Here is a 57,027-nt window from a genome sequence, read left to right as displayed (position 1 = left end):
GTTATGAAGTGGCCACCAATTGCCAGCAGGTGCTGGGCGGCCATGGCTATATCGCCGAATGGGGCATGGATCAGTTCGTCCGCGATGCCCGCATCGCCATGATCTATGAAGGCACCAACGGCATCCAGGCGCTCGATCTTGTGGGGCGCAAGCTTGGCGCCAAGGGCGGCCGCGGCACGCAGGCGTGGCTGGGCCAGGTCGGCGGCGACATTGCCGCGGCCACGGATGAGCGGCTGGCCTTCATCACAGCGCCGCTGTCGGCTGCGCTTGGTGATGTGCAGGCGGGTATCTTGTGGTTGCTGCAGAATGGCATGACCAACCCGGACAATGCCGGCGCGGGTGCGACGGCCTTCATGCGGATGATGGGCCATGTCGCGCTGGGCCATATGTGGCTGAAAATGGCCGGCGCTGCGCTGGCCGCGCTGGATGCCGGCGCTGCTGATCCGGATTTCATGCAGGCCAAGCTCACCACCGCCCGTTTCTTCGCGGCGCGCGTGCTGCCGGAGACGTCCGGCCTGCGCGCGCAGCTGGAGGCGGGGGCCGAAACCGTAATGGCAATGCCGGCCGAGATGTTTTGACCAAACTGCTCCCCTCCCGCGTGCGGGAGGGGTTGGGGGTGGGCCTTCCCACAAGCACCGCCCCCGCAAATTGAAGACCCACCCCCAGCCCCTCCCGCAAGCGGGAGGGGAGCGAAGAAGGGAAGAAAAGATGACCGAAGCCTATATCTACGACGCCGTCCGCACCCCGCGCGGCAAGGGCCGCAAGGACGGCAAGCTGCACGAGATCACGCCGATCCAGCTCGCCACCCAGGTGTTGCAGGCGGTGCGCGACCGCACTGGCATCGATACCGCCGATGTCGATGATGTCGTGCTGGGCTGCGTCTCGCCGGTGGGTGAGCAGGGCAGCGACATCGCCCGCGTCGCGGTGCTGAACGCCGATTATGCCGAAACCACGGCGGGCGTGCAGATCAACCGGTTCTGCGCGTCCGGCCTGGAAGCCACCAACATGGCCGCCGCCAAGGTGATGACCGGTGAAGCGATGTTCGCCATCGGTGGCGGCGTCGAATCGATGTCCCGCGTGCCGATGGGCAGCGACGGCGCCGCCTGGGCGATGGACCCGGCCGTGGCCTGGAAAACCTATTTCGCGCCGCAGGGCATCGGTGCCGATCTGATCGCCACCAAATATGGCTTCAGCCGTGCCGATGTGGACGCTTACGCCATGGAATCGCAGCGCCGCGCGGCGCAGGCCTGGGCGGAAGGCCGCTTCAAGGGCTCGATCGTGCCGGTGCGCGACGTCATCGGCGAAGTCGTGCTCGCCCACGATGAACATATGCGTCCGCAGACCGACATGCAGTCGCTTGGCGGCCTTGCCCCGGCCTTCCAGGTGATGGGCGAACAGATGCCGGGCTTCGATGCCATCGCGCTGATGCGCTATCCGGAGGTCGAGAAGATCGATCACGTCCACCACGGTGGCAATTCGTCCGGCATCGTCGATGGCGCATCCGCCATCCTGATCGGCAACAAGGCCATGGGTGAGAAATATGGCCTGAAGCCGCGCGCCCGCATCCGCGCCATGGCCAGCATCGGCAGCGAACCGATGATCATGCTGACCGGGCCGGAATTCGTCGCCGCCAAGGTGCTGGCCCGCGCCGGCATGACCAAGGACGATATCGACCTGTTCGAACTGAACGAGGCGTTCGCGTCGGTGGTGCTGCGCTACATGCAGGCGTTCAACATCAGCCATGACAAGATCAACGTGAACGGCGGCGCCATTGCCATGGGCCACCCGCTGGGTGCCACCGGCGCAATGATCCTGGGCACCGTGCTCGATGAGCTGGAACGCACCGGCAAGGGCACCGCGCTGATCAACCTGTGCGTGGGTGCCGGCATGGGCACCGGCACGATCATCGAGCGGCTGTAACCGCCCCCAATTCTCCCCTCCCGCTTGCGGGAGGGGCCAGGGGTGGGCCTTGCCGCCCGCACCAGCTCCACAATCGACGACCATTCCCACCCCCAGCCCCTCCCGCAAGCGGGAGGGGAGCCAGTAGAGGGAAACCCCAAATGACCACCGCCATCCGTTCCGAACTCGATGCCGACGGCATCCTCCTGCTCACCATCGACGTGCCCGGCCAATCGATGAACGTCATCACGCCCGAAGTGCAGGCCGATCTGGCCGCCGCCATCGAACGGCTGAAAACCGATGACGCCGTCAAGGGCGCCGTGCTCACCAGCGGCAAGCCCAGCGGCTTCATGGCCGGCGCGGACCTGAAGGGCATGGGCGCGCTGTTCGGCGGCGGGGCGAAGCTCCCCGAAGGCAAGAGCAAGATGGCCGCGCTGTTCGATGGCGTGTTCGGCCTCAACAAATTGCTGCGCGATCTGGAAACCTGCGGCAAGCCGGTGGCGGCCGCGGTGAACGGCCTGGCACTGGGCGGTGGCCTCGAATTCATCCTCGCCTGCCATTATCGCGTCATTGCCGACAATCCGAAGATCACGCTGGGCCTGCCGGAAATCATGGTCGGCCTGTTCCCAGGGGCCGGCGGCACCCAGCGGCTGCCGCGCCTGATGGGCATCCAACCCGCCTTGATGTATCTGCTGCAGGGCAAGAACATGTCCCCGCAGGAAGCGCTCGGCTTTGGCGTGGTGCAGGAAATCGCGCCCGCCGCCGACATCGTCGAACGCGCGCGCGCCTGGGTGAAGGCCAATCCCAAGGGCGGCGTGCAGCCGTGGGACACCAAGAATTTCAAGATGCCCGGCGGGCCCGCCACGGCGCTCAATCCGAATTTCGCGCAGATGTTCGTTGGCGGCACCGCGATGACGCATGTGAATGCCGGCGACAACATGAACGCGCCCAAGGCGATCCTGTCCGCGGTTTATGAAGGCCTGCAGGTGCCGATGGACCTCGCCATCCGCATCGAGAGCAAATATTTTGCCAAGGTGGTGGCCGACCCGCAGGCCGGCAACATGATCCGCAGCCTGTTCGTTTCCAAGCAGGCCGCCGAAAAGGGCGCGCGCCGCCCGGCCGGCATGCCGCCGATGCCGACGAAGAAGATCGCCATGCTCGGCGCCGGCCTGATGGGTGCCGGCGTCGCCATGGTGACGGCACAGGCCGGCATCGAGGTGGTGCTGCTCGATCGTGATCTGGCCGCCGCCGAAAAGGGCAAGCAATATACCGCCGACCGGCTGGCCAAGAAGAAGATGCCGGCTGACAAGGCGCAGGCCATTCTCGATCGCATCCACCCCACCGCCGACTATGCCGATCTGGCCGGCTGTGACCTGATCATCGAAGCGGTGTTCGAAACCCGCGAGATCAAGGCCGATGTGACCAAGGCCACCGAAGCCGTCGTTGGCCCGGATGTCATCTTCGGTTCCAACACCTCGACCCTGCCGATCACCGGCCTGGCCAAGGCATGGAGCAAGCCGGCGAATTTCATCGGCATCCACTTCTTCTCCCCGGTGGAGAAAATGCCGCTGGTGGAAATCATCGTCGGCAAGGAAACCGGCCCGGCGGCCATCGCCAAGGCGCTGGATTATGTCGCCGCCATCCGCAAGACGCCGATCGTGGTGAATGACAGCCGCGGCTTCTACACCTCGCGCTGCTTCGGCACCTATGTGCAGGAAGGCCTGTCGTTGCTCGGTGAAGGCACGACCCCGGCGCTGATCGAGAATATCGGCAAGCAGATGGGCATGCCGGTCGGCCCGCTGGCGGTGAACGATGAAGTCGGGCTCGATCTGTCGTACAAGGTCGGCCAGCAGACCCGCGCCGATCTGGGCGATGCCTATGTCGCCGGCCCGGCCGACGGTGTGATCACGAAAATGCACGATCTTGGCCGCCAGGGCCGCAAGAATGCCAAGGGCTTCTATGTCTATCCCGAAGGCGGCAAGAAATATCTGTGGCCCGAACTGTCGGCAACAGTCGCCGGCGGCCTCGCCGAACAGCAGCCCACGCCGGCCGAGGTGAAGGAGCGCCTGCTCTATCGCCAGCTTGTCGAATGCGCGCGCTGCTTTGCCGAAGGCGTGCTGGAAACCCCGCAGGATGGCGATCTGGGCGCCATCTTCGGCTGGGGCTTTGCGCCGTTCACCGGCGGGCCGTTCAGCCATATGGACACGGTGGGCATCGCCAAGGTCGTGGCCACGCTGGACCGGCTGGCGCAAGCCCACGGCGCCCGCTTTGCGCCGCCGCAGTTGCTGCGCGACATGGCGGCGGCTGGGGAGAGCTTCTACGGCATGGCGGCGAAACGGGCGGCGTAGCCATCCGCCCCTCCCGCTTGCGGGAGGGGCGGATGGGCCTCCCAGCCTGGTCCTGCTGCGAAAACCCACCCCCAACCCCTCCCGCAAGCGGGAGGGGAGCATTGGTCGCTTGCACCCTTGGCCCAGCCACGGCACGTTGCGGGCATGTCCGTCTCCGCGCCCTTCACGCTGCCCAACGGCCAGCGCCTCAACAACCGCATCGCCAAGGCGGCGATGACCGAGGGGCTGGCCGGCAAGGATGGCCTGCCTTGTGCTGCCCATGAAGCGCTCTACCGCCGCTGGGCTGCAGGGGGCTGCGGCCTGCTGCTGACCGGCAATGTGCAGATTGATCGCCAGCATCTCGAACGGCCGGGCAATGTCGTTGTCGATGGGCCGCTGTCCGCCGATGCCAAGGCGGCCTGGGCACGCTGGGCCGCCGCCAGCACCGAACATGGCACCCAGGCCTGGGTGCAGATCAGCCATGCCGGCCGCCAGACCCAGAAGATCGTCAATCCGCACCCCAAGGCCCCCAGCGCCGTCGCGCTGGCGCTGCCCGGTGGGCAGTTCGGCACGCCGGTGCCGCTCACGGAACGCGAGATTCTCGATCTGATCGATCGCTTCGCCCATGTCGCCACTGTGGCGCGCGAAGCCGGCTTCACCGGCGTGCAGATCCACGCCGCGCACGGCTATCTGCTCAGCCAGTTCCTGTCCCCGCTCGCCAATATTCGCACCGACGCCTGGGGTGGCAGCCTCGAAAACCGCGCCCGCTTCCTGCTGGAAACCGTGAAGGCGGTGCGCGCCGCGGTCGGCACCGATTTCACCGTCGCGGTCAAATTGAACAGCGCCGATTTCCAGAAGGGCGGCTTTGGCTTCGACGATTGCCTGACCGTCGCCGGCTGGCTGGCCGACAGCCAAGTCGATTGCCTGGAATTGTCGGGCGGCACCTATGAACAGCCGGCGATGATGGACATGGACGGCCTGACCCCGCGTGAGGAACCCAAACAACAATCCACCCGCGCCCGCGAAGCCTATTTCGTGCAACTTGCCAAAGCCCTGCTCGCCGCCAAGACCCCTCCACTGATGGTCACCGGCGGCTTTCGCAGCCTGGCGGCGATGGAAGATGCGGTGGCCAGCGGCATCAGCCTGATCGGCGTCGGCCGGCCGCTGTGCGCCGAACCGGACTGTGTCGCCGATCTGCTGGCCGGTGCGTCGGAAGAATTGCCGCGGTTCGAGGACAATCTGACCATCGGTCCCTGGTGGACCGGGCGCTGGCTCGGGCCGGCGTCACCGGTCAAGCTGGTGCGCACGCTCAACGGCTTTGCTGCCCAGGCCTGGTATTATCAGCAACTGCGCCGGCTCGCCATCGGTGGCGCAGCGGAAAAACTGAACCCGTTCAAGGCATTCCTTGCCGAACAGCGTGAGAACAAGGCCCGGCTCTGATCATGTGGCGCCGTATGCGATGGCTGGCGCTGGTCGGCCTGGTGTTGACATGGATCGGCTATCTGGGCGCGATCCAGGATCCGATCGTCGTCCATTATCGCGTTGCCCTGCCAGGCCTGGGCCGGCCGCTGCGCATCGTTCACCTGTCCGACATTCACGGCAGCCCGTGGGACATGCCGGAGGTGCGCATTGCGCGGATCGTGGGCCGTGTGAACGCGCTGCACGGCGATGCCGTGGTGATCACCGGCGATTTCCACGCCAGCAAGTTCTGGAATCCGCCGATGCGGCTGGAAGATGCGCTGCGCCCGCTCACCGCCCTGCGCGCGCCGCTGGGCGTGTGGAACGTGCCCGGCAACCATGATGAACCCTATTGGACGCGCTGGGTGATGCGGCGCTTTGGCCTGAACCTGCTCGCCAGCGCGTCCGTCGATCTTGGCCCGGTGCAACTGGTGGGTGCCGACGACATGATCCTTGGCACCGATCCGGTGGCGGGCCTGCACCGCGCCGCCGGCCGCGCCAATCCCGCCAAGCCGGTGATTGCCATCGCCCATGAACCGGATTTTTTCCGCGCGCTGCCGGCGAATGTGGCGTTGCTGCTGGCCGGGCACACCCATGGCGGCCAGATCCGCGTCTTCGGCCTGCCGCGCCTGCCGCCCTATTACGAAGCGCACCGGCGCGGCGTTTTCAGCAATGCGCGCGGTCAGCAGATGGTCGTGTCGGCCGGACTGGGCACCACCTTCTTGCCGATCCGCATCGGCGTGCCGCCCGAAATTGTCGTGATCGAACTCGTGCCGGCCGGTGGTCAGCCACCGGGCAGGAATTCCGGCACCGAAAGATAACGCTCGCCGGTGTCATAATTGAACCCCAGCACCCGCGACCCCGCCGGCAATTCCTTCAACTTGATGGCGATGGCGGCCAGCGTGGCGCCGGACGAGATGCCGACCAGCATGGCTTCCTGCGTCGCCGATCGCAGCGCCCAGGCCTTGGCATCGGCGGCGTCCACCTGCACCACGCCATCCAGCAGCGCCACATCGAGATTCTTCGGGATGAAGCCGGCGCCGATGCCCTGGATCGGGTGCGGGCTGGGCGAACCACCGGAAATCACCGGGCTGGCGGCTGGCTCCACCGCGTAGATCTTCAGCTTCGGCCAGCGCGGTTTCAACGCGCGCGCCACGCCGGTGATATGCCCGCCGGTGCCCACGCCGGTGATGATGGCATCGATGGGCGTGTCGGCGAAATCGGCGAAAATCTCCTCGGCGGTGGTGCGCACATGCACATCGATATTGGCCGGGTTCTCAAATTGTTGCGGCATCCAGGCACCCGGCGTCGTCGCGACGATTTCGGTGGCGCGGGCGATGGCGCCGTTCATGCCCTTTTCGCGCGGTGTCAGATCGAAGGTCGCGCCATAGGCCAGCATCAGCCGCCGCCGCTCGATCGACATGGATTCGGGCATCACCAGGATCAGCTTGTACCCCTTCACCGCCGCCGCCATGGCCAGGCCGATGCCGGTGTTGCCGCTGGTCGGCTCGACGATGACGCCGCCCGGCTGCAACCGGCCATCGGCTTCGGCGGCCGCGATCATGGCAAGGCCGATGCGATCCTTGATCGAACCGCCGGGGTTGCTGCGTTCGGATTTGATCCACACTTCGGCATCGGGAAACAAGCGGCCGACGCGCACATGCGGCGTGTTGCCGATGGTGTGGAGGATTGAGTCAGCCTTCATGCGCGGGCGCCTTTTCGGTTGTTGCCGGGCCATCCTAAAGCCCAGCGCCGCCCGCGCCAACGCCGATAATCTTGGGCTGCGTTCAGCGCGGCTTGTCCGCCGGCCCCTCGAACCGATCGGCGGTGCGCAGTTCCGGAAAACGCCACGCCCACAGCAACGTCACGATCACTGCACCGATGCCGCCGGCCACCACCGCCGGCACCGCGCCGAGGAAGCGCGCCGCCAGCCCGGATTCGAGCTCGCCAAGCTCGTTGCTGGCCGAAATGAACAGCCCTGACACGCTGGACACGCGCCCGCGCATGTCATCGGGCGTGTGCAACTGGATCAGGCTGCCGCGCACGAACACGCTCATCATGTCGGCCGCGCCCAGCACCACCAGCGCCGCGATCGACAGCGGGAAACTGGTCGACAGGCCGAACACCACGGTGGCGAGGCCAAACACGCCGACGCACAGGAACATCACCGGGCCGACATTGCGGCGCAGCGGCCTGGTGGCGAGGATCAGCGCGGTGATCGCCGCCCCCAGCGCCGGCGCGGCGCGCAGCGGCCCCAGGCCCTCCACGCCGACCATCAGCACATCGCGCGCATAAACGGGGAGCATCGCCGTCGCGCCGCCGAGCAGCACCGCAAACAGATCGAGGCTGATCGCGCCCAGCACCACGGGGTTGTGGCGCACGAAATTGATACCCTCCATCACGCTGCGCCACGGGGTCACGGTGGCCGGCGGCGGCATCGGCACCGGCCGGATGATCATCAGGCAGATGAAGGTGAGCGTGAACAGCACCGCCGCCACCAGATAGGGCGTGGCTGGCGAGACAGCATAGAGGAAGGCGCCCAGCGGCGGCCCGATCACCGCACCCGATTGCCAACTGATGCTGTTCAGCGCGATGGCTTGCGGCAGCAGCTCGCGCGGCACCAGATTGGGGGCAAGTGCCGCCATCGACGGCCCCTGAAAGGCGCGCGCCACCCCCAGCAGCGCCGCCACGACGAACAGCGCCACCATCGGCATGTCCCCGGCCAGCGCCAACCCGCCCAGCACGGCGGCACAGCCAATTTCCAGCGCCACCGCGGCGCGCGCGATATAACGCCGGTCCATCCGATCCGCGATCACGCCCACCACCAGCGCCAGGCAGAACAAGGGCAGGAACTGCGCCAGCCCGATCATGCCGAGCAGGAAGGCGGCATCATCGCGGCTCATCGTTTCGCGGGCGATATCGTACACTTGCCAGCCGATCACGATCACCAGCATCATGCCGGCCACCGTGGCGAGGAAGCGCGATGCCCAGAAGGCGCGATAATCGCGGATTTGAAAGGGGGCGGGCAGCGCGATCACGATGCACCGGCATAGAAAGCGTTTGGCAAGGCATCAATGCCAATATGGTGGCCGCCGACGATTTGCGCGGCCGGCGTTGCATTGGTAACGATCAAGGGTCATGAACAACGTGCGGCAGCTTCCTGGCCTTGTCCTCGCGCTCGCGCTGGCCAGCGTCGGCGCGGCGCAGATGCTGGTGGCCTGGGCCGGCTGGGCCGATCGCTTCGGCTGGCCGTGGGCGCTGGTGGCGATGGTGCTTTCGTGGTTCGGCGGCTTCAACGCCTTTGCCGTCGCCGGGGCGTTCTTCTTTGCGCAGGATTATCTGCACTGGTCGCTGGGGCAGAGCATCGCGCTGGCGGCGGTGGGGCTGATGTTCGGCACGGCAGGGATCATGCGCAGTTGGGTGAGCTTTCTTGTCGGCGGGCGCTACACGCCGGATCGCTGAGCGGGGAGGGCGAGCCAAGCAGTGCTCGTCACTTCGGACACCAAAGGCCTGCCTGTTTCTTCTCAAGTAGAGCTCTGCTCTGTGCGGGCGCGACATTCAGACTGCTGCATTTTTTCGAATGCTTCCCAATACCAGCCATTAAACGTGCAAACCCAAGTTGAGGGGGTTTGAAGTTTACGTTACGTCTGTTACTGATGATGAAAGATGTTGGTGGAGCAGTCATGAACTTGGATGGCGTAAGGAACGCAAAGGCAGAAATTTTTCAAAAAGCTTTTGGGTTCGGTGAGCAAATTGCAAGCAGCGCGACCGCTGCGGCGATGCCAAGCTTCATGCGGGCGACACGCAGCAACCATGGCATCATATCGCAAGCTGCTCTCGCTGACCCAACGCGCTACCTCGCACTTGGAATCGGTTCATCCGATGAAGCCGAGGAGCGCGCCACTAATCGAGCCGGCAAGCAGTTGCTCATCTTTGGTCAAAGAAAGCGTCTACGTGATCACCCAGTTGTCGAGAAGGCCATAAAGCTGGCCAAGGGTGAGGCACGCTTTGTTTACACTGGGCCAATCCAGCGCGCCTCGTTTTGGGTTCCAGCTCGGTATCGCCCTGTGGCGCCTGGCTGCTCGGCTGGTCATCGGCAGGTAACAGCGGGCACGCTTGGCGGCTATGTAAGGATGCGGACACAAGGTGGCATGATGATGCTGTCCAACAATCACGTGTTCGCAAATTCCAATCGGGCCCAGGCGGGTGATGCCATTCTTCAGCCCGGAAAGGCGGATGGCGGGGCGAATCCGGCAGATGTGATTGGCCACCTCTATCATTATATACCATTGCTGGACCAAAATCGCATCAATGCCGTGGACTGCGCGGTGGCAACAATGGCGGCGGGTGTTGTCGCCAATCCATTGCCCTGTGTGCCGGCATCCGGACGTTCAGGCGTGCAGCCAACTTCTGTGCTCGATGAGGTCGATGACGCGATTGAAATTGTAAAGGTGGGACGCACGACCGGGGTGACGTTCGGAAGCGTTTGGGCCACGGAGGTCGATAATGTCATTGTCGATTATGGCACGCCGCAACGCCCGATGCTGTGCCGGTTTGATGGTCAAATTTCCGCATATTCCGGTAATGCGGCCTTTGCCAAACGGGGTGACAGTGGGTCGATTGCCACTACCGTTGATGGAAAAGCGGTTGGTCTGGTGTTCGCCGTGTCAGAGGCTGGTGGCCCGACCGGGTTCGGGCTGACCTTCATGAATCCGTTCAGCCTTGTTTTGCAAGAACTGGATGCGGAACTATGGCTTGGCTAAATCGGTTGCACTACAATGGGGATGTCCATGCAAACCGTGACTCGTGAAGATGCTCGTGCGGCAAAGAAAAAACTGACTGCGCGCTATGGCGGTGATCGCCGCGTAACGAGCATCGGGCTGGGACGCAGCGCGCCTGATTGCCATCTCGTGCGCGTAACGGTGCTTAGCGATGCCGACCGAGCTGTGGTTCCCCTGGAATTGGATGGCGTGCCTGTCGAAGTTTCCGTGTCAGGACCAGTCTTGCCGGCTTGACGCGTTCAAGGCGCGGCAGCAGCGTCGCTTTTCCGGCCGCTTCAATCGCGGCACAATCGTTAGCACACCACCGACACGAACGAATCTAGCACCCGCTTGCGCCCCGCCGCCGGGAAGTCGATTTCCAGCTTGTTGCCATCGACATGGAACACCACGCCTTCGCCGAACTTGGCGTGGAACACTTTCGTGCCCCGGCGATAGCCCGGTGCGGGCGTGAGGGCGACGGCGCTGACGCGGGCTTCGCGCCAGCTTTGTTCGCGGGGTGGGGGATTGCGTGGGCCGAAATCGCGAGTCCCGCCCGCGGCCCAACCACCAGCCTGGCTCTTGGCGCGGTCCCAGCCCGGGCCGCGCCCGGTGCCGCGCTGCACATCGGCGAAGGGGTCGCCGCCTTCCAGCGCCGCGCGCCACAGGCTGGGGCCGCCGGAGAGCGTCGAGCGGGTTTCGACATGGGCTTCGGGCAGTTCGGCGATGAAGCGGCTGGGCAGGGCGGCGGTCCATTGGCCATAGACCTGCCGGTTGGCGGCGTTGATGATATGGGCGCGTTTTCGCGCGCGGGTGATGCCGACATAGGCCAGCCGGCGTTCTTCCTCCAAGGCGCTGGTGCCGCCTTCGTCCATGGCGCGCTGGCTGGGGAAGACGCCTTCTTCCCAGCCGGGCAGGAACACCTGGTCATATTCCAGGCCCTTGGCGGCGTGCAGCGTCATGATGGTGATCTTCTCGCCATCGGCGGCGCTTTCATTGTCCATCACCAGCGCGACATGTTCGAGGAAGCTGGTCAGCGACGGATAATCGCCCATCGCGCGCACCAGTTCCTTGAGGTTATCGATGCGGCCATCGGCTTCGGTGGATTTCTCGGCCTGCAGCATGGCGACATAGCCCGATTCCTCCAGCACCATCTCGGTCAGCTCGGCGTGGCCGACATTGCCGGCCTGCTCGCGCCAATGCGCGACATCGGCGAAGAAGGCTTTCAGCGCCCGCCGCGCCGCCGGGGTCAGGCCGTCCGCCTCGCACAGCGCCAGCGCCGCGCGCGGCAGCGACACATTCATCGCGCGCGCTGCGCCGTGCATGGTCGCCATCGCCTTGTCGCCCAGCCCGCGCTTCGGCACGTTGACGATGCGCTCGAACGCCAGCGCATCGTCGGGCTGCGCCACCAGCCGCAGATAGGCCAGCGCATCGCGGATTTCGGCGCGCTCATAAAACCGGAAACCGCCGACGATGCGATAGGGCAGGCCGATGCTGATGAAGCGATCCTCGAACAGCCGCGTCTGGAACTGCGCGCGCACCAGGATCGCCATGCCGTTCAGGGATCCGCCTTCGCGCGCCAATCTCTCGGCCTCGTCGCCGATCAGCCGCGCTTCCTCCGGCCCGTCCCACACGCTCGTCACCTGCACACGCTCACCAATATCGTGCGCAGTGAACAGCGCCTTGCCGAGCCGGCCGCTGTTGTGGGCGATCAGCGCGTTGGCGGCACCCAATATGTGCGGCGTCGATCGGTAATTCTGTTCCAGCCGGATCATCCGCGCGCCGGGGAAATCCCGGTCGAACTGCAGGATGTTGCTCACCTCGGCGCCGCGCCAGCTGTAGATCGACTGGTCATCGTCGCCGACGCAGGCGATATTGCGGTGCGCGCCGACCAGCGCGGTCAGCCACTGGTGCTGGGCGCTGTTGGTATCCTGATATTCATCGACCATCACATAACGGAATCGCCGCTGCCATTCGGCCAGCACATCGGGGTGCCGGCGAAAGATGCTCAGCATGTGCAGCAGCAGATCGCCGAAATCGCAGGCGTTGAGGCCGGCCAGCCGCTGCTGATAGCGCGCATAGAGCGCCGCGCCTTTCCCGTCGGCATAGCCATGGCTTTCGCCGGCCGGCACGCTGTCCGGCCCCAGCCCCTTGTTTTTCCAGCGGTCGATCAGGCTGGCGAGCTGCTTGGCCGGCCAGCGCTTGTCATCAATATTGGCTTCGGCAATCACCTGTTTCAGCAGACGCAATTGATCGTCGGTATCGAGAATGGTGAAATCCGCGGTCAGGCCGACCAGCGCGGCGTTGCGGCGCAGCATCTTGGCCGACAGCGCATGGAACGTGCCCAGCCACGGCAGGCCCTCCGCCATGTTCCCAAGCAGCATTTCGGTGCGGTGGCGCATCTCGCGTGCCGCCTTGTTGGTGAAGGTGACGGCCAAAACCTGGGAAGGGAACGCCAGCCGGCTGAACAATATGTGCGCCAGCCGTGCGGTCAGCGCCTTGGTCTTGCCGGTTCCGGCGCCGGCCAGGATCAGCACCGGGCCTTCGGTGGTGGTCACCGCCTCGCGCTGCGGCGCGTTCAGGCCGGCCAGCCAGGGCGGCACCGCAGAAGCGGGGGAATCGGGAGTCACGACGGGCAGCATCTGCGAACAAGTATGGAACAAACGCCCGCCTGCCAAGCCGATTTGCGTTGCCATGACTCAACCGGCTGCAATGGCGGCCGTTTCATCCTGGCAAGGCCGCTGCGGCTGTTGGAGGAGACGGGCATGACCGTGATGGCGAAGCCGGCGGCGCTGATCGCGCGCGATGTCGGCTGGCGGCAGGTGCTGGGTCTGGGCCAGACGGAGCTTGGCTTCTGGGCCGATGTGCGCGGCGTGCAGCTCGAACAGTTGAAGCGCCATCTGCCCTTCAACGTCACGCTGCTGGCGGTCAATCTGGCCATGGTGCTGGCCAATTTCGGCAGTGCAGTGCCGTTTTCGGCGCTGGCGCCGTGGCTGGCCGGCATGGCCGGCATGTGCGTGATATGGACGGTGCGATCCGTTGGCAGCCGCCGCATCGACAAGGTGCCGGCGGCCAGCCGTCTGCGCTTCTGGAAGGTCAATGCCGAAATCGGGGCCTTTGCCCTGTTCTGGGGTGGGCTGATCTCCACGCTGCTGCCAGTGCTGTCCGGTACCGAGCAGGCCATATTGCTGATGATCTCGCTGCTGTTTCTGGGGGCGGCCGGCCATGCGGTGATGGTGATGCCGGCCGGCGCGCTGCTGCTGTGCGCGATCACCGCCGGCGCCATGGTGCACGCGATTCCCGCCGGTGCGCCGCTCGATCGTCCGCTGGTCGCGCTCGGCCTGTTCAGCTTTGCGATGATCATCATGCGCAGCGCGCTGGTGACGACCTTTCACACCATGGCCCGCCTGCGCAGCGAAGCCGAACTGACCGACCAGGGCGAGGTGGTGCGGCTGCTGCTGAATGAATATGAAGCCAATGGCTCGGATTGGCTGCTCGAACTCGATGCCGCCGGCCAGTTGACGCACGTCACCACGCGCTTTGCCGATGTGGCGCGGCGGCGGCGCGCCGACATGCTGGGGCAGCCGCTGCTGGCGCTGCTCGATCCGGCCCAGGGCGGTGCAACGATGGCGGCGCTGGCCCATGCCATCAAGACGCGCCAGCCATTCCGCGATCTGGTGGTGCCGGTGCCGCTGGGCCGCGATCTGCGCTGGTGGGCGCTGTCGGGCACGCCCAAGCAGGATGCGACGGGCATGTTCACCGGCTTTCGCGGGGTTGGCCGGGATGTGACGGAGGTGCGGCGCAGCCAGGAACGCATCGCACAACTGGCGCGCTTCGATCCGCTCACCGGGCTGGCCAATCGCAGCCTGTTCCGCGAACAACTGGAGGTTGTGGCGGAACGGGCCGAGCTCAGCCACAAGCCGGCGGCGCTGCTGTTCGTCGATCTCGATCGCTTCAAGGCGGTGAACGATGGCTTTGGCCATGCCGCCGGCGATCTGCTGCTGCGCCAGGTGGCGCAGCGGTTGCAGGCGCTGGTGAAGGGCCCAGGACAGAGCGGGGCCACCATTGCCCGGCTGGGCGGTGACGAATTTGCCGTGCTGTTGCCCGATGGCAGTGGGACAAGCGCCGAAAAGCTGGCCGTGCGCATCGTGAAGGACATGGCGCGCCCGTTCCCGCTGGGCGAGGAAGGCCGCGCCGGGGCGGCAATTGTCGGCGCGTCAGTGGGCTGGGCGCTGGCGCCGGCCGATGGCGAGACGCCCGAAGCGCTGCTGAAGGCGGCCGATCTGGCGCTGTATCGGGTCAAGGAACAGGGGCGCGGCTCTGCCCTGCGCTTTTCGGCTGACATGGCCGAAGCCGCCGCCGAGCGCCGCCGGCTGGAAGGCGAACTGGCGCTGGCGCTGGAGCGCGATCAACTGTCGCTGGCATTCCAGCCGGTGGTCGATGCCGCCGACGAACGCATCACCGGGTTCGAAGCCTTGCTGCGCTGGAACCATCCCGAACTGGGCCAGATTTCGCCGCTGCGGTTCATTCCGTTGGCCGAGGACACCGGGCTGATCGTGCCGATCGGCCATTGGGTGATCGAACAGGCGCTGTTGTGGGCGGCGCGCTGGCCCGATCATATCCGCATCGCGGTCAATCTGTCGGCCCTGCAGATGGAGGATGACGAACTGCCCGGCCGCATCGCGCGGGCGTTGCGGCGCCATGGCGTGCCGGCACAGCGACTGGAGCTGGAGATCACCGAAAGCCTGTTTCTTGCCGAAAAGCCCGGCGTGGTGGATGTGCTGAAGCAATTGACCGCCTTGGGCATCAATTTTGCGCTCGATGATTTCGGCACCGGTTATTCGGCGCTCGGCACGCTGCAAAAGGCGAGCTTCAGCCGCATCAAGATCGATCGCAGCTTCGTGCGTCGCGCCACCGCCATGGGTGATGAAGCCAGCGCCATCATCCAGGCCATCGTGCGCATGGCCGCCAGCCTCGATATGCAGACGACCGCCGAAGGCACCGAAACCCGCGCCGCGTTCGAACTCTGCCGCGATCTGGGCTGCACCCAGATCCAGGGCTTCCTGTTCGGCAAGCCGATGCCGCCGGAGGAAGCGACCGCGCTGGTGGTGCAGAGCGTGGCGGCGTGATCCGAACGGAACGGGGCGCCCCCGGCGCGAGGGCGCCCCGTCGTTGCCTGTTCAGAAGCTCATGCCCACGCTCATCTTGTAGAAATCGCCGGCATTGTCCTTGTCCAGATCGGCACCGGCCGTGAAGCGCGCGAAAAAGCCCTTGGGCAGCGCGAACTGCACATAACCGCCCAGCCATTCATAGGTCTTGCTGGCGCGGCCACCCGGATAGGTGTTGCGGGTGTTGGACAGGATTTCATAATGCGGCCCGAACGACACGTTGCTGGAGGCCTTGTAACCGATGTTCACCCAGGTGTGCAGGAAGTCCAGCGATGCATTGCCGTTGCGCTGGCTGAGCGCGGCATAGTAACCGCCGTAGAATTCGCCCTCCAGCTTGTCGTCGGCATAGTTGACCGTCAGGCTCGGCACGATCCCGTCGAGGAATCGGGCGCCGGCGCTGGTACCGCGCACCAGGGCACCGCCCGAAAGCAGCGAGCCGTTGGTGATGCCGATCTGCGGCTTCACCTTCAGCTTGCCGCCATCGAGGTTGAAGTTCGCGCCAATGCCGAACTCGGTCCACAGGTCGTCGCCGCTGTTGCCCTGGCCCAGTCCGAAGGCCGGCTTGGTCCAGAATGTGCCGTAGAAACTGAAATCCGTCGTGTCGTTGACCGGGATCAGGCCGCTGAATGACGGGTTGAAACCAAAGAAACTGTCTTGATTGAGCGTGACAGTGTAAGATGAATCCCGCTTCTGTTGGGCAGCAACAGGCGCCGAAATAGCAGTCATAACCAGCAAGCTGGCAGCAGCCAGACACAGGCGTGCAACAGACGGGGTCACCATCTTCAGTTCCTTTCAAAGATATTGGTTGCGAATACGAAACTGATCAGCCGACGGCCTGCATGCAATTGGCAAAAATGTGCAACTTCCGCCCAAGCGGCACATTCGTTGGGTTTGATCGCAAGTAAAATGTCTTTTGTTACAACTTTGAAACATACGTATTTTGCCCCACCATCACTGGTGCGGCACGGTGGCAGCCAAAATGTCGCAGTGGTGGCCGGGCCGTGGGCCGCGGCGATCCCCGCCCAGGGTCGGCAAGACGCCAGTCTGCCGTCAGCCCGGCGTCATCGGCGTCAGCGCTCGATCCACGCCTTCAACAGCGTGTGTGCGATCGCCAGCGGCGGCGGCGCCAGAAAATCGCCTTCCCCGGCCAATGCGGCGCGCACTTCGTCCTTGGTCACCCAGCGCACTTCTTCCAGTTCGTCCTGATCCAGCCGCACTTCAAAGCCGTCGCTTTCGGCAAAGGCCGCGATCATCAGGCTCGATGGAAATGGCCAGGGCTGGCTGGCGAGATAATCGACGCGGCCGCAGGTGATGCCGGCTTCTTCCCACAATTCGCGGCGCACCGCTTCCTCCAGGCTTTCGCCCGGTTCGACAAAGCCGGCCAGCGCCGACAGGAAACGTTTGGGAAAGCGCGGCTGCCGGCCGATCAGCGCGTGATCTTGCCTGACCGCCAGCATGATCACCACCGGATCGACGCGCGGGAAATGTTCGGCCTTGCAGCCGCCGCACTGGCGGGCATAGCCGGCCTTGGCCAGCACGGTCGGCGCGCCGCACACCGCGCAATATCCGTGGCGCTGGTGCCAATCGAGAATGGAGCGCGCCTGCGCGACGATGGCGGCTTCGTGGCCGGGCAGCAGGGCACCGGCGGCGCGCGCGTCGATCACCTGCCCGCCGAAATCCGCCACCAGTTCATCACCGGGCGCTGCGGCCGCAAAGCGTGGGGCATCCCCGTCCATCCCCAGAAAGATCGACAGCGCATCGTGCGGCACATCGGACCGGTAGGCCCACAGGATTGCCGGCGTATCGCCGGGGCGCACCACGGGATTGAGCTTGTCCATCACCAGCCAGCGCGCATCGGATCGGCCGCGCAGGGCGATCACCGCGGCCGGATCGCGGCGCACCTCGTCGGCCCGGTCCAGCCGATTGCCGGTGAAGCCGGTGGCCGGCACATCCCTGAAATCCGTCATGCCGAATCCTCTCCCCTGCTGGCGCTCTGCCCCAGCGCCGCCGCCTTGGCAAACAGCGTCGGCAGGCCGACGCCGGCAATGTCTGCCACCTTCACCCAATCTGCGCCATCGAACGCCGGCCGTGCATCAAGCCATAGCGCCGCGACCCGCAATTCCAGCTCGAAATGCGTGAAGCCATGTCGCACCGCGCCAAGCAACTGCCAATTGCCATCAAGTGGCGGCGCGGCATGGCCGCCGCGCCAATCACAACTCGGCAGCGCCCGCATGCCGCCCAGCAGGCCCTTCGCCGGCCGCTGCACGGTCAGCACGTCACCATTCACCTCGATCCACCACGCCGTGCCTAGGCGTGTCGGACGCGCGCGCTTCGCCGGTTTCACCGGATAATCCTCCGGATTGCCGGCCTGCCGCGCCGCACACGCCCCCGCGATCGGGCAAAGCAGGCACTTGGGCGCGCGCGGCGTGCAGACGCGCCGCGCCAGATCCATCATGGCTTGCGCGAAATCCCCGGCCTGGCCCGCCGGCAGCATCGGCATCAGGCCGGCGCGAATCGCCGCGCGCGCGGCAGGCAAAGGGGTGGCAATGGCGAGCAGCCGGGTCGTCACCCGCTCGATATTGCCGTCGATCACCACAGAGACGCGGCCAAAGCCAAAGGCCGCCACCGCCGCCGCCGTGTAATCGCCGATGCCGGGCAGCGCGCGCAAGGCGGCTTCGTCACCCGGAAACCGCCCATCGTGCTGCGCCACCACGGCGCGCGCACAGGCCAGCATGTTGCGCGCCCGTGCATAATAGCCAAGCCCGGCCCAGGCCTGCATGACGTCCGCGTCTTCGGCTGCCGCCAGTGCCGCCACGCTTGGCCAGCGCGCGGTGAAGGCGTGGAAATAGGGGGTCACTGCTTCCACGGTCGTCTGTTGCAGCATCACTTCGGACAGCCAGACGCGATAGGGCCATGCCGCATCGGCCGGCAGCGCCGCGCCCGGCGGATTGCGCCACGGCAGCACGCGTGCATTCTGGCGATACCAGGCGATCAGATCATGGGGCCAACTATGCGTCACGGCCTGTCTATGGCATGGACGCACCATGCCGGAAACGCCCCCCAAAGTCGCAAAACCGCGCGCCGGCAAGACGGCAGAGCCTGTCCAGCCGCCCGCCCGCACCAACCGCCCGCGCGCCATTGCCGATCTGGTCGGCGATGTCGGCGGCCAGGCGTTCAAACGCTTCGGCTTCACCCAGCGGGCGCTGATCGATCGCTGGGTGGAGATCGTCGGCGAGCAATACGCGCGCCACTGCCGGCCGCTGCGCCTGAAATTTCCGGTCGGAAAAAAGGAGGGCGGCACATTGGCCATTGCCGCCACCGGCGCGCTGGCGCCGATGCTGCGCCATGTCGAACCGCAGATCATCGAACGCGCCAACCGCATCCTGGGCTATGGCGCGGTCGCCCGCATCGTGCTGGAACAGGCGACGGGCGCGATGGCCGCGCCACCGGAACCGTTGCCGGGCCCGCCGCCGCCCTTGCCCGACGCCACCCGCTCCACCCTGCGCGACATCGCCGATCCCGAACTGCGCGCCACGCTGCAATCGCTGGCCGAGGCGCTGGCGCAGAGCAGTGGGCCGCCGAAGATCCGGTGAGGGGGCTGCTCTCCCCAAAACGATCAGGATGACTGGCTCTCTTTGGCAATCGCTGTCCATGTCCTCCACCTGCGTCTGCAACATCATGTGTGCACCGGCATCGCCAAGGGGGGCTTGGCGCTGCCCCCCGTGCCGCGCTAGACAGCAGCAATGCAACTTCGCGCTTTCCCCCTGATCGCCGCCCTTGTGCTGGCCAGCCCGCTGCTGGCGCAGCCAAAGCCTGCTGCCCGGCCCGCGGCCAAGGCTGCCGTCAAAGCTGTCGACTGGGCAGCCCGCGTCGCGCTCACCCCGCAAGGCGGCGTGCGGCTCGGCAATCCGGCGGCGGCGGTGAAGATCGTCGAATTCGGCTCGCTCACCTGCCCGCATTGCAAGGCGTTCCACGAAACCGGGCTGCCCATCATCAAGGCGAAATATCTCGCGGCCGGGCGCGTAAGTTACGAATATCGGCCGTTCAGCCTGAACGGCATCGATCTGATGGCCGGCCTGGTGATGCAATGCCTGCCGGCAACGGCGGCGTGGGGCTTCGTCAACCGCACCTATGCGCGCCAGGCCGAACTTGTGCAGCCGTTCCAGACCATCGGCGAGGCGGACCGCACGGCGCTGGCTGCGCTGCCGCAGGAGGCGCAGGGCCCGCGCATGGCGGAACTGGGCAAATTGCCGGAATTTGCCGCCGCCGCCGGCGTGCCGCGCTCCCGATATGATGCCTGCATCGCCGCCAAGCCGGGCATGGACCGCTTGATGGCGATTCGCGCCGATGCAGTGCAGAATCACAATCTCACCGGCACACCGAGTTTTCTGATCAATGGCACGATGCAAACCGATGCCTATGATTGGTCCGCGCTGGAGCCGATGCTGATCACCGCCCTCAAGACTGCCGAGCCAAGGAAATGATGATGCGCCACCTGATGTTGCTTGCCGCGCTGCCGCTGGCGCTCACCGCCTGCAACGACAGCAAGACTCCGGCGACTGACGCGGGCGCGCCGCTGCCGGCTGGCATTGCCGCGCCGGCCGGGCAGAACTGGGCCGAAGTCGTCACCGCCACGCCGGAAGGCGGCTTCAAGATGGGCAACCCCGATGCCAAGGTGAAGCTGGTCGAGTTCGCCAGCCTGACCTGCCCGCACTGCCGCGAATTCCACGAAGCCGCTGCTGCCACCATCAAGGACAAATATGTCGCCAGCGGCAATGTGAGCTATGAATATCGCAACTTCGTGCTGAACGGCCCGGATTTCGCCGCCACCATCCTGGCGCGCTGCCAGGGCGCCGGCGCGTTCTTCGGCCTGCTCGATGCCTTTTACGCCGATCAGGTCGGCTGGACCGAATCCTTCGGCAAGATCAGCAAGACCGATCAGGAAGCGCTGGGCAAGATGCCCGAAGACCAGGCGGTGCGCCGCATGGCCGAACTGGGCGGGCTGGCCGATTATGTGAAGCTGCGCGGCATCCCGCGCGCCAAGTTCGACCAGTGCCTCGCCGATCCGGCGCAGGCCAAGGCGGTGAATGATCTGCGCAACCAGGCGGTGAACGAATACAAGCTGACCGGCACGCCGAGCTTCATCATCAACGGCACCGTGCAGGAAGGCGTGTTCACCTGGCCCGATCTGGAGGCCAAGCTGCAGACGGCGCTGCGGTAACCCGAATTTGGAATTCCGCCGCCTTCGCCTTGCCGGCTTCAAATCCTTCGTCGAACCGGTTGATCTGCTGATCGAGCCGGGGCTGACCGGCGTGGTCGGCCCCAACGGCTGCGGCAAATCCAATCTGCTGGAAGCCCTGCGCTGGGTGATGGGGGAAGCCAGCCCCAAATCCATGCGCTCGGGCGGCATGGACGATGTGATCTTTGCCGGCACCGCTGCACGGCCGGCGCGCGCCTTTGCCAGCGTGACGTTGCAACTGGCGGGCAGCACCGGCGAGGAAGTGGAAGTGCTGCGCCGGATCGAACGCGGCGCCGGATCGGATTACCGGCTGAACGGCCGTGATGCCCGCGCCCAGGATGTGCGGCTGTTGTTTGCCGATTCGGCCACTGGCGCGCACAGCCCGGCGATCGTCGGCCAGGGCCGCATCAGCGCCATCATCGCCGCCAAGCCGGCCGAGCGCCGCCAATTGCTGGAAGAAGCCGCCGGCATCGCCGGGCTGGCGGTGCGGCGCCGCGAAGCCGAAATCCGTCTGCGGGCGGCCGAAGCCAATGTGCTGCGGCTGGATGATGTCATCCGTGGCGTGGAGGCTCAAGCGGCCACGCTGAAGCGGCAGGCGCGCAGTGCGGAACGGTATCGCAACCTTTCCGACCGGATCAGACACGGCGAGGCGGCGTTGATCCACGCGCGCTGGCACGGCGCGGTGGCGGCGAGCGAGCGGGCGCGCACCGCTGCCGTGGCGGCCGAGACGCTGGCGGCGGAAAAGACCAGGCTGGCAGCTTCACTGTCGGCGCAGGCGGCCGACGCCAGCGCCGGCCTGCCGGCGCTGCGCACCGCCGAAGCCGAAGCCGCGGCAACCGTGCAGGCCTTGCGCCAACGCCGCGCCTTGCTGGATGCCGAAGCGCTGGATATCGCGCGCCGGGACACTGCGCTGACGGCTCAATTGGCCAGCATCGAGCGCGATGCACAGCGCGAGGCGGCGCTGGCCGACGATGCGGCAGCGGCGCAGGCCCGGCTGACCACCGAAGACGCCGCGCTGTCGGCGCGGCTGGCCGAACTGGCGGCTGCAACGCCGACGCTGACGGCGCAGGCGGCCGCCGCGAAAACGGCTGCTGCCGACGCCGACGCCGCGCTGGCCGAGGCGATGGCGGCGCATGCCGCCGCGGCGGGCGCGGCGCGCGCGGCGGCCGATGCCGCGAATGCCGCCGCCGCCCGCGCAGCGCGGGCGCGCAACGAAGCCGCCGATCTGGCGCAGCGGCTGGCGCGGTTGGCGCCGGCCCCCGATCTGGCGCCGCTGCAGGCGGCAGTGGCGGCGGCAACCGCCGCTGTGGCGGCCTGCGAAACCGGGGTTGCCGATGCCGAATCTGCCCGCCCGGCCTTGGAGGGGGCGCGTGCCCAGGCGGCGGCGGCCGTGTCTGCGGCGCGTGCCACGCTGGCCGGGTTGGACGCCGAAGCCCAGGCGCTGGCGCGGCGGCTGGCGGCCGATCAGGGCAAGGCCCCGCGCGTTGCCGACCGGTTGATCCCGGCCGCCGGCTACGAAGCGGCGCTCGCGGCCGCGCTGGGCGAGGATATGGAGGCGGCGCCCGCCGATTCGGCTGCGCCGCGCCGCTGGGCCGGTTCGGTGGCCCGGGCGGATGATCCGGCGCTGCCGGCGGGCTGTGTGGTGCTGGCCGGGCAGGTGCAGGCGCCGCCCGAACTGGTGCGCCGGCTGGCCCAGATTGGCGTGATCGACGGCCCGCCGTCCCCCGAATTGCTTGCCGCGCTGCGCCCTGGCCAGCGGCTGGTCAGCCGGACGGGGCAGCTCTGGCGTTGGGATGGCCTGGTGGATGGGGGCGGCCGCACCGATGCCGCCGCTGCCCGCCTGCGCGCCCGCCGCCGCGCTGCCGAGCTTGATGCCGAACGCAACGCTGTCGCTGCCACGGTCGAACAGGCGGTGGCCAGCCAGCAGGGCGCCGAAACGGCCAGCGCTGCGGCGGCCGCCGCCGAACGCAGCGCCCGTCAGGCACGTGATCAGGCGGCACGCGCGCTCGCCGAAGCCCGCGCCAAACTCGCGGCGGCGCAAACCGCTGCCGCCCGCGCCGCCGGTGAAGAAGCGACCCTGCAAAGCGCCGCCACCCGCGCTGCGGCCGATGCCGAGCGCTTCGCCGCCGAAGCCGGAGCCGCGCAGGCGGCGGTGCCCGAAATGGACATGGTGGCCGGGCTGTTGGCCACGGTCGCGGCGGCGCGCGCCACGAATGACCGCAATCGCGAAGCATTGTCGGCGATTCTGGCCATCTTGTCGACGCAAGGCCGCGATGCCGATGCCGCCACGCGCCGGCGGCAGGCACTGGCCGGCGAACAGGCGGATTGGCAGCGACGGGTGGCGGCCAGCGCCGGTCAGCAGGGCGAACTCGCCCGCCGCCGCGCCGCCGCGCAGGATGAACAGGCCGGCCTCGCTGCCCGCACCCGGGCGATTGCCGCCGATATTGCCGGCCTGGCCACCCGCACCGCCGACGCAGAATCGGCGCGCGCCACCGCTGCCGACAGCCTCGCCAGTGCCGAAGCCGCGCTCGCTGCCATCAGCGCTGCCTTGCGCACCGCAGACGCCGACACGGCCGAAGCCCGCGAACTGCGCGCCACGCTGCGCGCCGAAGCCGAGCATCAGGACGCCGCGCGCACGGATGTGGAGCGCAGTTGCGGGGAGCGGTTCCAGTGCCCGCCGCCGCTGCTGCCCGGCCGCTTCGGCTTTGGCGTCGAACCCGGCGATCCGGCGGCGCTGGCCGAGGCGCTCGATGCCCAAGTGGCGGAACGGGATCGGCTGGGGCCGGTCAATCTGCGCGCCGATATCGAACTGAAGGAACTGGAAGACCAGGCGAAATTGACCGCCAGCGAGAAGGCGGAGCTCGATACCGCCATTGCCCGCCTGCGCGGCTCGATCGGCAGCCTGAACCGCGAAGGGCGCCAACGCCTCACCGCCGCGTTCGAAGCGGTCGATGCGCATTTCCGCACCTTGTTCACCGATCTGTTCGGCGGCGGTGAGGCGCGGCTGGCCTTGATCGAATCCGATGATCCGCTGGAAGCCGGGCTGGAAATCATGGCGCAGCCGCCCGGCAAGAAGCTGCAATCCCTCACCTTGTTGTCGGGCGGTGAGCAGGCGCTCACGGCCACCGCGCTGATCTTCGCACTGTTCCTCGCCAATCCGGCGCCGATCTGCGTGCTTGATGAAGTCGATGCGCCCCTGGATGACGCCAATGTCGAACGCTTCTGCGACCTGCTCGATCGCATGGCCGCCCAAACCGCGACGCGGTTCCTGATCGTCACCCACAACGCCGTCACCATGAGCCGGATGCACCGCCTGTTCGGCGTCACCATGGCCGAACCGGGGGTCAGCCAATTGGTCAGCGTCGATCTCCACACCGCCGAAAGACTGGTTGCAGCGCTGTGATGTGTGCAGTGCAGCATGGTTGACACAAGTTGCCCCCACCTCTAGGACGCGCGCCAAGTCTTGGTGGCATCGCCATTGGGACCGCTCGCCTTATCGGGCAGGCGAAACAGGGTTAGACGACAGGGATTTTTCGCCTTGGCCGACCAACCAGCCGACGAGGACAGCCTCGCGCGCCGCATTGCTGCGGCACGCGCAGCAGAATCGAACGCCAAGGATGGTGCCAAGGCGGGAGAAAGTGCCGGTTTCCAGGCGGCGTCCGAATTCATCGGCGCCATGCTGGCCGGCGGCTTCATCGGCTGGTTTTTCGACCGGCAGGTGGGCAGCGGCCCCTGGGGGCTGATCCTGATGTTGCTGTTGGGCTTTGTGACCGGTTTGTACCAGTCACTCAGACGGCAGCGGAAACTGGACGACCGGGAACGGAATAAGGACTGAACGGCCGTGGCCAATCCAATGGAACAGTTCAAGATCGAAACGATCGCCCCCCTTGCGGTGGGCGGGGTTGATCTGTCGTTCACCAACTCATCGCTGTGGATGCTCATCGCGCTGGTCGCGGTGGCGGCCTTCCTGTTCATCGGCACGGCGCGCCCGCAACTGGTGCCCGGCCGCATGCAGGCGGCGACGGAATTGATGTATGAATTCATCCGCGACATGCTGCGCGAGAATGTCGGCAAGGATGGCTTGCGCTATGCCCCGCTGATCTTTGCGCTGTTCATCTTCGTGCTGGCCTGCAACCTGCTTGGCATGGTGCCGTTCGTGCACAGCTTCACGCCGACCAGCCACATCGCCGTCACCTTCGCGCTGGCGATGATCGTGTTCATCCTGGTGGTGATCGTCGGTTTTGCCCGCCACGGCCTGCATTTCTTCAGCCTGTTCCTGCCTGAAGGCACGCCGTTGTTCGTGGCGCCGCTGGTGGCGGCGATCGAATTCCTGTCGTTCCTGTCGCGTCCGTTCACGCTGGCCATCCGGTTGTTCGCCAACATGACCGCCGGCCACGTGCTGATGAAGGTGTTCGGCGGCTTTGTCGTGTCGCTGGGCGCGGTCAACATCGGCCTGGGTGTCATCCCGCTGGGCGTCAACGTGGCGCTCACCGCGCTGGAACTGCTGATTGCCGTGGTGCAGGCCTATGTGTTCGCGTTGCTGGCCAGCATCTATCTGAACGACGCCGTCAATCTTCACTAATCAATTCAACCTCTTGCAATAAAAGGACGAACAATGGAAACTGTTGCTGCTTACAAGCTGATCGGTGCTGGCCTGGCTGCCATGGGCGCAGGCTTCGCCGCCATCGGCGTCGGCATCATCTTCGGCATGTTCCTGCAGGGTGCGCTGCGCAACCCGGCGGCCGCCGACAAGCTGGGTGCCCGCCTGATCTTCGGCTTCGCCGTGACCGAAGCTCTGGGCCTGATCGCCGCCGTCGTCGCGCTGGCGCTGGCCTTCGGTTGAGCCAGGTTGCAGCGCCCGGCCATCCGCCGGGCGCTGCCCTGATCCGTCTTTGCCTGGGGAAACCACGTGCCACAGTTTGATCCCAGCAGTTTTGCCTCGCAACTGTTCTGGTTCGGCCTGATCTTCGCGTTGCTGTATTTTGCAGTGGTGAAGCCCACCTTGCCCAAACTGGGCAAGGTGATCGACGCGCGTGATGCTCAGGTGGCCAGCGATCTCGATCGTGCCGAAGCCGCCAAGGGCCAGGCCGATGCGGTTCGCACCGCCTATGACGAAAGCATCAAGGCGGCGCAGGCTGCGGCGCAGGCCGAAGTGGCCGCAGCGAAGGATGCGGCGGCCAAGGCGGCCGATGGGCAGTTGAAGGCGCTGGCGGCGCAGTTGGATGCCGATGCCGATGCTGCGGCGGTGCGCCTGGATGCGGCGCGTACCGCTGCGCGCAGCAGCCTTGAAACCACCGTGGCCGATCTGACCGGCGATGCCGTGGCCCGCCTGACCGGGATCGAAGTCACGCCGGACGACGTGGCGGCCGCGTTGAGGACTGCATGATGCAAGCTGCTGAAACCCCCGTGGAAACCACGGCCGAAACCGTTGCGCATGGCGGCGAGGCGCATGCCGAACCGACGTTGCTTGGGCTGAATGCCGAAGGCTGGGTCTACACCGGCGTTGCCATCTTCATCGTGCTGGCCGTTGTGCTCGGCAAGGTGCCGGCCCGCATCGCCGAAGCGCTTGATGCCCGCATTGCCGGCGTGAAGAAGCAGCTTGATGAAGCTGCCGTGCTGCGTGCCGAAGCCGAAGTGCTGCTGGCCGATGCCAAGGCCCGGCAAGCCGCCGCCGTGGCCGATGCGGCCGCGATTCGGGCCCGCGCCGAAACCGAAGCCACGGAACTGGTTGCCGCCAGCCAGCTTGCGGCCAGCGAATCGATCGCCCGCCGCACCGCAGCCGCCGAATCCCGCATCGTCGCGGCCGAGCGCGCTGCCGCCGCCGAATTGAAGGCCGAAGTTGCCGTGCAGGTGACGCGCGCCGCCGCCACCATCATCGCAGCGCGCAGCGATTCGGCGCTGAAGACCCGTCTGACCGAAGACGCCATTGCCGGCCTCGAGCGCAAGCTGCATTGATCGCTGCCATTGCGCGGCCCGGCCGGGGCTGATATGCAGACGGGCATGAGCCTGTTTTTGCGACACGACCGACGAATCTGACACTGCGCCGCGTTTGGTGCAGTGCCCTTTTCGTTGTCCTGCCAGCAGAAAGCTTGTCCCCTTGATCGATATCGTGCCGCTCGTCGCCGAGCATCATCCTGCCATTGAAATTCTGCTCGATCAGCGCTTTGGCCCGGCCCGCCGCAATCGCACCGCCTATCGCCTGCGCGATGGGGCTGAGCTGCTGCCGGACTTTTCCCTTGCCGCGCTGGAGGGCGACCGGCTGATCGGCAGTCTGCAGTGCTGGCCCATCCAGGTGCGCGGGATCAGCGGCCGTCGCCAGCCCTTGATCCTGCTTGGCCCGGTGGCGGTTGCCGCCGACCGTGAAGGCCAGGGCATTGCATCGGCGCTGATGCAGGCCTGCCTCGCTGCGATCGATGCCGCCGCAGGCCCGCCGGCGCTGCTGATCGGTGATGCGCCCTTTTATGGCCGCTTCGGCTTTGCCGCCACCGCCACACGCCATTGGCAATTGCCGGGGCCGGTGGACCAGAATCGCCTGTTGCTGCGCGGCACGGCGCCTCACCTGCCGCGTCTGGCCTGGGTGGAGGCCGACACGCGCGCCGCCAAGGTTGCCTGACCGGCCGGTTTGCCTATGGAAGGCACGGTGAGTATCGAATCGCCCGCAACCCGTTTTGCCGACCTGCTGGCCCTTGCCGGCAGCGGCAGGCGCCTGCCGGTGGAACAATGGCATCCGAAGCATTGCGGCCACAGCGCCATGCGCATCGCAGCCGATGGCACCTGGTTTCACGAGGGCACGCCGATCGGCCGCCCGGAACTGGTCCGGCTGTTCGCGTCGATCCTGCGCCGCGAAGCCGATGGCAGCCATGTGCTGGTGACCCCGGCGGAAAAACTCGACATCGATGTGGAGGATGCGCCGTTCCTCGCCGTCGATGCCGACACCTTGAGCGAAGGGCAGGGGCGGCAATTGCTGTTCCGGCTGAACACCGATGATGTGGTGGTGTGCGGGCCTGATCATGCGCTGGATGTGCGGGTTCATGCCGATGGCACGCCGCGGCCCTATTTGCATGTGCGCGGCGGCCTGCTGGCGCTGGTCAATCGCGCCACTTTCTATCGGCTCGCCGATCTGGCGCTGAACGAAGCGGCCGAACCGCCCGGCCTGTGGAGCAATGGTGCGTTTTTTGCCTTTGCGCCGGCGTCGCGCTGATGCCGCTGGATCGCGTGCGCAGCCTGCTGGCGCGGCCGTTCACGCCGCAGCCGCACGGTGACTGGGATCTGATGACCGATGCGCCGCCGCCGGTCGATGGCCTGATGCCCGCTGCCGTGCTGATGGCAATCACCGATGAGGCGCAGCCGCAGTTGCTGCTGACCAAGCGCACCGCGCATCTGAAGCGCCATCCGGGCCAGGTGGCGTTTCCCGGCGGGCGCGTTGATGCCGGCGATGCCTCGATGATCGCGGCGGCGCTGCGCGAAGCCCATGAGGAAGTGGCGTTGCCGCCGGGCCAGGTCCAGGTGCTGGGCATGCTCGATCCCTATCGCACCGGCACCGGATTCCTGATCACGCCAGTGGTTGGCGTGGTGCCGCCAGGGCTGGCCTTGCGCCCGCAGCCCGATGAAGTTGCGGAGGTCTTTCACGTGCCGCTCGCCCATGCACTCGATTGCGCCAACCATCTGCGGCAAAGCGGGCAATGGCAGGGCGAGACGCGGCATTTCTGGACGATCCGCCATGATCGCCATGTCATCTGGGGCGCCACCGCCGGCATGATCGTGGCGCTGGCGCAGCGGCTGGAGCGGCTGTGAGCGCGCTGCCCGCCGTGTTGCCGGCGCAGCCGTGGACCGAAACCGCAGCCGGCACGGCGCTGCTGGAGGCGCTTGACGCCGGCACCGGCAGCACGCGGCTGGTGGGCGGCGCGGTGCGCGACGCGCTGCTGGGGATTGCGGGCGGCGATATCGATCTGGCGACGCGGTTGCCGCCGGATCAGGTGATGCAGCGGCTGAAGGCGGCGGGCCTGAAGGCGGTGCCCACCGGCATTGCGCACGGCACGGTGACAGCGGTGGGTGCAGGCCTGGTGGCAGAGGTCACCACGCTGCGCCGCGATGTGCAGAGCTTTGGCCGCCATGCCGAAGTCGCCTTCACCGATGATTGGCAGGAAGACGCCGCCCGGCGCGATTTCACCATCAATGCGCTTTATGCCGATCTGCCCGGCGGCACGCTGCATGATCTCAGCGGCGGGCTGGTCGATCTGGCGGCGCGGCGGGTGCGCTTCATCGGCGATCCGTTGCAGCGCATTGCCGAAGATCATTTGCGCATCCTGCGTTTCTTCCGGTTTTCCGCGCGGTTCGCGGCGGTGATCGATGCCGATGGGCTGGGTGCCTGCACGCTTCGGGCCAATGATCTGATGGCCTTGTCGCGCGAACGCATCGCCATGGAATTGCGCCTGCTGCTCGGCCTTCCCGATCCGGTGCCGATGCTGGCGGTGATGCAGGACGCCGGCATTTTCCGGCCGGTGCTGCCGGAACTGTCGGCCGTGCGTCTGCCGGTGCTGGCCACCACCATCGCCGCCGAGGCCACCGCCGGCGTGCCTGTGGCGTGGGAACGGCGGCTGGCGGCGCTGCTGCCGGCCAGTGACACGCGCACGGCGGCTGATGTCAGCGCGCGGCTGAAACTCTCCAACCCGCAGCGGGCGCGCATTGTCGCCGCCGTGCAGCGACCGGCGCCGCCGCCGCATCAGGCTTCGGCCTATGGCGACGGTGCCGAGGCCGTGGTCGATCGGCTGCTGATCGCCGGCCAACCCGATGCGGTGCGGCCGCTGATCGGCTGGCAGCGCCCGCGGCTGCCGGCCTCGGGCAAGGACATCATCGCGCGCGGCGTGGCACCGGGGCCGGCGGTGGCGAATCGGCTTGGCATGTTCGAACGGGCCTGGGTGGCGGCGGGGTTTCCGGATGATGCGGCGATCATAGCGGACATGCTGGACGCGGCGGCGCGCGGTTAGTCTCGCGCAACGCCCTGCCCCTTGCGGGGAGGGCGTTTGATTGATCGCAAACCGGCCTATTCCGCCCCCGGCGGCCGCCCGCGCCGCGGCCCCGGCGTGATCGCCACCTTCACGCCGCGCCGGCTCAGCGCTTCGCGCAGCAGCACTTCGATCTGGGCATTCAGGCTGCGCAAATCGGCGGCCGCCGTCCGTTCCAGCGCATCATGCAGCGCCGGATCGAGCCTGAGCGCAAAGGGCTTTTTCGCGCTCACGGCTTAATAGAGGCTGCCCGTGTTCACCACCGGCTGGGTGTCTCGCTCCCCGCACAGCACCACCAGCAGGTTGGAGACCATGGCGGCCTTGCGTTCTTCATCCAGTTCGACGACCTGGCGCTCGTTCAGCATGGCCAGTGCCATTTCGACCATGCCGACCGCGCCGGCCACCAAGGTTTCGCGCGCGGCGACCACGGCGGCGGCCTGCTGGCGGCGCAGCATGGCGCCGGCGATTTCCGGCGCATAGGCCAGATGGGTGAAGCCGCATTCATCCACCGTGATGCCGGCAACGCTCAGCCGATTGATCAGTTCGGCGCGCAGTTCGCCCGACACGCGCTCGTGGTCGCCGCGCAGCGTCACCTCCTTGTGCTCGAAATCATCATAGGGGTAGCGCGCGCCGATGGTGCGCACCGCCACCTCGACCTGCGCGGTGACGAAGCCGCGATAATCATCGACATCGAACAGCGCCTGCGCCGAATCGGTAACGCGCCACACCAATTGCGCCGCGATCTCGATCGGGTTGCCGCGCTGATCATTCACCTTGATCTGCTGCGAAATCAGATTGTTGGCCCGCAGGGAGATTTTCTTCTTGCCCATCCACGGCCAGGTCCAGCGCAGGCCGTTGACGCGATCAGTGCCCCGATAATCGCCGAAATTGGTGATGGCGGCCGCTTCGTTGGGTTGCAGGCTGTAGAAACCGCCAAGCAGGAAGGCCAGCACCACGCTGAGCCCGGCGCCGCCGAGCAGCGACATCGGATCATCGCCGATGATCCCGCCCACCATGGCAAAGGCAATGGCGACGAGCAGCATCAGCACCAGCAGCAACATCAGCAGGCCATTGCCGCCTGCGCCGTCACGTTCGCGACTGGGCTGGCGCAGTGCTTCGGTCGTCATCGCAGTCTCCATAAATACGATATCATATTTATATCGGAAATATGCCGACCGTCAAGCGGACGCCTCAATCGCCGCCATCACCACCATCACCACCATCTCCATCATCCCAGCCGCCACTGGCACCGCCGCCGCCGCCACGGCCGCCGCCGGGCTCGAAGTCGGAATCAAGGGCGGAGTCGTCGTCGCTGACCAGCCCGGCCGAATCGCTGGCATGACCGAACTTGTCCAGTTGCAGGCCGCCTGCCGGGCCGTGGTCACCCATCCACACGCCCGATCCGCCAGGATCACGGCGGCGGGGTGGTAACGGCGGGGTCGCCGGCTTGCGGCCTGGCAGCAACGCCAATCCCAGCAGCAGCATCGCCCCGCCCAGGATCAGCAGCCAGGCCATCGGGCGATCAGTCGGCCTTGCCCGTGTCCGTGATCGCAGCAGGCGGTTCAACCGGTTCGCCGGCGCTCTTCTCGAGCGCGCGGAAATTGTCGTTCTTGCGCGTGTCGGTCAGCATGATGAACACCGCGACGGCCAGCGACAACAGAATGAGGACGATCACAACCATGGCATCATTCCTGTGGCGGCGGGGTGTTGCCATTGTCGGCAGGCGGCCGCCGCCGCTTGAAGATATTGGCCGGGTCCTTGCTGAACAAATATCCGAACCACACGAACATGGCGACGTTGAGCACGCCGATGAGAATGATACCGAGCATGGTCCCTCCTTACCCGTCCGCGCGCCGGCTGGCGAGGCTTCAGGCGGTGAACTTGTTGTCGCGTGGGAAGCCGGTGGGCGGCAGCCGCCCGGCACTGGCGCGCGGGCCCTTCCAGAAATTCAGGTCCGCTTCGGTGCGGGTGCGCCCTGAGGCACCGCCCATCGGCCAGCTCAGGCCTTCGCCCATCACGAAGCTGCGCGCGTCGGCCAGCCCGCCATCCTTGTATTTCTGCAAGGCGACGCCCTGGCCCTGGCGCAGGTGGGGCAGTTCCTCCAGCGCGAACACCAGCAGCTTGCGATTGTCCCCGATCACCGCGACGGCATCGTCCTGGCCGCCGACCCAGCGCACCACCTGCAGCACGGCGCCGGCGCGTGGGCTCATGACCTGCCGGCCTTTCCGGGTTTCGGCCAGCACGTCGCCGGCCTCGATCTGAAAGCCGCGTCCATCGCTGGCGGCCAGCAGCAGCCGCCGGTCGGGCAGATGGGTGAACAGCGCCACGACGCTCGCCCCTTCGGCCAGATCGATCATCAATCGCACCGGCTCGCCAAAGCCGCGGCCGCCGGGCAGGCGATCGGGCGCCAGCGTGTAGAAGCGCCCGTCGCTGCTGGCCAGGATCAGCCGATCGGTGGTGTGGGCGTGGAAGGCAAAGGCCGCGCCGTCGCCTTCCTTGAACTTGATCGCATCAGGACTGGTCAGATCGAGATGGCCCTTCATGGCGCGCAGCCAACCCATCGCCGAACAGATGATGGTCAGCGGTTCACGGTCGATCATCGCTTCGATCGGCACGTGCCGCACCTGCGGCGCGGCGCCAATGGTGGTGCGGCGCCGGCCCAGCAGGGTGGTCGGCCCATAGGCGTCGCGCAGCGCCCGCAGATCGGCATCGAGCCGCGCCGTCTGCGCCGCCGGACTGTCGATCAAGTCGCGCAACTGGCCGGCTTCGGCCGTCAGTGCCTTGTTCTCGCGGGTGATCTCGATCTCTTCGAGCTTGCGCAGGGACCGCAGCCGCATGTTCAGGATCGCTTCGGCCTGGATATGGGTAAGATCGAACGCGGCCATCAACTCGGCGCGGGGTTCATCAGCCTCGCGGATGATGCGGATCACCTCGTCAAGGTTGAGATAGGCCTTGAGCAGGCCACCGAGCACTTCCAGCCGCGCATCGATTCGCCCCAGCCGATAGCGCGAGCGGGCGAGCAGCACATCGCGCTGGTGCACCAGCCATTTCGCCAGCACGGCGCGCAGGCCCAGCACGCCGGGCTTGCCATGATCGAGCACGTTCATGTTCAGCGGCACGCGCACTTCCAGATCGGTCAGCTTGAACAGGCTTTCCATCAGGATGTCGGCATCGACATTGCGTGATCGCGGCGTGATGACGATGCGCAACTGCTCGTCGCTTTCGTCGGCGACGTCGGCGAGGATCGGCAGCTTCTTCTCGGTGATCAGCTCGGCCAGTTGCTCGATCAACTTGCCCTTCAGCACCTGATAGGGGATCTCGCTGACGATGATCGTCCAGGTGCCGCGGCCCTGATCCTCGATGCTCCAGCGCGCGCGCAGGCGGAAACTGCCGCGCCCGGTGCGATAGGATTCGGCGATGCTGGCGGCCGGTTCGACCAGCACGCCGCCGGTGGGGAAATCCGGGCCGGTGACATGCCTCATCAATTCGGCTTCGCTGGTCTCCGGTTGCTGCAACAACGCCAGCGCCGCATCGATCACTTCGGGCGGGTTGTGCGGCGGAATGCTGGTGGCCATGCCGACGGCGATGCCGCTGGCACCATTGACCAGCAGGTTGGGGAACAGGCCGGGGAACAGCTCCGGCTCTTCCTCCTCGCCATTGTAGGTGGCGCGGAACGGCACGGCTTCCTCGTCCAGCCCATCCATCAGCCGCACGGCGGCATCGGTCAGCCGGGCTTCGGTGTAGCGCATCGCCGCGGCGTTATCGCCATCGATATTGCCGAAATTGCCCTGGCCATCCACCAGCGGCACGCGCAGCGCGAAATCCTGCGCCAATCGCACCATCGCATCATAAACCGATGCATCGCCGTGCGGGTGATATTTGCCGATGACGTCGCCGACCACGCGGGCGCATTTCTTGTACCCCTGATCCGGGTTCAGCCGCAGCAGCCGCATTGCCCACAGCAAGCGGCGGTGCACGGGCTTCAGCCCGTCGCGCAGATCCGGCAGCGATCGGGCCGTGATGGTGGACAGGGCATAGACCAGATAGCGATCGCCCAGGGCGACATCGAACTGGGCGTTGAGGATGCCGGGTTCGGCAGGATACTCTGTTTCGGGGGGCAGGCTGGCCATGCGCCTGCGTTAGCCCCCGCCCGTCGGCACCGCAAGCGGATCAGGCCAGCAGCAAGCCCACCAACCGCTGCCGCGCCGCCTGCAATCGCAGCGCGGCCGGGTGGCCGGCGAGCAATTCCCGGGCGAGAAAATGCCCGGAAAGCTTCAGGCCATCGGCCAATTGATCAGGGGTTGCCGCGCCGCCATCGCGCAGGAACGCCGGCAACGGCAACAGCCGCGCCGCCCACGGCTCGCCGGCCGCCCGGCTGACAGCCTGCCGCGATCTGGGCGACACGAACGCCAGATCGTCGTGGCTGCCGGTGGCGGCACAGCTCGACAGATCGAGCCCCAGCCCCAGGCCGGCGAGCAGCGCCAGCTCAAGGCGAACCATTGCGGCTCCGCAGGTTTGCGCATCGGCGCCGGCGCCGGCGGCTGCGAACAGCGCGGCAAACAGCGGGAACAGGCCAGGCTGGGCTTCGCCTTCGGGCAGGGTGGATGCGGCGAGCAACGCGACATATTCCACCAGCGCCAGCGCCGCGGCCCCATGCATCATCGCCATGTTGGTGGAGATCGGGTGCACGGTGGCAAAGGCGAGTTGCCCCGGCGCCCGCGTCACCAGTTCCAATGCGACGATATTGCCCAAGGCCAGCACGCCGCGCATGCGCCGCCCGCGCCCGCCCCGGATATAGGCAGCAGCAAGCCCCTGTTCTGCCGAAAGAAATCGTCCAACGTTGCCATGTTCACCATGGGGCGCCAGGGCAACCACCAGGCAAGGTTCGATGCGGAGCATGGCCAGCAGAATAGCCGGATCGCTGGAAAGCGCCATGTTCATAATCATTAATTATATATTTCGATTGCATAGGCAACGAAGGATGCGCTAGCCGAGCGGAAACGCTAATGGATTCTTAATGACTATGAACGATCGAGCCTCTGTTTTCGTGCTTCTGGTCGCGGCCAGCCTGGCAGCGCCGGCGGCTGCGACCGTGGAAGTGACCGACGCCCTCAAGGGCCTGACCAAGGAGTCGATCGGCACGACCTTCACGATCAACTACAACGGCCTGGTCGACAGCAAGCCGCAGGAAGGCCTGTCCGCATCGATGCTGTTCACGCTGAACAGTATCGCTGATACCAATCGTACCTGGAATTTCACGGTGGCGATGGCCAATCAGTCCGGATCACCGATGACGGCGGCGCGCATCACCGGCTTCGGCATGGGTTTGCAGGGCTATGACGGCAAGGGCAAGCCGATTGCCATCACCGCGGCTTCGGCTTTGCAGGCCAAGGGCGGGCCTGAAAAACCGCTGTTCGGCCAAGTGCTTGAAGAAAAAGGCCTCGGTTCCGATGTCAATGTGCCCGGCCTGGGCAAGATTGCCGATGTCTGCTTCATGGCGGGCAACGGCACGACCAACAATTGCAGTGGCGGCGGCGGTGGCGGTCTTGATATGGCCACCAAGGGCAACCCGTTTCCCGCCACCAGCCAGGTGATGACGCTGTCATTCGAAAAGGGGATCAGCAGCCTCGACCTGTTCGACTTCTTCGTGCGCTATCAGTCGCTCAGCGGCAGCAAATTCGGCAATAGCGGCGTGGGCACAGGCACGATCAACCTGGGCAGCGATCCGGTGCCGGAACCGGCGAGCTGGGCGATGTTGATCGCCGGTTTCGGGCTGGTCGGCGCCAGCCTGCGCCGCCGCCGGATGCTTGCCGCAGCCTAATCGACGAAATCCAGCCCGACCGAGCTGTACAGGCTGCGATCGTCGCCCCAATCGGGCCGCACCTTCACGTGCAGGAACAGGTGCACGGTCTTGCCGGTCAGTTCGCTGATCGCGGCGCGGGATGTGGCGCCGATATCCTTGATGCGCGCGCCGCCCTTGCCGAGCACGATGGCCTTCTGGCTGTCGCGCTCCACCACGATCTGCTGGTGGATGGCGATGCTGCCGTCGCGCCGCTCTTCCCATTTTTCGGTTTCGATGGTGGCGGCATAGGGCAGTTCGGCATGCAGTTGCTGATAGAGTTGCTCGCGGGTCAGCTCGCTGGCCATCAGGCGGGTGGTGGCATCGCTCAACTGGTCTTCGGGGAAATGCCATGGCCCCGGCGGCAGCCGGCCGGCGAGCGCGGTTTTCAGTTCGGCCACGCCATCGCCGGTGGTCGCCGACACAAAGAAGATCTCGTCGAACGGCAGCAGGGCGTTGGCAGCCTGCGCCAGCACCAGCAATTTTTCCTTCACGCTGATGTCGACCTTGTTGATCACCAGGAATTTCGGTTCCCGGCGCTTGGCCAGCGCCGCGATGATATCGGGCACTTCCCCGCGCAGGCCGGTTTTCGCGTCCACCACCAGCGCAATGACATCGGCATCGGCAGCGCCATCCCAGGCGGCCTTCACCATGGCGCGATCGAGGCGGCGGCGCGGCTGGAAAATGCCCGGCGTGTCGATCAACAGCAATTGCGTGGTGCCATCGATGGCAATGCCCATCAGCCGCTGGCGCGTCGTCTGCACCTTGGCCGACACGATCGCCACTTTCTGCCCGACCATGGCGTTGACCAAGGTGGATTTGCCGGCGTTGGGCGCGCCGACCACGGCCACCGTGCCGCAATGTGTCTCTGTCATGATTCCAGTCTCGCAAGCAGGGTGGCGGCGGCGGCCTTTTCGGCCTCCTGGCGGGAACGGCCGCTGCCGGTGGCGGGCGGCTGCCCACGCACGCTGGCTTCAACCGTGAAGATCGGCGCATGATCCGGGCCGTCGCGGCCGACCACCAGATATTCGGGCATCCCCAGCCGGCGTTTCAGCGCCCATTGCTGCAGGCTGCTCTTGGGATCATGCAGGAACGGCTGGTCTGCCGCCATCAAGGGCCCCCAGTGCCGCGCCACGATTGTGTGCGCCGCGGCCCAGCCGCCATCGATGAACACCGCCGCCACAATGGCTTCGGCCACATCGCCCAGCACATTCTCGCTGTCGGCCAGGCCCTTGCCGCGGCTGACAGGCTCCATGGCGATCAGCGGGCCGACATGCCAACTGCGCGCCACCCGCGCGTTCGCCGGGCCTTCGACCATGGCGTGCAGCCGTGCCGTCAAGCGGCCTTCGGGCTCATCATGCCGGCCATAGAGCAGGCTGGCCACCGCGCAGCCGAGCACGCGATCACCCAGAAATTCCAGCCGCTGGTAACTGCCGGCGGTCGCCCGGCTGGCGCTGCCGTGAGTGAGCGCGCGATCGATCAATGCCGGATCGGCGAAATCATGCCCCAGCACATCGCGCGCCCATTCGGCCAGGCGCGCGTGGCGATCAGCCTGGGCGGCGGCGACATCGATGCCGGAGATGAATTTTCGGGCCATGCGCGATTTTTCGTGACGGCAAGCGACGGTCCCGTCAATCCCGGTCGCAAATTCGGCCCGAATCCCCTTCCATGTCATCATCCCGAAACCGTCATGGGCTTTTTGACACTGGACTTCCCCGCCCGCCCAAGGAACACGAGGCCATGGATCATCTTGCCGCCGTTACCGCTCTGGCCGCTGCCCAGCCTGTCGATATCCTTCACCTGTTCGCCAGCGAGCCGGATCGGCTGGCGCGGCTGAGCCTGGATGTGGCCGGCATCCATGCCGATCTGTCGCGCCTCGCCCTGCCCTTGCCGATCCTCGATCACCTGTTGGCAGCGGCCGGTGCCGCCGATCTGGCCGGCTGGCGGGCGCGGCTGGTGGCGGGCGACATCGTCAACCCGTCTGAAGGCCGGCCGGCCACCCACATGGCGGAGCGTGGCACCGGCACGCCTGCGGATGTGGCCGCCGCGCGGGCCGCCGCCGCGCAGGTGGCAGCTCTGGCCGCCGAGATCCGCGCCAGCGACATTGCCGATGTCATCCATATCGGCATCGGTGGCTCGTCGCTCGGCCCGGCACTGCTGCTCGATGCGCTGGGCCGCGATGGAGATGGCCCCAATGTGCACGTGGTCAGCAACATCGATGGCGAAGCGCTGGCCCGCACGCTGGCCGCCTGCGATCCGGCGCGCACACGGCTGGCCGTGGTCTCCAAAACCTTCACCACCGCTGAAACCATGACCAATGCCGAGACGGCGCTGGCATGGTTCGAAGCGGCCGGTGTTGCCGATGCTCGGACGCAAACCATCGCCATCACCGCGCGCCCGGATCGCGCCGCCGCCTGGGGCGCTGGCACCGTGCTGCCGTTCGCGGAAAGTGTTGGCGGGCGTTATTCGCTGTGGTCGGCGGTCGGCCTGCCGCTGGCGATCCGTTGCGGGCCGGAGGCGCTGGCGAGCTTGCGCGCCGGGGCAGCCGCCATGGACACGCATTTCCTCGACGCGCCGCTCGCCGCCAATCTGCCGGTTATCGCCGGGCTGGCGGATGTGTGGGCCGCGCATGTGCAGGGCCAGCCGACACGCGGCGTGTTCTGTTATGATGATCGGCTGCGGCTGCTGCCTTCCTACCTGCAGCAACTGGAAATGGAATCGAACGGCAAATCGGTGACGCGTGATGGCGATCCGGTGGTGGGCCGCACCGCACCGATCACCTGGGGCGGCACCGGCACCGATGCCCAGCACGCGGTGTTTCAATTGCTGCACCAGGGCACGGCGATTGGCCCCATCGAATTCGTTGCGGTGCGTGAACCAGGCCACAACATGCCGGCCACCCACCATCAGCAATTGCTGGCCAACTGCTTTGCGCAGGGCGCCGCGCTGCTGAAAGGTCGCAGCTTCGAAGTCGCGCTTTCGCTGTCCGGCAATGACCCGGCGCTGGCGCGGGCGAAGACCTTCAGCGGCAACCGGCCATCATCGACGTTGCTGCTCGATCGGCTCGATCCGCACACGCTGGGCGCGCTGATCGCGCTCCATGAGCACCGGGTGTTCGTTGCCGCCGTGCTGCTCGGCATCAACCCGTTTGATCAATGGGGCGTGGAACTGGGCAAGGAAATGGCCAACGCCATGCTGGCCGGCGACGATCTGGGCTTTGATCCCTCCACCGCCGATCTGCTGGCGCGGGCGGGGCTTTAGCGTTCGGCCAGCGCCGCAGCCAGGGCAGCAGGGGCGTTGTTGATCAATGTCGTGTAATGCCCGTCGGGCCCCATGTGCAGGGTGCCGTTTGCCAGCCGCTCCACAATGTCGCGGCCCATCGCGATTGGCGCCCAGGTGTCGCGGCTGCCATGCCACAGCCGCACCGGTGACGAGATCGCCGGCAATTCATCCGACCATGGCGCCACATAGGCCATGAGATCGGCGCGATAGCCTCTGGCGTTGCCGTCCCACGCCTTCGCAAGAATGCCGGTCAGCACGGCCCGGCCCGCTGGCGTTGCGGCGAACGCCCGATCTGCACCATCCGCGCCGGCAAACAGCAGGCGTTGCAGCATGGCAGGAAAATGGCGCGCCATCCGGGCTTGCAGGCCAATCGTGAGGGCAAAGCCGGCACCATCGGCCTGCGCCGCCTTGAACACGCGGGCGCCCGCGCCCATGCCATCAAGCGCGCCGGGCCGGTCGAGCGGCCCGCCGGCCGACAGCAGGAACAAGGGGCCGGCGTCCGTGCCCAGCCGGGCGGCCACGCGCAGCGCCAGTGCGGCGCCGATCGAAAAGCCGAGCATGGGCAGCCCGGACCCGCCTTGCAGATGTGACACCAGTTCAGCAAGCCTGCCGACATGATCATCTGATCCGGCGGTGCCGGCGAGAAGCGCGCGATCGATGGCCCACAACTCCACGCCGTGCCTGATGGCCGCCGGCGCGATCAGCTCCGCCTCCAACGCGGCTCCGGGGGACCCGTGAAAATAGAGGACCGGCACGCCACCAATACGGCCAAAACGCTTGATGAAACGGCCTGGTGTGACCAAGGCCGGCCGGCTCACAACTCCCGCCAGACCCCGCCGATCAACGCCTCCACGGGCTTGAACTTCGCCTTGTAGGCCATGCGGTCACAGCCTTCGATCCAGTAGCCGAGATAGACATGCGGCATGCCGGCGCGCGCGGCGCGCACGACATGATCGAGAATGATGAAATTGCCCATGCCCGGCCGCGCGGCGCATTCGGGATCATAGAAGCTGTAGATCATCGAAAGGCCATCGGCCTGCTTGTCGGTGAGGCAGCAGCCCACCAGCCGCCCCAATTTGCCGTTCATTCCTGGTTCGCGATATTCGACCACGACGGTATCGACCGGCGATTGTTCGATCATGTCGGCAAAATCATGCAAGTCCATGGCCGCCATGCCACCGCCGGGGTGGCGCACCGCCAGATAGCGGCGCAGCAACTGCCATTGTTCGTCGGTGGCCCAGGGTTCGCAGGCGTGCACCTCCAGATCGGCGTGGCGGGCGAGCAGGCGGTGCTGGCTGCGGCCAGGCACAAAGCGCGCGGTGGGCACCCGCACCGACACGCAGGCCTGGCAGCCGTCGCAGCTCGGCCGATACACGACATTCTGGCTGCGCCGGAACCCGATTCGGCCCAGCGCTTCGGCCATGGCCTGGGCATCATCGCCCTTCAATTCGGCGAAGACCTTGCGTTCGGTGCGGCCCGGCAAATAGGGGCAAGGCGAAGGGGCGGTCACGAAAAACCGTGGAAAACGATAACTCTGGTCCGTCACGCCGCGCCTTTAGCCCTTCTGACCCCACCAAACTTGGGCTGTTCCCCATCAGCCTTAACGGTCACGCTAGCGTGCTGTTGCGCCGCTGGCCAGTGGCCTAATCCCGTTCAATCCGCTTCGATCATCCGCACATCATAACCGGCGGCGCTGAGTGCCTCCATCAGGCGGTCAAGATGATCGCGATCGCGGGTCTCGCATTCGATTTCGGCGATCAGGCCCTTGGCCGGCAGGTTGGTGAACACCCGCTGGTGATACACTTCCAGGATGTTCACCTGCTGCTGATCGAAGATGCGCGCCACTTCGAACAATTGCCCGGCGCGGTCCTTCAGGCGGATGCGCAGCCGCGCCAGCCGGCCGTGGCGCGCCAGATCGCGCAGCAGCACATTGGCCAGCAGCCGCGTATCGATGTTACCGCCGCACAGCACCAGGCCGACCTTGGCCCCGCGGAACCGCCGCGGATGCGCCAGCAAGGCGGCGAGGCCAGCGGCGCCGGCGCCTTCCACCACGGTCTTTTCGATGCCGAGCAGCAAGGATACGGCGCGTTCCAGATCGCGCTCGCCGACCAGCACGATATCATCGACCAGCGCGCGTACCACCTGGCTGGTCAAGCGGCCCGGCTGGCGCACGGCGATGCCCTCGGCCAGCGTGTCGCCATCGCACACGGACGTCTGCCCGCGCATCGCGGCATACATCGACGGGTAAAGCTCTGCCTGCACGCCGATCACGCTGATGTCGCGTGTCTGCGCCTTGGCCACGGTGGCGATCCCGGAAATCAGCCCGCCGCCGCCGATCGGCACGACCAGCGTGTCAAGCTCCGGCACATCCTCCAGCATCTCAAGGCCCACCGTGCCCTGGCCGGCCATCACGCGTGGGTCATCGAACGGGTGGACGTAAACCAGGCCCCTTTTGGCGGCCAGTTCCAGCGCATGGGTGCTGGCATCGTCATATTTCTCGCCGAACAGCACGATCTGGGCGCCGTGACCTTCGGTCTGCTGCACCTTCACGATCGGCGTGAACTGCGGCATCACGATGGTCGCCGGGATACCGAGCCGCCGCGCGTGATAGGCCAGGCCTTGCGCATGGTTGCCGGCCGATGCGGCGATCACGCCGCGCTGCCGCTCCTCGGCGGTCAGGCTGAGCAGCCGGTTCAGCGCGCCACGCTCCTTGTAGGCGGCGGTGAACTGCAGATTTTCAAACTTCAGCCACACCTCGGCGCCGGTCATCTGGCTCAGCGTTTCCGATTTCAGGCACGGCGTGCGGATCACCTGGCCGGCAATGGCCTTCGCAGCGGCGGTCACATCATCCAGGCTGATCGGCAGGCTGTCCTGCACGGCGGGTGCGGTTGCGTTCATCGCCGCTGCATAGCGCCGCAGCTTGTGCCGCGCCAGTGCCGCGCTGCACCGCATCGGGCTTGACCATTGGCGTGCTTCATGGGCAACCTGTTGTGTCCGCGTTCTGGAGTGTTGTGCATGTACCGTCATGATGTGGCCGTCGATCCGGCCGACATCGATCACATGGGTCATGTCAACAACGCGGTCTATCTGCGCTGGGTGCAGGATGCGGTGGTGGCCTATTGGCAGCACACCGCGCCGCCCGAAGCCGTCGCCAACCATCTGTGGGTCGCGCTGAACCACAATATCAATTATCGCGCGCCGGCGTTTCTGAACGATGATGTCGTCGCCAGTGTTGTCGCCGAAAGCGTGCAGGGCGCCCGCGCCTTTTTCACCACGATGTTCAAGCGCGGCGAACAGGTGATCGCCGAAGTGAAAAGCACTTGGTGCTGCATCGATGTCGCCACCATGCGCCCAGCGCGGCTGGCGCGCGATGTGGTTTCATTGTTCCTGCCAGTCTCGCAAAACGCCCCCTGATTGCGCGGTTCGCGGCGCGGCGTTAAAGCCGCGCCCATGGGCATTGAAATCGCATATCTCGGCCTCGGCGTGATGGGCGCGCCGATGGCACGGCATCTGGCCGCGGCAGGCCACAGCCTCACCGTTTACAACCGCACGCCGGCAAAGGCCGCCGCCTGGGTGGCGGCGCATGGCGGGCGCAGCGCTGCGACTCCCGCGGCCGCGGCTGATGGCGCGGATGTGGTGATCGCCTGTGTCGGTGCGGATGCCGATCTGGAGGCGGTGACGCTGGGGGCGGATGGCGCCTTTGCCGCGATGCGCGCCGGTGCGCTGTTCATCGATCACACCACGGTGTCCGCCGCCATCGCCCGCCGGCTGGCGAGCGAAGGCGACGCGCGCGGCCTGTTGGTGGTGGATGCGCCGGTGTCGGGCGGGCAGGCGGGCGCCGAAAATGGCAAGCTGACCATCATGGTCGGCGGCAGCGAGGCGGCGTTCGCAGCTGCGGAACCGGTGATGAGCGCCTATGCCTTGCGCATCGGTCACATGGGCCCGGCCGGCAGCGGCCAGCTCACCAAGATGGTCAACCAATTGTGCATCGCCGGCATTCTCGCCGGCCTGTCCGAAGGGCTGGCGCTGGGGATGAAGGCGGGCCTCGACATGGACGCGGTCGTGGACGTGATCTCCAAGGGCGCCGCGCAAAGCTGGCAGATGGACAATCGCGCCAAGACCATGACGCGAGGGTCATTTGATTTCGGCTTCGCGGTGGATTGGATGCGCAAGGATCTCGGCCTGGCGCTGGACGAGGCGAAGCGGCTGGGTGTGCCGCTGCCGACAACGGCGCTGGTCGATCAATATTATGCCGATGTGCAAGCGATGGGCGGCGCGCGGCAGGATACCAGCAGCCTGATCCGGCGGCTGGTGCGGTGAACATCCTCCATCGGCCGGCGCGCTTGCCCGCCGATGCGGCCCTGCTGATCGATCTCAATACCGAATATCTCGAGTTCGTATTTTCCGGCGTGACCGCACGCTTTCCGGTCACGCTGGCTGAAATCTTCCCCGGCGGTGACATTCGCGCCTATCTGCCGGGCGTGCTGCCCAGGATCATCGGCAATGGCCCGCCAGAAAGCCAGTTCTACGTCGTTGAACAGCAAGGTCAGCCCATCGGCATGGGCGGCATCCGCCGGGTGCGCGGTGACATCGCCGAAATGAAGCGCGTCTATATCCGCGATGTCGCCAAGGGGCAGGGGCTTGGCCGCGCGCTGGTGGAACGGCTGATGGATGACGCGCGCGGCTTTGGCTATCGCACCATGTTCCTCGATACCGCCCCCACGCTGACCACCGCGATTGCGCTGTACGAACGGCTGGGCTTTTCGCGAATTCCGCCTTATCCAGGGGTGGAAGTGCCTGAAATAATGCACGCGCATTGGGTGTTCATGGCCAAGGACCTTTGACATCCGGGGGGAAGAAGAATGAAGAAGCTGCTGCTCGTCGCCTTGCTGTCCGCCGCTGCGCCGGCATTGGCCGATACGCTCTACACCAATGCCAACGGCTACACGCTCGACGCCAAGGGGGTTCTGCACCGCTTTGCGACGCTGGTGGTGGGTGATGCCGGCCCGGACAAAGGCAAGGTGAAGGCGACTTTGCCCGCCGACGCGGCGTTGCCCGCGGGCACCCGCGTGGACATGGCCGGCGCGACGCTGTGGCCCGGCCTGATCGATGCGCATGGCCACGTGATGGGGCTGGGCGAATTGAAGCTCGTGGTCGATCTGCGCGACACGGCATCGATCCCCGAAGCGCTGGCGCGCATCAAGGCTGGCACGCCGGCCGCCGGCTGGATCCTGGGGCGCGGCTGGAACCAGGAACGCTGGTATGATGGCGGCAAGCTGATCGGCCGCTTCCCCACCGCGGCCGAGCTGGACGCGGTAACGGGAACACGGCCTGCCTGGTTCGGCCGTGTCGATGGCCACGCTGGCTGGGCCAATACCGCTGCGATGAAGGCCGCCGGGATCACCCGCGACACCAAATCCCCCGCCGGCGGCGAGATCATCCGCGATGCCGACGGCAATCCCACCGGCGTGTTCGTGGACAGAGCCCAAGCGCTGATCAGGCAGGTGATTCCCGGCGACGATGCCGCGCGGCTCGATCTTGCGCTCGAAAAATCGCTGCAAACCATGGCCGAAGTCGGCCTGACCGGCGCGCATGATGCCGGCATGGATAAATCGACCTGGGATCGCTATGTCCGCTTCGCCCAGACCGGCAAGCTGACCGCGCGCATCTATGCGATGGCGGCCGGGCCGGACAACCGCAAGGCCATCGCGCCGGGTGGCCCGATCCCGTGGGGGCATGATGATCTGATCGCCATGCAGGCGATGAAGCTGGTGTCGGATGGCGCGCTCGGCAGCCGCGGCGCCTATCTGATCGCCCCCTATGCCGACATGCCGAACACGCGCGGGCTGGACATCACCCCGGCGGGCCGGCTGAAGACTTTTATCACCGATGCCTCGAAGGATGGCTTTCAGGTCAATGTCCACGCCATCGGCGACCAGGCCAACCGATCGACGATGGACGGCTTTGCCGCCGTGCCGCTGGCCGAGCGCGTGAAGCTGCGCCACCGCAACGAGCATGCGCAGATTGTCGACATGGCCGATCTCGGCCGCTTTGCCGAATTGCAGGTCATCGCCTCCATGCAGCCCACCCACGCCACGTCGGACAAGGGCATGGCCGAAGCCCGCCTTGGCGAAGGCCGGCTGGGCGGCGCCTATGCCTGGGCACAGATCAAGAAGAGCGGCGCGCAACTGGCGCTGGGCAGCGATTTCCCGGTGGAGCCGCCCGATCCGATGTTCGGCATCCACGCCGCCGTCACCCGCCAATCGCGTGATGGCCTGCCCGCCGGCGGCTGGCGCCCGTGGGAGAAGCTCAGCCGCGAGGATGCCTTCGCCGGCTTCACCCTGTGGGCGGCGCGCGCCGGCCACAATGAAGACAAGGTCGGCACGCTGGAGCCCGGCAAATGGGCCGATTTCATCACGCTGGACCGCGATCCGTTCACCGCGCCCGAGGGCGATCTGTGGCGGATCAAGGTGACCGCGACGTGGCTGGCGGGCAAACAGGTGTTCAAGCGCAAGTGAGGCGAGGGGCACCGCCCATCCAGTGAAGATCCAGTCATGCTGAACTTGTTTCAGCATGACTGGTGCCTTTGACGTCTCTGCGCGCGGCTCCCGCCGCTTGCCCGGCAGCCCTCGTCATGTCACGCTCATCGCGCACCTGGGGAGGGCATAGCATGATGGATCTCGACATCTCGCGCCGCGCGCTGCTGGCTGGCGGGGCAGCACTCGCCGCCACACCGGCCCTGGCGCAAACCAGCGCCGCCGATCCCGCCGACGCCATCGGCCTGGCGCAGCGCATCCGCAGCGGTGGCGCCAGCGCGCGCGACGAGGTGCTCGCCGCGCTCGACCGCGCCGATGCCGCGCAGCCGCAGTTGAATTTCGCCGTGCTGATCGACCGCCCGCGCGCCATCGCCAGCCTGCCAAAGGATGAGCGCCAGCCGGCGATCCCGACCTTCATCAAGGATCTCAATGACTACAAGGGCTGGCCGACGAAGAACGGCAGCCGCGCGTTTGCCGATGTGCCGCCGGCGGCGAAGAACGAAGCCTTCGTCGATGCCTTTGCCCAGATGAACACCCTGCCGATCGGCAAGACGGCGACGCCGGAATTCGGCCTGATGTGCGTGACCGAGCCGCTCAGCCACGGCCCGACGCGCAACCCGTGGAACCCGGCCTTCTCGCCCGGCGGTTCGTCGGGCGGCAGCGCGGCGGCCGTGGCGGCCGGGGTGGTGCCGATTGCCCACGCCAATGATGGCGGCGGATCGATCCGTATTCCCGCCGCGCTGTGCGGCCTGTTCGGCTTCAAGCCCAGCCGTGGGCGCCTGGCCGGGCAGGGCAAGGCCGACGATCCCGCCGAAATCACGGTGGATCATGTGCTCACCCGCAGCGTGCGTGATGCCGCGCTCAGCATGGCGGCGCTGCAGATCCAGGGCAGCGATGGGCTGGGCGCCCCGGTGCCGCGGCTGAACGGCCCCGCCGGGGAACGGTTCCGCATCGCGGTGATCACCGCCGGCCCCGAGAACGCCCAGCCCGATGCCGAGGTGCTGGCCGGCATCGATCGCACCCGCCGCCTGCTGGCATCGATGGGCCACACGGTGATCGACGCGCCCTGGCCGATCCCGCCGGCGGAATTCGCCCGCGATTTCGTCGCCTTGTGGTCGCTGGGCGCGGCGCAGGCGGTGGGGGCCGTGCAAAAGGCCTTTGGCGCCGATGGGGTCGCCAAACTCGAACCGCTCACCCGCCATCTGGCTGGCAACGGCGCCGCCATGGCGCCCGCCGATGTGCAGGCGCTGATGGGGCGGCTGGCCACTTATCGCAATGCCTATAACGCCAGTTTCCAGGATCATGATCTGCTGCTGACGCCCGTGCTGTCCCGTCACGCTGTCCCGATCGGCTATCTGTCGCCCACACGGCCGCCGGCTGACTTGATGGCCGACATGATGCGGCTGGTCGCCTATACGCCGGTGCAGAATCTCACCGGCGCCGCCGCGATGAGCGTGCCGATCATGCAGGCCACCAACGGGCTCCCCTTGGGCATGCACTTCGCCGGCCGGCGCGGTGACGATGCCAAGCTGCTCGATCTCGCTTTCCAGTTGGAGGCCGCCGCCCCCTGGGCGCAGCGCCGGCCGCCAATATGGTTCGGAAACCGCCGCAACTGATGCCATGATGGATCGCGCCGCCCGCGCATCGGCAGGCCCGGCCGTGCCATGCCGTTACCGGCATGATGCGTGTTCACGCCCGATTGCTGCTCGGCCTGTCGGGCACCTTGGCCAATCTCCTCTGGCTGTGGAACCTTGCGCCACCGCCGCTTTAGAGCCCTGCGGGAGCGGCGAGACGCCGGCTAAGGCTGTTACCGCCCGCCGTCGCAACAGCGGGATGCGTCGAACCTTCTGACATGTGCAATCTCTACGCCCTCACCAAAGGCCAGCAGGCGCTGCGCGACCTGGCGCGCGCGCTGGAGCTGGGTCCGGAAAGCGACCGGCTCGGCAATCTGGCATCGCTGCCGGGCATCTACCCCGATGGCGAAGCGCCGATCATCCGCATGGGGAAGGCGGACGCCGAAACCCCCGGCCCGGTGCTGCAATACGCCCGCTGGGGCATGCCCAGCCCGGCCTTCGCGCTGGACGGCAAGACGGTTGATCGCGGCATCACCAACATCCGCAACACCGCCAGCCCCCACTGGCGCCGCTGGCTTTCACCCCCGCACCGCTGCCTGGTGCCGTTCACCGCCTTCGCCGAACATGTGAAGGGCAACGCCGGCTTCGTGCCGCTGTGGTTCGAAAAGGCGGCGCAAGACCCACTGGCCTGCTTCGCCGGCATCGCCACCCGCTGGACCGGGGTGCGCCGACGAGCCGAAGGCGCGGTGACGCTGACCCTGTTCGGCTTCCTCACCTGTGAGCCCAATGAAGATGTCGCCCCCCACCATCCCAAGGCGATGCCGGTGATCCTCACCGCCCCCAGCCAACAGCGCCACTGGTTGACCGCAAACTGGGCTGAAGCCGCCACCCTGCAGCGGCCACTGGCCGACGGGACGTTGCGGATGGGTGCATGACGGCAGCCGCTCAGTCCCCAGTTCGGCCAGCATCAGGTCCCTGCAGATCACCAGCGCCCCCTCAGCACCGCGTGGCGGCGTTGGCCTGAGCCATGCGGGCTTGGCCGGGGCGTGTGCGCTCCCCGGCGGCCACGCGGGAAGCGCGCTGAAGCCCCGACGGATGCAAAGTCGGTTGTTGTTGGCGTTGCGACACGCCGGTCGCTGTGGTGGACGTCAGCCATATCGGGTTGGCGGATTATGCTTGTGATCAGAACGCGGCTTTCGCGCATCGTGAATCGGCTCATGTGCCTGATTTCCCTGATTGTGGTGTCAATTGTCTGGCTGGGCAATGTCGACTTGCCGGCCGGCTGGATGGTTGTGGGCCTGCCGTTCCTGTGGATGGTGATGCAGATGCTGGCCCAGGTCCTTGCGACCCGGCTTGAGCAGCGCCATGGCAGTTTCACGATCGTCGACCTGTCCCTGCTGCAAGCCATGCATGCCGCCGACGCAGCGGGATCCCGTCTGGCCGATCCGGCGCGGGTTGCGGCCGTTTCTCCGGCCGTGACGGAGCGCCGCTTCCGGAAGGATGATTTCTTCCACAACAACGGCTGAATTCGGCCACGTCAGACGCGGCGCCGCCGTTCCTGTTCAGGGAGTTTGGTCGGGTTTGATCATCACGCGAAGTTTAGAGCGTTTTCCGACCAAGTTGGATCACCGTCATCGCCCTATCGGGCGACCCCTTCGGGGCGGGGCGGATTTGGCCCAGGGCGGCGTCCCTCGTCGGTTACGATGCAAAGAGCATCGCGCCCTCCTCGCTCCTTGCCCTGAACCAAATCCGCCGCCGTGCCGGTGACCCAGCTTGATCGGAAAACGCTCCAGGGCGGCGCGGGCGCAGGCTCGTCGGACTGCCGGCGCGTTCAGGGTCTGGCGATGACGATCCGGGATGTGGCGGTGCCGGCCTGGAGAACCCAGCCATAGGCCGCAGCCAGCCACTGCGCCATTGCGGTGATCGCCAGCGCGTCGCCATGCGCGTTGTTGCTGAGCGTCAAGCTGAGCTGCAGGGCTGAGGGGTCCGGTTCATTGCCGGCCTGGTGCTGCACGTCGAGGTGGAAGCGACCGCCGCTGTTTGTACCCAGATGTTCGGCATTTTCCTTGATCAAGGCGATCGCGATGGCTTCGAGCTCGGCGAGGAGGGGATTGAGCGCCACCGGGCAATCCGCCGGCGCAATGGACAGCGCGGCGCCAGACCGGGCCAGTGCCAGCCGGGTGAGGACCGTGATCCGTGCGGCCGCCACATCCCATTGTTCATGCGGCAGCGTCGCTAGCCGCGACGGCAGGCCGACGGACCGGAACAGTTTGTAAACCTGCGTGGCCTGTTCCAGCGCGCCGGCCATGCGCACCGATTGCCCCACGCTGAGGATGAGGTCTTCGGCGTCTTCAGCCTCGGCAGACGCGCCGGCGAAACCATGGGTCATCATGCCCAGCAGGCTGAGCGGCTGGCCGATCTCGTGCAGGAAATCCTTCAGCAGGAAGGCGTGCAGCGCCGCCAGCGGGGTGTTGACGAACGGCGGCGCGCCGGTGTTGATGGCCATTGTTCACATCCTTTCCCCGCGGGACGGTGCCCCCGCATCAAGCCTTGGTCACGCGGTCTTCGGTGCCGGCCACGGCTTCCGGCAGGTGGACCTGAAGGATCATGCCATGCGGCGCGCGCGGCAGCAGCGCGATCTGGCCCGATGCTTCGATGATGATCTGCCGGACGATGAACAGCCCCAGGCCGCTGCCGCCCGTTTCGGATTTGGAGGTATAGAACGGCTCGAACGCACTCGATGCGCCGGCCGTATCGACGCCAATCCCGTCGTCGAGCACGCTGAACGTCACCTGGCCGTCTTCGCACAGGGCCTCGAATTCGATGCGGTGTGCGTCAGGGCGGTTCTGGCTGGCGCGGGCTTCAAGAATGGCATCGATGCTGTTCTGGATGGCATTCACCATCACCTGTTCCAGCGCCACGGGGGCGATCATCACGCGCCCGCTGCTGCGCCGCCTGACATCACAGCGGATGCCATTTTCGTGCAGCAGCGTGGCCAGGAACGACACCGCCGTCTCGAACGCTTCGCTGGGATCCGATGTGACATCGCTGGCCATGCTGATCCGGCCATAATTGGCGATGCGGTCGATGATCTGTTGCGCCCGCGTCACCTGCTCGCCGATGCGCATGCTGCGTTCCTGCAGGCGGGCCATGGCGACGGGGCCATCCTGCGCCAGCAGCAGGTTGATGCTTTGTGCCGACAGCGCCATGGTGAACAGCGGCTGCTTGAGTTCGTGGCATATGGCCGAAGCCCTGCCGCCCAGATCCATCAGGCGGGCGTTGTGCAGCAGGAATTCGCGCATGCGCCTGGGCTGGCGCATGGCCACCATCACGCCCGACGACCAGGATTGCGGGCCGGCCGCCCCGCGCAGCGTGAGCATGTGCGACGCTTCGGACGGCGGCGGTTCGCGAAACTCCACCAAGGCGTCGCTGCTGCCGTCGATCTGTGCGAACAGGTTGAGATCGAAGGGGTGGACGGCCATTTCCCGCGCAATGGAACGACCGTCCAACAGCAATTGTGTGTAGCATAGCCTGGAAGCATCATGGTCATATCGGATGTCGGCCATCATCGAGAATTCGATGGTCCGCTGAAGTTCGCCAACGGCACCGGAAAGCTTTTCCCGTTCCGCCTCGTTGGATAGAAAGACGTTGTTACGCTGTATGATCGTCTGCGCCATATCCTGGAATTCGGTGATATGAACATCGGCTGGAAGCTCCAGCCTTGGTCGACCGAATTTGAAAATGAGGCTCTCCGTTGCCAGAAATTCGCGCAGAATCTGATTCTTCACGGAAAGCAGATAAGCGGAAACCAGGCAGATCATGCCGAACAGCGCTGCCATCTGCCACATGATCTTGCGCACCGTGGCTTCGATGATTGTCCCAAAATCGGCAATGCCATCAAGGCGCTTGCCGTTGATCGCCACGCTGAACGCGCCGCATGGCCTGAGGAGATCCTGCAGTTCGGCGCCGAGATCGGCCGCAAGCAGCGCCACGCCAGGGCCAGGCCGGCAGCGCCCGTGCCAGACCGTGTTGGCCAGCGCGAAGGCATCGGCGCCCGGCGGCGCAACGATCACGTCGATCCGGTCGCCGCCGTCGCCCGGGATGGCCATGCGCAGCGGCAGGCTGGCCCTGGGGTTCTCGTACAGTGTGATGGCAACCCGGTCCCGCAAGCGGGCGGGATGATCGCGGTTGATGTCGTCGAGCGTTTGGCTGGCCAGATTGACCACGAACAGGATCAGGCTGCAGAAGGCCAGGGATGTTGCACTGCGCGAAAGCTGATTGATCGACAGGGATTGGCGCAGGTTCGCCACCGGCCATTGTGTTGTCGGCGTGATGCCGCGCAGCAGCAAATCGGCGATGGCCGCCAGGAAAATGCTCCCGATTGCGCTGCGAATATACACGAAGGCCAGCGCCTGCATGTTTCCGGGTGCCGCTTCGGGCGAGATCAGGGCGATGATCAGAAACGTGATGGTGAAGAAAATGGCCGCGCCCTGCGCGAGCAGGGCACCCTGTTGCCGCAAATAATATGTGGTGATGTAAAAGCCGACGGTCGTCAGCATGGGAACCGCGGCATTGTCGCCGCCCGTGACGGCCAGGACGGCGCCCAAGGTGACCAGAAATCCGCCGCCAAAGCCGAATAACTGCCCGGACAGCAAAATCACCAGAACGGAAAGCTGGATGCTGACATGGCCAATGGCAATGGGATTGGCTGTGGAGAGGGTGAAGGCGAGCAGAAAGCCGATGGGCACCAGAATGAGGGCCGCCACGCGCTTGCTGGCCAACGGCCGGGCCATCATTGCGGCGGCCCCCCACCCAGAATCCGCTGCAGCTCTGCAAGCAGCCTGGCCATGTCCAGCGGCTTGGCCATGACGGGGTAGGCAAGGCTGTTGTTGCTGATCGGCATCTCGCCCGACATGAAGATGCAGGACAAGTGTCGATCCCGCAGAACCGGGTCGGTTTTCATGGCGTCCACAAGTTCAAAACCGGAATGTCCCGGCAGGCGGACGTCGCTGATGATGACCTCAATTGTTTCATGTCGTTTCAATGTCGCGATGCCTTCATCAAGTGTCGCGGCACCGATGGCGGAAAAGCCAAGAAGTTCAAGCATGACGACAAACTCTTCGACAATATCGTCGAAGTCATCTATTATCAGTATTTGAAAAACTGCCATGTATAATGTTTCTTGCTACTTGTTAACGTATCGATATCCTGCCGGCCATCGTGGATACTAAGCTGCGCGTCTCGTTTTGCGCCTGAACCTAATTACGGTCAACTCTGGTGGCATGTTGGTTTCCGCCCGTGTGCCTTTGCCGCGCCGCCGGCAGCCGCCGATCCAACGCCAGCCGGCCGCGCTCTGGGCTGGCAGGGCAGCCCCCGGATAAGGCCTACGGGACGAACGAAATGTGGTTGCAGGCAGGGGCTCGCCCGTCCGGCAGGACCACGACAAGGCGCGGCACGATCGCCGCCCGCGATCAGCGTGATCTGGCCGCCAACCTGTCCAAACAGGCCGAAATACCTCAAACTTTGGTATGAAATCGGCCCATGCACCGCGTAGAAATACGGTGTTAAAATGCCGGAACAGTGCAAAGTTGCGGCAACTATCCTTGAGCAGCCACCGATTCTTGATGGATCAGGACCCGGCCGGACGCGCCACATTCGTCAAGGAATGGGTCGCACGGCAGGGGGGTCGGGGCGTGGCATGAGTGACTACCGGATGATTTCGGCGCTGGACGGCGGCGCCGCGTCGAGCGTGATCAATTATCGCGCCCTCACCAATCGCAGCCTGGACGGGGGCTCGTTTCCAAGCGGCGGCGCCAGGGTCGCGCCGGATGCGTTCAGCCCGGCCATGCTGAAATTGACGGGTGACGAGCAGGCCGATCGCGCCGCTTTCATTGCGTTCCGATGGAACGTTGGTCTCGTTTCCCACGGCAGCGCTTCCGTTCTGTACATTCTGCTTGTGCAAAATGGGGAACCGCTGAACCGGAAGCAGTTGGCAGACCGGTTGCAACTGACCGAGAATTCCATCAACGTATACGTCAGTGGCCTGCGCACCGAGCTTTTGCGCCATGACCTTGATGACGTGATCGAGACGGTGCGGTTGAGAGGCTATCGTATCAATGGGCGCAACGCGGCCCGCGTTGCCGAGCGGCTGGATCTGGCCGCGTTCGCCACGTCGTCCGCGACGGCTGCCAATCTTTCTGCGTCCGGCCATGACTGAGAAGCCTCATTAAGAAGCCAAGGAGTTGATGAACGTTCCGCTGATTGAGTTGGTTGGCGCTTGTCTGCACCAGCCTGTCCGCATCGATACCGCAGCGTGTCTGGTTGGTTCGCGCCTGGATGTGGTTGCGCATTGGGTTCCCGGCCCATGATCTTCCCTTGTTCGGTCCGAGACCATGCCTTGGTCCTGGGCGATGGCGTTGCCGTCTGCCCATGCGTGGTTGGCATGTGTCTGCCAAACCTGAATTTTCCGTCGAGAGGCCCGTGATGCGTCAAATGCCGATGACCTCTGCGAAATGGCAGTCAGATGAGCATGAATTTGGCGTCATCCTGGTTGTCGACGACGATGAAGCCTGGGTGGATGCCTGCTGCGCGATGCTGGCGGACCTGGGCTATCGGTCCGTCCGGGCCCACACCATCCCGGAGGCATTCGCCCAACTGGCCAATCATAATGTCATCACCGTCATCGTTGATTACAAGATGCCGGGCGGCGACGGCATCAGCCTGATCTACGCCCTGACGGGGCGCAGCGCTGTCCGCCGCCGCAAGATTTTCTTCATCCTGGCAACGGCTTATCCCACTCTTGATGTCGCCGTGAGTGCCATCCGCGCGTCGGTCGTCGATCTGCTGGAAAAGCCGTTCACGGCGTCGGCGCTGAACGCCACGCTGCTGCGCATTTCCGCGATGGCGGCTGAAGCCAGCCCGGTGGATTCGGTCGCCAGCCAGTTGAGTGCGATGAGCAGCGAGATGCAGCGCATCACCGCGCTGTTCGAAACCAACACGTCCGCGAAGGAAACCGGCGGATATCATTATGGCCGCAATGACATCGAGGTCGATGCGACGCTGGTGAAAAAGCTCATCCGCGCCGAACATTCGCGGTCACGGGTGATCGGCGGCAAGCTGCTGGGCGATCCGGCATGGAACATTCTGCTTGATCTGCTGCTGGCGGCGCTGGAACGGCGCAAGGTTGCGGTTTCAAGTGCCTGCATCGTGGCCGGCGTCGCCACGACGACCGCGTTGCGGCTGGTCAACCGCATGGTGGAAGATGGCGTGTTGCTGCGCATGCCGGACGAGAATGACGGGCGCCGCGACTTTCTGCAGATCCGGCCGGACGTGCAGGCGGCCTTGATCAGCTATCTGCTCGATCTGTCGCGGCTGTAACCGGCCGCCGTGCCGGTCTGGTGGGTGCCAGGCCGCAGGTGCACCCACGCGCCGACGGGCGTCACCGGGCTTGCGTGGCATCCAAGGGTTGATCCTGGGATCGGGGCCGCACGTTCATGCCGCTGTCCAGCCCAACCCGAATGGCGTCGGCAATCGTGTCCGCGCCCAGGCGTTCCATCATCTTCTTGCGATGTGACTCAACCGTGCGGCAACTGATGCCCAGCCGTTTGGCGATGGCCTGGTTGCGCTCGCCGGACATCAGTCCGCTCAGGATCTCGCGCTGCCGCACGGTGAGCAACTGGGTCTGCTGCGCTGCAGCAGCCTTGTGGGTTGAATCCCTCGTGGTCTGCAGCAAAGCCAGATAGGCTTCGTGCAATGCCGAGCAGATCTCGATGGGCTTGAATGGGCGGGGCAGATAATGAAGCGCACCGGCACGCATCGCGTCGACCGCCAATCGCACACTTGGGTCCGCACTGCAGCCAATCGGCACATGCAGATAACGCTGTGCCTTGAGTTGCGCGATCAGATCGATGCCGGAATGATCCATGCTTTTCAGCTCGATGATGGCGACGCCGCAATCAAGAACATGGCTTACAGGCGTGAACGTCTGCACAGAATCGAACACGACCGCTTCAAAGCCGGAATGGCTGACAATCGCTGCCAGTTCGCCGGCGTTGATTGTTTCGCTGCCGATAATATAGGCCAGTCGCTTCATCGATCTTGCAGCATTTCACACATGGTCGAACGGCACTTGGTCGGGGGGATAGACGCCAGTGGCCGCTTTTCGCCCCAATCCTGTGCAAGAGCACGGATGGCTGGCCCGAGGAGCCTCTGACGACAGGCGAAATTTGTATCTCCCAACCCGGGTCCTGCTGCAAGCCCAACCAAACTGGTAGCCGCATTGGTTTTGCCAGTGTTCCGCGCGATATTCGCCACGTTCGCACAAATTTCTCATGTGCTGAAACGCCAATCTTGCCGACAAAATTGGCCTGAGCTTTTTTTGAAAAAAATCACCTGGAATCAAAGCAAGTCAAAAACATCTCAATTATTATATCTAATTTCCGAACATTGGATACGCGAATTGCCAGAATGCACGCAAGAAATTTGCAAGAACGTTCGTACCGATTTCCAGGAAGCCGATCCGCCGCCGCTGTTACATCTGGTCTGGAAACGGGCAGCCATGTTCTACGCATTGCCAAGGGCCAAGGGCCAAGGGTCAAGGCGCCGGCAGCGCAGGCTGCGCGGCCTTGCCGAAACGGCCTGTCGCGCATGCTGGCCTCGAATCGGGATGCCGGACATGGCCGGATCTGTTGCACCGCACCATTGAACGCGCAGCTCGGCGCCCGTCTGGCGACGAAATGACGCGTTCGGTGCCAACCGCCTTGAAAAGTTCAAATTTCGCCGAAGCCCGCCGCGCATTGCTTTTGCAAGAAGGGTTTAGCCGCGCCGGCTGCCCCCTGGTCAGGGCGAGGCTGCGGCTGAAGCCCGCCAGAGCCGAATTACATTCAGGATATCGGCAAAAGTTGCCGACGTAAGCGTTTGAGCTTTCCTGACAATCAAGGGAGGGAGGCGGCTCGAATTGTATTTGGCAGGAAGTTTGTGAAGCCAATTTGGCAAAAGGTTCGATCGAAGACCCCCTTCTGGCGGCGCGCCGGACGGGGTGCGGAGACCTTTGCCTTTTTCCTGGCGGTTTTTGCCCAGGCAAAACTGGCTGCGGCACAGGATTATGATGCCGAAAAACTGGCCGCGGTCCTTGCACACCAAGCCGAACTGGCACCGCAAGAGCAGACCCTGCTCAAGATCGCGTTGCTGCTTGCGCGGCCCGATTTGCTGGGCAAACAGGCCGACGATGTTCGGTCCTGGCTGACCCAGGAAAAGCTGGAAGCGCTGGGCCTTTCTGCGGCTGATGCCGATGAACTGCTGCATCTGGAAACAGCGCAACTGCTGGATCGGCTCAAGCAATTGTTTGAGCCCAAGATCAAGGCGCTGTTCGCGTCGCTCGACCGTCAGGTGGCGAAGTGGACCGAGCAGCACGAAGCGGCCGGCGCCGCAAAGCACAAGCCCGGCGACCATGAAGATGGTGGTGACGGCGGGTTCGGCACCCAGGAGCTGGCGATCGCTCTGGGCGCCATCGGTCTCCCGCTCGCTGCCGTGTTTGCTGGCGGCTCCGACAATCCGGGTAGCACCAACTTGGCGCCCACGGCGGCCAGCGATGCGGTCTCGCTGAACGAGGACAGCGCGGTCACGTTCAGTGTTACCGCCAACGACAGCGATCCCAATGGCGATGCCCTGGCCGTCACCGCCATCAATGGCGCGGCGATCATTGCCGGCACGCCGGTGACGCTGGCGGGCGTCGGCACCGTCACGCTCAACGCCGATGGCACACTGACCTTCAAGCCGTTGGCCAATTATTTCGGCACACCCAGCTTTGCCTATACCATCAGTGACGGGAAGGGCGGGCTGGCCACCGGTACCGTCAATCTGACGGTGGCCGCGGTGAACGATGCGCCCGTGGTCTCTGCGGCCATTGCGGATCAGGCGAGTGCCGAGGACGCGGCGTGGAGCT

General features: G+C 65.9%; 56 protein-coding genes (1 of these 56 running past the window's edge). 34 read left to right on the top strand and 22 right to left on the bottom strand.

The window, feature by feature from the left end; all coding sequences use genetic code 11:
* From ABWP22_RS11850 to ABWP22_RS11830, 5 genes are all read left to right on the top strand, one after another.
* Positions 1-578: the final stretch of an acyl-CoA dehydrogenase C-terminal domain-containing protein gene (locus ABWP22_RS11850; RefSeq protein ID WP_353200182.1), read on the top strand. It extends 1,213 nt beyond the left edge of the window; the window shows 578 of its 1,791 coding nt (coding positions 1,214-1,791); its start codon lies off the left edge, out of view; its stop codon occupies positions 576-578.
* Positions 579-708: 130 nt separating this feature from the next.
* The gene (locus tag ABWP22_RS11845; RefSeq protein WP_353200181.1) at positions 709-1,920 is read left to right on the top strand and encodes an acetyl-CoA C-acetyltransferase; all 1,212 of its coding nucleotides are present in this window, start codon (positions 709-711) and stop codon (positions 1,918-1,920) included.
* A gap of 140 nt (positions 1,921-2,060) precedes the next feature.
* Positions 2,061-4,247, top strand: coding sequence for a 3-hydroxyacyl-CoA dehydrogenase NAD-binding domain-containing protein (locus ABWP22_RS11840; RefSeq protein WP_353200180.1), 2,187 nt, complete (start codon positions 2,061-2,063; stop codon positions 4,245-4,247).
* Between the two features lie 144 nt (positions 4,248-4,391).
* On the top strand, positions 4,392-5,666 hold the full coding sequence (locus ABWP22_RS11835) for an NADH:flavin oxidoreductase/NADH oxidase family protein (protein ID WP_353200179.1): 1,275 nt from the start codon (positions 4,392-4,394) through the stop codon (positions 5,664-5,666).
* A gap of 2 nt (positions 5,667-5,668) precedes the next feature.
* Complete coding sequence (locus tag ABWP22_RS11830; RefSeq protein ID WP_353200178.1) at positions 5,669-6,505, top strand: metallophosphoesterase; 837 nt, start codon at positions 5,669-5,671, stop codon at positions 6,503-6,505.
* Here ABWP22_RS11830 and cysK read toward each other — a convergent pair.
* Positions 6,469-7,389 carry a cysteine synthase A gene (gene cysK / locus ABWP22_RS11825; protein ID WP_353200177.1) on the bottom strand — a complete coding sequence of 307 codons (921 nt, stop codon included), beginning with the start codon at positions 7,387-7,389 and terminating at the stop codon, positions 6,469-6,471. The two genes, ABWP22_RS11830 and cysK, sit on opposite strands and share 37 nt — an antisense overlap.
* 82 nt (positions 7,390-7,471) lie before the next feature.
* A complete protein-coding gene (locus ABWP22_RS11820) occupies positions 7,472-8,722 on the bottom strand; it encodes an MFS transporter (protein WP_353200176.1) in 1,251 nt (416 codons plus the stop codon).
* Between the two features lie 100 nt (positions 8,723-8,822).
* On the opposite strand from ABWP22_RS11820, the gene ABWP22_RS11815 reads away from it, so the two are divergent.
* Both ABWP22_RS11815 and ABWP22_RS11810 read left to right on the top strand, forming a co-directional pair.
* On the top strand, positions 8,823-9,146 hold the full coding sequence (locus tag ABWP22_RS11815; protein ID WP_353200175.1) for a hypothetical protein: 324 nt from the start codon (positions 8,823-8,825) through the stop codon (positions 9,144-9,146).
* 194 nt (positions 9,147-9,340) lie between these two features.
* The gene (locus ABWP22_RS11810; protein ID WP_353200174.1) at positions 9,341-10,447 is read left to right on the top strand and encodes a hypothetical protein; all 1,107 of its coding nucleotides are present in this window, start codon (positions 9,341-9,343) and stop codon (positions 10,445-10,447) included.
* A 311-nt stretch (positions 10,448-10,758) separates the two neighbouring features.
* Here ABWP22_RS11810 and ABWP22_RS11805 read toward each other — a convergent pair whose 3' ends face one another.
* Positions 10,759-13,083, bottom strand: a complete 2,325-nt coding sequence (locus tag ABWP22_RS11805) for an ATP-dependent helicase (protein ID WP_353200173.1) — start codon at positions 13,081-13,083, stop codon at positions 10,759-10,761.
* Positions 13,084-13,206: 123 nt separating this feature from the next.
* Here ABWP22_RS11805 and ABWP22_RS11800 point away from each other — a divergent pair, with 123 nt between their 5' ends.
* The gene (locus ABWP22_RS11800) at positions 13,207-15,570 is read left to right on the top strand and encodes a putative bifunctional diguanylate cyclase/phosphodiesterase (protein WP_353200172.1); all 2,364 of its coding nucleotides are present in this window, start codon (positions 13,207-13,209) and stop codon (positions 15,568-15,570) included.
* A gap of 51 nt (positions 15,571-15,621) precedes the next feature.
* On the opposite strand, the gene ABWP22_RS11795 is transcribed toward ABWP22_RS11800, so the two are convergent.
* The 3 genes from ABWP22_RS11795 to ABWP22_RS11785 form a co-directional block, all read right to left on the bottom strand.
* Positions 15,622-16,335 carry a DUF6733 family protein gene (locus ABWP22_RS11795; RefSeq protein WP_353200171.1) on the bottom strand — a complete coding sequence of 238 codons (714 nt, stop codon included), beginning with the start codon at positions 16,333-16,335 and terminating at the stop codon, positions 15,622-15,624.
* Between the two features lie 344 nt (positions 16,336-16,679).
* Entirely contained in the window at positions 16,680-17,576 is an 897-nt protein-coding gene (gene nudC / locus ABWP22_RS11790; RefSeq protein WP_353200170.1) for an NAD(+) diphosphatase, read from the bottom strand.
* Positions 17,573-18,628 (bottom strand): A/G-specific adenine glycosylase, encoded by a 1,056-nt coding sequence (locus ABWP22_RS11785; protein WP_353200169.1) that lies wholly within the window; start codon positions 18,626-18,628, stop codon positions 17,573-17,575. Before ABWP22_RS11785 ends, nudC begins: the two co-directional genes overlap by 4 nt.
* Before the next feature lie 25 nt (positions 18,629-18,653).
* Here ABWP22_RS11785 and ABWP22_RS11780 point away from each other — a divergent pair, with 25 nt between their 5' ends.
* The 13 genes from ABWP22_RS11780 (at position 18,654) to ABWP22_RS11720 (ending at position 29,835) form a co-directional block, all read left to right on the top strand.
* Positions 18,654-19,202 carry a DUF721 domain-containing protein gene (locus ABWP22_RS11780; protein WP_353200168.1) on the top strand — a complete coding sequence of 183 codons (549 nt, stop codon included), beginning with the start codon at positions 18,654-18,656 and terminating at the stop codon, positions 19,200-19,202.
* 150 nt (positions 19,203-19,352) lie between these two features.
* Positions 19,353-20,093, top strand: coding sequence for a thioredoxin domain-containing protein (locus ABWP22_RS11775; protein WP_353200167.1), 741 nt, complete (start codon positions 19,353-19,355; stop codon positions 20,091-20,093).
* Positions 20,094-20,095: 2 nt separating this feature from the next.
* Complete coding sequence (locus ABWP22_RS11770; RefSeq protein ID WP_353200166.1) at positions 20,096-20,830, top strand: DsbA family protein; 735 nt, start codon at positions 20,096-20,098, stop codon at positions 20,828-20,830.
* Positions 20,831-20,837: 7 nt separating this feature from the next.
* Positions 20,838-24,251: a chromosome segregation SMC family protein gene (locus ABWP22_RS11765; RefSeq protein WP_353200165.1), complete on the top strand. Its 3,414-nt coding sequence runs from the start codon at positions 20,838-20,840 to the stop codon at positions 24,249-24,251.
* Positions 24,252-24,386: 135 nt separating this feature from the next.
* Positions 24,387-24,683, top strand: coding sequence for an AtpZ/AtpI family protein (locus ABWP22_RS11760; RefSeq protein ID WP_353200164.1), 297 nt, complete (start codon positions 24,387-24,389; stop codon positions 24,681-24,683).
* 6 nt (positions 24,684-24,689) lie between these two features.
* Entirely contained in the window at positions 24,690-25,430 is a 741-nt protein-coding gene (locus ABWP22_RS11755; protein WP_502951122.1) for a F0F1 ATP synthase subunit A, read from the top strand.
* A gap of 33 nt (positions 25,431-25,463) precedes the next feature.
* Entirely contained in the window at positions 25,464-25,691 is a 228-nt protein-coding gene (locus ABWP22_RS11750) for an ATP synthase subunit C-like protein (RefSeq protein ID WP_017668976.1), read from the top strand.
* A gap of 66 nt (positions 25,692-25,757) precedes the next feature.
* Positions 25,758-26,234 (top strand): F0F1 ATP synthase subunit B family protein, encoded by a 477-nt coding sequence (locus tag ABWP22_RS11745; RefSeq protein WP_353200163.1) that lies wholly within the window; start codon positions 25,758-25,760, stop codon positions 26,232-26,234.
* The gene (locus tag ABWP22_RS11740) at positions 26,231-26,803 is read left to right on the top strand and encodes a F0F1 ATP synthase subunit B family protein (protein WP_353200162.1); all 573 of its coding nucleotides are present in this window, start codon (positions 26,231-26,233) and stop codon (positions 26,801-26,803) included. Before ABWP22_RS11745 ends, ABWP22_RS11740 begins: the two co-directional genes overlap by 4 nt.
* Positions 26,804-26,945: 142 nt before the next feature.
* Positions 26,946-27,461 (top strand): GNAT family N-acetyltransferase, encoded by a 516-nt coding sequence (locus ABWP22_RS11735; RefSeq protein ID WP_353200161.1) that lies wholly within the window; start codon positions 26,946-26,948, stop codon positions 27,459-27,461.
* 15 nt (positions 27,462-27,476) lie between these two features.
* On the top strand, positions 27,477-28,049 hold the full coding sequence (locus tag ABWP22_RS11730; protein WP_502951121.1) for a DUF1285 domain-containing protein: 573 nt from the start codon (positions 27,477-27,479) through the stop codon (positions 28,047-28,049).
* On the top strand, positions 28,049-28,642 hold the full coding sequence (locus tag ABWP22_RS11725) for a CoA pyrophosphatase (protein ID WP_353200160.1): 594 nt from the start codon (positions 28,049-28,051) through the stop codon (positions 28,640-28,642). Before ABWP22_RS11730 ends, ABWP22_RS11725 begins: the two co-directional genes overlap by 1 nt.
* Positions 28,639-29,835: a CCA tRNA nucleotidyltransferase gene (locus ABWP22_RS11720; protein ID WP_353200159.1), complete on the top strand. Its 1,197-nt coding sequence runs from the start codon at positions 28,639-28,641 to the stop codon at positions 29,833-29,835. Before ABWP22_RS11725 ends, ABWP22_RS11720 begins: the two co-directional genes overlap by 4 nt.
* A gap of 56 nt (positions 29,836-29,891) precedes the next feature.
* Here the strand turns inward: ABWP22_RS11720 and ABWP22_RS11715 are convergent, their stop codons facing one another.
* The 7 genes from ABWP22_RS11715 to recO form a co-directional block, all read right to left on the bottom strand.
* Positions 29,892-30,086 carry a type II toxin-antitoxin system antitoxin gene (locus ABWP22_RS11715; protein ID WP_353200158.1) on the bottom strand — a complete coding sequence of 65 codons (195 nt, stop codon included), beginning with the start codon at positions 30,084-30,086 and terminating at the stop codon, positions 29,892-29,894.
* Positions 30,087-30,089: 3 nt separating this feature from the next.
* A complete protein-coding gene (locus ABWP22_RS11710; RefSeq protein ID WP_353200157.1) occupies positions 30,090-30,980 on the bottom strand; it encodes an SPFH domain-containing protein in 891 nt (296 codons plus the stop codon).
* A gap of 64 nt (positions 30,981-31,044) precedes the next feature.
* Positions 31,045-31,368 (bottom strand): hypothetical protein, encoded by a 324-nt coding sequence (locus ABWP22_RS11705; RefSeq protein ID WP_353200156.1) that lies wholly within the window; start codon positions 31,366-31,368, stop codon positions 31,045-31,047.
* Between the two features lie 7 nt (positions 31,369-31,375).
* Positions 31,376-31,534, bottom strand: a complete 159-nt coding sequence (locus tag ABWP22_RS11700) for a hypothetical protein (protein WP_353200155.1) — start codon at positions 31,532-31,534, stop codon at positions 31,376-31,378.
* A 4-nt stretch (positions 31,535-31,538) separates the two neighbouring features.
* Positions 31,539-31,682: a hypothetical protein gene (locus tag ABWP22_RS11695; protein ID WP_353200154.1), complete on the bottom strand. Its 144-nt coding sequence runs from the start codon at positions 31,680-31,682 to the stop codon at positions 31,539-31,541.
* 39 nt (positions 31,683-31,721) lie between these two features.
* Entirely contained in the window at positions 31,722-33,983 is a 2,262-nt protein-coding gene (parC, locus tag ABWP22_RS11690; protein WP_353200153.1) for a DNA topoisomerase IV subunit A, read from the bottom strand.
* A gap of 40 nt (positions 33,984-34,023) precedes the next feature.
* On the bottom strand, positions 34,024-34,788 hold the full coding sequence (gene recO, locus ABWP22_RS11685) for a DNA repair protein RecO (protein WP_353200152.1): 765 nt from the start codon (positions 34,786-34,788) through the stop codon (positions 34,024-34,026).
* Positions 34,789-34,876: 88 nt separating this feature from the next.
* Between recO and ABWP22_RS11680 the strand changes: the two genes are divergently transcribed.
* Positions 34,877-35,674 carry a cistern family PEP-CTERM protein gene (locus tag ABWP22_RS11680; RefSeq protein ID WP_353200151.1) on the top strand — a complete coding sequence of 266 codons (798 nt, stop codon included), beginning with the start codon at positions 34,877-34,879 and terminating at the stop codon, positions 35,672-35,674.
* On the opposite strand, the gene era is transcribed toward ABWP22_RS11680, so the two are convergent.
* Positions 35,671-36,567 carry a GTPase Era gene (gene era, locus ABWP22_RS11675; RefSeq protein ID WP_353200150.1) on the bottom strand — a complete coding sequence of 299 codons (897 nt, stop codon included), beginning with the start codon at positions 36,565-36,567 and terminating at the stop codon, positions 35,671-35,673. The genes ABWP22_RS11680 and era overlap by 4 nt on opposite strands.
* A complete protein-coding gene (gene rnc / locus ABWP22_RS11670; RefSeq protein ID WP_353200149.1) occupies positions 36,564-37,289 on the bottom strand; it encodes a ribonuclease III in 726 nt (241 codons plus the stop codon). Before rnc ends, era begins: the two co-directional genes overlap by 4 nt.
* Positions 37,290-37,432: 143 nt before the next feature.
* Between rnc and pgi the strand changes: the two genes are divergently transcribed.
* On the top strand, positions 37,433-38,953 hold the full coding sequence (pgi, locus tag ABWP22_RS11665; RefSeq protein WP_353200148.1) for a glucose-6-phosphate isomerase: 1,521 nt from the start codon (positions 37,433-37,435) through the stop codon (positions 38,951-38,953).
* On the opposite strand, the gene ABWP22_RS11660 is transcribed toward pgi, so the two are convergent.
* The 3 genes from ABWP22_RS11660 to ABWP22_RS11650 all read right to left on the bottom strand — a co-directional run bounded on the left by ABWP22_RS11660 (position 38,950) and on the right by ABWP22_RS11650 (position 41,872).
* A complete protein-coding gene (locus ABWP22_RS11660; RefSeq protein ID WP_353200147.1) occupies positions 38,950-39,729 on the bottom strand; it encodes a hypothetical protein in 780 nt (259 codons plus the stop codon). The two genes, pgi and ABWP22_RS11660, sit on opposite strands and share 4 nt — an antisense overlap.
* A 59-nt stretch (positions 39,730-39,788) precedes the next feature.
* The gene (locus tag ABWP22_RS11655; protein WP_353200146.1) at positions 39,789-40,520 is read right to left on the bottom strand and encodes an arginyltransferase; all 732 of its coding nucleotides are present in this window, start codon (positions 40,518-40,520) and stop codon (positions 39,789-39,791) included.
* Between the two features lie 107 nt (positions 40,521-40,627).
* Positions 40,628-41,872: a threonine ammonia-lyase gene (locus tag ABWP22_RS11650; protein WP_353200279.1), complete on the bottom strand. Its 1,245-nt coding sequence runs from the start codon at positions 41,870-41,872 to the stop codon at positions 40,628-40,630.
* Positions 41,873-41,989: 117 nt separating this feature from the next.
* Between ABWP22_RS11650 and ABWP22_RS11645 the strand changes: the two genes are divergently transcribed.
* The 7 genes from ABWP22_RS11645 (at position 41,990) to ABWP22_RS11615 (ending at position 48,610) form a co-directional block, all read left to right on the top strand.
* A complete protein-coding gene (locus ABWP22_RS11645; protein WP_353200145.1) occupies positions 41,990-42,388 on the top strand; it encodes an acyl-CoA thioesterase in 399 nt (132 codons plus the stop codon).
* Positions 42,389-42,424: 36 nt separating this feature from the next.
* Positions 42,425-43,294, top strand: coding sequence for an NAD(P)-dependent oxidoreductase (locus ABWP22_RS11640; RefSeq protein WP_353200144.1), 870 nt, complete (start codon positions 42,425-42,427; stop codon positions 43,292-43,294).
* A complete protein-coding gene (locus tag ABWP22_RS11635; protein ID WP_353200143.1) occupies positions 43,291-43,818 on the top strand; it encodes a GNAT family N-acetyltransferase in 528 nt (175 codons plus the stop codon). The genes ABWP22_RS11640 and ABWP22_RS11635 overlap by 4 nt, the downstream gene beginning before the upstream one ends.
* 18 nt (positions 43,819-43,836) lie before the next feature.
* A complete protein-coding gene (locus ABWP22_RS11630; protein ID WP_353200142.1) occupies positions 43,837-45,492 on the top strand; it encodes an amidohydrolase in 1,656 nt (551 codons plus the stop codon).
* A gap of 152 nt (positions 45,493-45,644) precedes the next feature.
* Positions 45,645-47,126, top strand: coding sequence for an amidase family protein (locus tag ABWP22_RS11625; RefSeq protein WP_353200141.1), 1,482 nt, complete (start codon positions 45,645-45,647; stop codon positions 47,124-47,126).
* 236 nt (positions 47,127-47,362) lie between these two features.
* Positions 47,363-48,019, top strand: a complete 657-nt coding sequence (locus ABWP22_RS11620; protein WP_353200140.1) for an SOS response-associated peptidase — start codon at positions 47,363-47,365, stop codon at positions 48,017-48,019.
* Positions 48,020-48,262: 243 nt separating this feature from the next.
* The gene (locus tag ABWP22_RS11615; RefSeq protein WP_353200139.1) at positions 48,263-48,610 is read left to right on the top strand and encodes a hypothetical protein; all 348 of its coding nucleotides are present in this window, start codon (positions 48,263-48,265) and stop codon (positions 48,608-48,610) included.
* Positions 48,611-48,915: 305 nt separating this feature from the next.
* Here the strand turns inward: ABWP22_RS11615 and ABWP22_RS11610 are convergent, their stop codons facing one another.
* The 3 genes from ABWP22_RS11610 to ABWP22_RS11600 are packed head-to-tail and all read right to left on the bottom strand — an operon-like array spanning position 48,916 to position 52,254.
* Positions 48,916-49,590 (bottom strand): hypothetical protein, encoded by a 675-nt coding sequence (locus tag ABWP22_RS11610; RefSeq protein WP_353200138.1) that lies wholly within the window; start codon positions 49,588-49,590, stop codon positions 48,916-48,918.
* Between the two features lie 37 nt (positions 49,591-49,627).
* The gene (locus tag ABWP22_RS11605; protein ID WP_353200137.1) at positions 49,628-51,880 is read right to left on the bottom strand and encodes a sensor histidine kinase; all 2,253 of its coding nucleotides are present in this window, start codon (positions 51,878-51,880) and stop codon (positions 49,628-49,630) included.
* The gene (locus tag ABWP22_RS11600; protein WP_353200136.1) at positions 51,877-52,254 is read right to left on the bottom strand and encodes a response regulator; all 378 of its coding nucleotides are present in this window, start codon (positions 52,252-52,254) and stop codon (positions 51,877-51,879) included. Before ABWP22_RS11600 ends, ABWP22_RS11605 begins: the two co-directional genes overlap by 4 nt.
* 528 nt (positions 52,255-52,782) lie before the next feature.
* Between ABWP22_RS11600 and ABWP22_RS11595 the strand changes: the two genes are divergently transcribed.
* Together ABWP22_RS11595 and ABWP22_RS11590 are read left to right on the top strand one after the other, a co-directional pair.
* Positions 52,783-53,301, top strand: a complete 519-nt coding sequence (locus ABWP22_RS11595; protein ID WP_353200135.1) for a winged helix-turn-helix domain-containing protein — start codon at positions 52,783-52,785, stop codon at positions 53,299-53,301.
* 281 nt (positions 53,302-53,582) lie between these two features.
* Positions 53,583-54,461 carry a response regulator gene (locus ABWP22_RS11590; protein WP_353200134.1) on the top strand — a complete coding sequence of 293 codons (879 nt, stop codon included), beginning with the start codon at positions 53,583-53,585 and terminating at the stop codon, positions 54,459-54,461.
* A gap of 61 nt (positions 54,462-54,522) precedes the next feature.
* Here the strand turns inward: ABWP22_RS11590 and ABWP22_RS11585 are convergent, their stop codons facing one another.
* A complete protein-coding gene (locus ABWP22_RS11585) occupies positions 54,523-55,176 on the bottom strand; it encodes a response regulator transcription factor (RefSeq protein ID WP_353200133.1) in 654 nt (217 codons plus the stop codon).
* A 198-nt stretch (positions 55,177-55,374) separates the two neighbouring features.
* On the opposite strand from ABWP22_RS11585, the gene ABWP22_RS11580 reads away from it, so the two are divergent.
* Positions 55,375-55,788 (top strand): hypothetical protein, encoded by a 414-nt coding sequence (locus tag ABWP22_RS11580; RefSeq protein ID WP_353200132.1) that lies wholly within the window; start codon positions 55,375-55,377, stop codon positions 55,786-55,788.
* A gap of 212 nt (positions 55,789-56,000) precedes the next feature.
* Positions 56,001-57,027, top strand: a 1,027-nt coding sequence (locus ABWP22_RS11575; RefSeq protein WP_353200131.1) for a cadherin-like domain-containing protein, incomplete at its 3' end; no start/stop codon positions are given.

It is taken from the genome of Sandarakinorhabdus sp., assembly GCF_040398665.1.
Lineage (GTDB): Bacteria > Pseudomonadota > Alphaproteobacteria > Sphingomonadales > Sphingomonadaceae > Sandarakinorhabdus.
This window is presented reverse-complemented; position numbering and strand designations above follow the sequence as displayed.

Coding starts and splice junctions, on each gene's coding strand:
- ABWP22_RS11845 (WP_353200181.1), top strand. CDS start 709: ATGACCGAAGCCTATATCTACGACGCCGTCCGCACCCCGCGCGGCAAG.
- ABWP22_RS11840 (WP_353200180.1), top strand. CDS start 2,061: ATGACCACCGCCATCCGTTCCGAACTCGATGCCGACGGCATCCTCCTG.
- ABWP22_RS11835 (WP_353200179.1), top strand. CDS start 4,392: ATGTCCGTCTCCGCGCCCTTCACGCTGCCCAACGGCCAGCGCCTCAAC.
- ABWP22_RS11830 (WP_353200178.1), top strand. CDS start 5,669: ATGTGGCGCCGTATGCGATGGCTGGCGCTGGTCGGCCTGGTGTTGACA.
- cysK (WP_353200177.1), bottom strand. CDS start 7,389: ATGAAGGCTGACTCAATCCTCCACACCATCGGCAACACGCCGCATGTG.
- ABWP22_RS11815 (WP_353200175.1), top strand. CDS start 8,823: ATGAACAACGTGCGGCAGCTTCCTGGCCTTGTCCTCGCGCTCGCGCTG.
- ABWP22_RS11810 (WP_353200174.1), top strand. CDS start 9,341: ATGATGAAAGATGTTGGTGGAGCAGTCATGAACTTGGATGGCGTAAGG.
- ABWP22_RS11805 (WP_353200173.1), bottom strand. CDS start 13,083: ATGCTGCCCGTCGTGACTCCCGATTCCCCCGCTTCTGCGGTGCCGCCC.
- ABWP22_RS11800 (WP_353200172.1), top strand. CDS start 13,207: ATGACCGTGATGGCGAAGCCGGCGGCGCTGATCGCGCGCGATGTCGGC.
- ABWP22_RS11795 (WP_353200171.1), bottom strand. CDS start 16,335: ATGACTGCTATTTCGGCGCCTGTTGCTGCCCAACAGAAGCGGGATTCA.
- nudC (WP_353200170.1), bottom strand. CDS start 17,576: ATGACGGATTTCAGGGATGTGCCGGCCACCGGCTTCACCGGCAATCGG.
- ABWP22_RS11780 (WP_353200168.1), top strand. CDS start 18,654: ATGCCGGAAACGCCCCCCAAAGTCGCAAAACCGCGCGCCGGCAAGACG.
- ABWP22_RS11775 (WP_353200167.1), top strand. CDS start 19,353: ATGCAACTTCGCGCTTTCCCCCTGATCGCCGCCCTTGTGCTGGCCAGC.
- ABWP22_RS11770 (WP_353200166.1), top strand. CDS start 20,096: ATGCGCCACCTGATGTTGCTTGCCGCGCTGCCGCTGGCGCTCACCGCC.
- ABWP22_RS11750 (WP_017668976.1), top strand. CDS start 25,464: ATGGAAACTGTTGCTGCTTACAAGCTGATCGGTGCTGGCCTGGCTGCC.
- ABWP22_RS11740 (WP_353200162.1), top strand. CDS start 26,231: ATGATGCAAGCTGCTGAAACCCCCGTGGAAACCACGGCCGAAACCGTT.
- ABWP22_RS11730 (WP_502951121.1), top strand. CDS start 27,477: ATGGAAGGCACGGTGAGTATCGAATCGCCCGCAACCCGTTTTGCCGAC.
- ABWP22_RS11725 (WP_353200160.1), top strand. CDS start 28,049: ATGCCGCTGGATCGCGTGCGCAGCCTGCTGGCGCGGCCGTTCACGCCG.
- ABWP22_RS11710 (WP_353200157.1), bottom strand. CDS start 30,980: ATGACGACCGAAGCACTGCGCCAGCCCAGTCGCGAACGTGACGGCGCA.
- ABWP22_RS11705 (WP_353200156.1), bottom strand. CDS start 31,368: ATGGCCTGGCTGCTGATCCTGGGCGGGGCGATGCTGCTGCTGGGATTG.
- ABWP22_RS11700 (WP_353200155.1), bottom strand. CDS start 31,534: ATGGTTGTGATCGTCCTCATTCTGTTGTCGCTGGCCGTCGCGGTGTTC.
- ABWP22_RS11695 (WP_353200154.1), bottom strand. CDS start 31,682: ATGCTCGGTATCATTCTCATCGGCGTGCTCAACGTCGCCATGTTCGTG.
- parC (WP_353200153.1), bottom strand. CDS start 33,983: ATGGCCAGCCTGCCCCCCGAAACAGAGTATCCTGCCGAACCCGGCATC.
- recO (WP_353200152.1), bottom strand. CDS start 34,788: ATGGCGCTTTCCAGCGATCCGGCTATTCTGCTGGCCATGCTCCGCATC.
- ABWP22_RS11680 (WP_353200151.1), top strand. CDS start 34,877: ATGAACGATCGAGCCTCTGTTTTCGTGCTTCTGGTCGCGGCCAGCCTG.
- era (WP_353200150.1), bottom strand. CDS start 36,567: ATGACAGAGACACATTGCGGCACGGTGGCCGTGGTCGGCGCGCCCAAC.
- rnc (WP_353200149.1), bottom strand. CDS start 37,289: ATGGCCCGAAAATTCATCTCCGGCATCGATGTCGCCGCCGCCCAGGCT.
- pgi (WP_353200148.1), top strand. CDS start 37,433: ATGGATCATCTTGCCGCCGTTACCGCTCTGGCCGCTGCCCAGCCTGTC.
- ABWP22_RS11650 (WP_353200279.1), bottom strand. CDS start 41,872: ATGAACGCAACCGCACCCGCCGTGCAGGACAGCCTGCCGATCAGCCTG.
- ABWP22_RS11645 (WP_353200145.1), top strand. CDS start 41,990: ATGTACCGTCATGATGTGGCCGTCGATCCGGCCGACATCGATCACATG.
- ABWP22_RS11640 (WP_353200144.1), top strand. CDS start 42,425: ATGGGCATTGAAATCGCATATCTCGGCCTCGGCGTGATGGGCGCGCCG.
- ABWP22_RS11630 (WP_353200142.1), top strand. CDS start 43,837: ATGAAGAAGCTGCTGCTCGTCGCCTTGCTGTCCGCCGCTGCGCCGGCA.
- ABWP22_RS11625 (WP_353200141.1), top strand. CDS start 45,645: ATGATGGATCTCGACATCTCGCGCCGCGCGCTGCTGGCTGGCGGGGCA.
- ABWP22_RS11620 (WP_353200140.1), top strand. CDS start 47,363: ATGTGCAATCTCTACGCCCTCACCAAAGGCCAGCAGGCGCTGCGCGAC.
- ABWP22_RS11610 (WP_353200138.1), bottom strand. CDS start 49,590: ATGGCCATCAACACCGGCGCGCCGCCGTTCGTCAACACCCCGCTGGCG.
- ABWP22_RS11605 (WP_353200137.1), bottom strand. CDS start 51,880: ATGATGGCCCGGCCGTTGGCCAGCAAGCGCGTGGCGGCCCTCATTCTG.
- ABWP22_RS11600 (WP_353200136.1), bottom strand. CDS start 52,254: ATGGCAGTTTTTCAAATACTGATAATAGATGACTTCGACGATATTGTC.
- ABWP22_RS11595 (WP_353200135.1), top strand. CDS start 52,783: ATGAGTGACTACCGGATGATTTCGGCGCTGGACGGCGGCGCCGCGTCG.
- ABWP22_RS11590 (WP_353200134.1), top strand. CDS start 53,583: ATGACCTCTGCGAAATGGCAGTCAGATGAGCATGAATTTGGCGTCATC.
- ABWP22_RS11585 (WP_353200133.1), bottom strand. CDS start 55,176: ATGAAGCGACTGGCCTATATTATCGGCAGCGAAACAATCAACGCCGGC.